General features: G+C 72.6%; 55 protein-coding genes and 1 pseudogene. 24 read left to right on the top strand and 32 right to left on the bottom strand.

What is annotated here, in order from left to right:
* Window positions 1-95 precede the first annotated feature (95 nt).
* Complete coding sequence (locus tag ACIP4Z_RS28470) at window positions 96-1,850, top strand: MFS transporter (RefSeq protein WP_401312884.1); 1,755 nt, start codon at window positions 96-98, stop codon at window positions 1,848-1,850.
* 4 nt (window positions 1,851-1,854) lie between these two features.
* Window positions 1,855-2,475: a TetR/AcrR family transcriptional regulator gene (locus tag ACIP4Z_RS28465; protein ID WP_401312881.1), complete on the top strand. Its 621-nt coding sequence runs from the start codon at window positions 1,855-1,857 to the stop codon at window positions 2,473-2,475.
* A gap of 150 nt (window positions 2,476-2,625) precedes the next feature.
* On the opposite strand, the gene ACIP4Z_RS28460 is transcribed toward ACIP4Z_RS28465, so the two are convergent.
* Window positions 2,626-4,677 carry a thioredoxin domain-containing protein gene (locus tag ACIP4Z_RS28460; RefSeq protein WP_401312878.1) on the bottom strand — a complete coding sequence of 684 codons (2,052 nt, stop codon included), beginning with the start codon at window positions 4,675-4,677 and terminating at the stop codon, window positions 2,626-2,628.
* Window positions 4,678-4,844: 167 nt separating this feature from the next.
* Here ACIP4Z_RS28460 and ACIP4Z_RS28455 point away from each other — a divergent pair, with 167 nt between their 5' ends.
* Window positions 4,845-6,785, top strand: a complete 1,941-nt coding sequence (locus ACIP4Z_RS28455) for a DNA/RNA helicase domain-containing protein (RefSeq protein WP_355347819.1) — start codon at window positions 4,845-4,847, stop codon at window positions 6,783-6,785.
* A gap of 112 nt (window positions 6,786-6,897) precedes the next feature.
* Here ACIP4Z_RS28455 and ACIP4Z_RS28450 read toward each other — a convergent pair.
* A pseudogene (locus ACIP4Z_RS28450) lies at window positions 6,898-7,053 on the bottom strand (DUF255 domain-containing protein); the annotation flags it as partial.
* A gap of 139 nt (window positions 7,054-7,192) precedes the next feature.
* Entirely contained in the window at window positions 7,193-7,606 is a 414-nt protein-coding gene (locus ACIP4Z_RS28445; RefSeq protein WP_401312874.1) for an arsenate reductase ArsC, read from the bottom strand.
* A 198-nt stretch (window positions 7,607-7,804) separates the two neighbouring features.
* On the opposite strand from ACIP4Z_RS28445, the gene ACIP4Z_RS28440 reads away from it, so the two are divergent.
* Window positions 7,805-8,113: a metalloregulator ArsR/SmtB family transcription factor gene (locus ACIP4Z_RS28440; protein ID WP_355350097.1), complete on the top strand. Its 309-nt coding sequence runs from the start codon at window positions 7,805-7,807 to the stop codon at window positions 8,111-8,113.
* Window positions 8,104-9,348 (top strand): ACR3 family arsenite efflux transporter, encoded by a 1,245-nt coding sequence (gene arsB, locus ACIP4Z_RS28435; RefSeq protein WP_401312869.1) that lies wholly within the window; start codon window positions 8,104-8,106, stop codon window positions 9,346-9,348. Before ACIP4Z_RS28440 ends, arsB begins: the two co-directional genes overlap by 10 nt.
* An 18-nt stretch (window positions 9,349-9,366) precedes the next feature.
* Here the strand turns inward: arsB and ACIP4Z_RS28430 are convergent, their stop codons facing one another.
* A complete protein-coding gene (locus ACIP4Z_RS28430) occupies window positions 9,367-9,912 on the bottom strand; it encodes a VOC family protein (protein ID WP_391049126.1) in 546 nt (181 codons plus the stop codon).
* Window positions 9,913-10,036: 124 nt separating this feature from the next.
* A complete protein-coding gene (locus ACIP4Z_RS28425) occupies window positions 10,037-11,281 on the bottom strand; it encodes an MFS transporter (RefSeq protein WP_401312865.1) in 1,245 nt (414 codons plus the stop codon).
* A gap of 127 nt (window positions 11,282-11,408) precedes the next feature.
* On the opposite strand from ACIP4Z_RS28425, the gene ACIP4Z_RS28420 reads away from it, so the two are divergent.
* The 4 genes from ACIP4Z_RS28420 to ACIP4Z_RS28405 all read left to right on the top strand — a co-directional run bounded on the left by ACIP4Z_RS28420 (window position 11,409) and on the right by ACIP4Z_RS28405 (window position 18,346).
* Window positions 11,409-12,395, top strand: a complete 987-nt coding sequence (locus tag ACIP4Z_RS28420) for a LysR family transcriptional regulator (protein WP_401312862.1) — start codon at window positions 11,409-11,411, stop codon at window positions 12,393-12,395.
* 152 nt (window positions 12,396-12,547) lie between these two features.
* Complete coding sequence (locus ACIP4Z_RS28415) at window positions 12,548-13,282, top strand: trypsin-like serine protease (RefSeq protein WP_391049122.1); 735 nt, start codon at window positions 12,548-12,550, stop codon at window positions 13,280-13,282.
* 281 nt (window positions 13,283-13,563) lie between these two features.
* The gene (locus ACIP4Z_RS28410) at window positions 13,564-14,721 is read left to right on the top strand and encodes a hypothetical protein (RefSeq protein WP_401312860.1); all 1,158 of its coding nucleotides are present in this window, start codon (window positions 13,564-13,566) and stop codon (window positions 14,719-14,721) included.
* Between the two features lie 379 nt (window positions 14,722-15,100).
* Window positions 15,101-18,346 carry a tetratricopeptide repeat protein gene (locus ACIP4Z_RS28405; protein ID WP_401312857.1) on the top strand — a complete coding sequence of 1,082 codons (3,246 nt, stop codon included), beginning with the start codon at window positions 15,101-15,103 and terminating at the stop codon, window positions 18,344-18,346.
* A gap of 172 nt (window positions 18,347-18,518) precedes the next feature.
* On the opposite strand, the gene ACIP4Z_RS28400 is transcribed toward ACIP4Z_RS28405, so the two are convergent.
* Both ACIP4Z_RS28400 and mca read right to left on the bottom strand, forming a co-directional pair.
* A complete protein-coding gene (locus tag ACIP4Z_RS28400; RefSeq protein WP_401312854.1) occupies window positions 18,519-18,800 on the bottom strand; it encodes a hypothetical protein in 282 nt (93 codons plus the stop codon).
* A 14-nt stretch (window positions 18,801-18,814) separates the two neighbouring features.
* On the bottom strand, window positions 18,815-19,687 hold the full coding sequence (mca, locus tag ACIP4Z_RS28395; RefSeq protein ID WP_391127072.1) for a mycothiol conjugate amidase Mca: 873 nt from the start codon (window positions 19,685-19,687) through the stop codon (window positions 18,815-18,817).
* Between the two features lie 145 nt (window positions 19,688-19,832).
* Between mca and ACIP4Z_RS28390 the strand changes: the two genes are divergently transcribed.
* Together ACIP4Z_RS28390 and greA are read left to right on the top strand one after the other, a co-directional pair.
* A complete protein-coding gene (locus ACIP4Z_RS28390) occupies window positions 19,833-20,264 on the top strand; it encodes a DUF4307 domain-containing protein (RefSeq protein ID WP_401312851.1) in 432 nt (143 codons plus the stop codon).
* 230 nt (window positions 20,265-20,494) lie between these two features.
* The gene (gene greA, locus ACIP4Z_RS28385) at window positions 20,495-20,992 is read left to right on the top strand and encodes a transcription elongation factor GreA (protein WP_188280881.1); all 498 of its coding nucleotides are present in this window, start codon (window positions 20,495-20,497) and stop codon (window positions 20,990-20,992) included.
* A gap of 132 nt (window positions 20,993-21,124) precedes the next feature.
* On the opposite strand, the gene ACIP4Z_RS28380 is transcribed toward greA, so the two are convergent.
* From ACIP4Z_RS28380 to ilvA, 3 genes are all read right to left on the bottom strand, one after another.
* Window positions 21,125-21,976, bottom strand: coding sequence for an ABC transporter permease (locus tag ACIP4Z_RS28380; RefSeq protein WP_401312847.1), 852 nt, complete (start codon window positions 21,974-21,976; stop codon window positions 21,125-21,127).
* The gene (locus tag ACIP4Z_RS28375) at window positions 21,973-22,992 is read right to left on the bottom strand and encodes an ATP-binding cassette domain-containing protein (RefSeq protein WP_391049111.1); all 1,020 of its coding nucleotides are present in this window, start codon (window positions 22,990-22,992) and stop codon (window positions 21,973-21,975) included. Before ACIP4Z_RS28375 ends, ACIP4Z_RS28380 begins: the two co-directional genes overlap by 4 nt.
* Before the next feature lie 282 nt (window positions 22,993-23,274).
* Entirely contained in the window at window positions 23,275-24,504 is a 1,230-nt protein-coding gene (ilvA, locus tag ACIP4Z_RS28370; protein WP_355350136.1) for a threonine ammonia-lyase, read from the bottom strand.
* Between the two features lie 207 nt (window positions 24,505-24,711).
* On the opposite strand from ilvA, the gene ACIP4Z_RS28365 reads away from it, so the two are divergent.
* Genes ACIP4Z_RS28365 through ACIP4Z_RS28355 form a run of 3 tightly spaced genes read left to right on the top strand, consistent with a single transcriptional unit; the run spans window position 24,712 to window position 26,119 of the window.
* A complete protein-coding gene (locus tag ACIP4Z_RS28365) occupies window positions 24,712-25,269 on the top strand; it encodes a MarR family transcriptional regulator (RefSeq protein ID WP_355350139.1) in 558 nt (185 codons plus the stop codon).
* Window positions 25,270-25,301: 32 nt separating this feature from the next.
* A complete protein-coding gene (locus ACIP4Z_RS28360) occupies window positions 25,302-25,859 on the top strand; it encodes a sigma factor-like helix-turn-helix DNA-binding protein (RefSeq protein ID WP_401312843.1) in 558 nt (185 codons plus the stop codon).
* Window positions 25,856-26,119 (top strand): hypothetical protein, encoded by a 264-nt coding sequence (locus ACIP4Z_RS28355; protein WP_391049106.1) that lies wholly within the window; start codon window positions 25,856-25,858, stop codon window positions 26,117-26,119. The genes ACIP4Z_RS28360 and ACIP4Z_RS28355 overlap by 4 nt, the downstream gene beginning before the upstream one ends.
* Before the next feature lie 95 nt (window positions 26,120-26,214).
* Here ACIP4Z_RS28355 and ACIP4Z_RS28350 read toward each other — a convergent pair whose 3' ends face one another.
* Together ACIP4Z_RS28350 and ACIP4Z_RS28345 are read right to left on the bottom strand one after the other, a co-directional pair.
* Window positions 26,215-27,387 carry a cystathionine gamma-synthase gene (locus ACIP4Z_RS28350; protein WP_355349930.1) on the bottom strand — a complete coding sequence of 391 codons (1,173 nt, stop codon included), beginning with the start codon at window positions 27,385-27,387 and terminating at the stop codon, window positions 26,215-26,217.
* A gap of 22 nt (window positions 27,388-27,409) precedes the next feature.
* A complete protein-coding gene (locus ACIP4Z_RS28345) occupies window positions 27,410-27,973 on the bottom strand; it encodes a PadR family transcriptional regulator (protein WP_355349927.1) in 564 nt (187 codons plus the stop codon).
* A 127-nt stretch (window positions 27,974-28,100) separates the two neighbouring features.
* Here ACIP4Z_RS28345 and ACIP4Z_RS28340 point away from each other — a divergent pair, with 127 nt between their 5' ends.
* Window positions 28,101-28,553, top strand: coding sequence for a nuclear transport factor 2 family protein (locus tag ACIP4Z_RS28340; protein WP_391161718.1), 453 nt, complete (start codon window positions 28,101-28,103; stop codon window positions 28,551-28,553).
* A 50-nt stretch (window positions 28,554-28,603) separates the two neighbouring features.
* A complete protein-coding gene (locus tag ACIP4Z_RS28335) occupies window positions 28,604-29,494 on the top strand; it encodes a DUF3626 domain-containing protein (protein WP_391161719.1) in 891 nt (296 codons plus the stop codon).
* Here ACIP4Z_RS28335 and ACIP4Z_RS28330 read toward each other — a convergent pair.
* From ACIP4Z_RS28330 to xylA, 9 genes are all read right to left on the bottom strand, one after another.
* Window positions 29,449-29,787, bottom strand: coding sequence for an STAS domain-containing protein (locus ACIP4Z_RS28330; RefSeq protein WP_355349918.1), 339 nt, complete (start codon window positions 29,785-29,787; stop codon window positions 29,449-29,451). The two genes, ACIP4Z_RS28335 and ACIP4Z_RS28330, sit on opposite strands and share 46 nt — an antisense overlap.
* A gap of 102 nt (window positions 29,788-29,889) precedes the next feature.
* Entirely contained in the window at window positions 29,890-30,216 is a 327-nt protein-coding gene (locus tag ACIP4Z_RS28325) for an Asp23/Gls24 family envelope stress response protein (RefSeq protein WP_391127049.1), read from the bottom strand.
* 4 nt (window positions 30,217-30,220) lie between these two features.
* Window positions 30,221-30,832: a hypothetical protein gene (locus ACIP4Z_RS28320; protein ID WP_355349913.1), complete on the bottom strand. Its 612-nt coding sequence runs from the start codon at window positions 30,830-30,832 to the stop codon at window positions 30,221-30,223.
* Entirely contained in the window at window positions 30,823-31,395 is a 573-nt protein-coding gene (locus tag ACIP4Z_RS28315) for an RNA polymerase sigma factor (RefSeq protein WP_401313124.1), read from the bottom strand. The genes ACIP4Z_RS28320 and ACIP4Z_RS28315 overlap by 10 nt, the downstream gene beginning before the upstream one ends.
* Window positions 31,396-31,606: 211 nt before the next feature.
* Window positions 31,607-32,113 (bottom strand): Asp23/Gls24 family envelope stress response protein, encoded by a 507-nt coding sequence (locus ACIP4Z_RS28310; protein ID WP_355349910.1) that lies wholly within the window; start codon window positions 32,111-32,113, stop codon window positions 31,607-31,609.
* 260 nt (window positions 32,114-32,373) lie between these two features.
* Complete coding sequence (locus ACIP4Z_RS28305; protein ID WP_401312834.1) at window positions 32,374-32,769, bottom strand: VOC family protein; 396 nt, start codon at window positions 32,767-32,769, stop codon at window positions 32,374-32,376.
* Window positions 32,770-32,935: 166 nt separating this feature from the next.
* A complete protein-coding gene (locus tag ACIP4Z_RS28300) occupies window positions 32,936-33,619 on the bottom strand; it encodes an ABC transporter ATP-binding protein (RefSeq protein WP_401312831.1) in 684 nt (227 codons plus the stop codon).
* A gap of 24 nt (window positions 33,620-33,643) precedes the next feature.
* Window positions 33,644-35,101 (bottom strand): ABC transporter permease, encoded by a 1,458-nt coding sequence (locus tag ACIP4Z_RS28295; RefSeq protein WP_401312828.1) that lies wholly within the window; start codon window positions 35,099-35,101, stop codon window positions 33,644-33,646.
* Between the two features lie 307 nt (window positions 35,102-35,408).
* Entirely contained in the window at window positions 35,409-36,599 is a 1,191-nt protein-coding gene (xylA, locus tag ACIP4Z_RS28290) for a xylose isomerase (protein ID WP_355349898.1), read from the bottom strand.
* A 91-nt stretch (window positions 36,600-36,690) separates the two neighbouring features.
* Between xylA and xylB the strand changes: the two genes are divergently transcribed.
* Window positions 36,691-38,112: a xylulokinase gene (gene xylB / locus ACIP4Z_RS28285; protein WP_355349895.1), complete on the top strand. Its 1,422-nt coding sequence runs from the start codon at window positions 36,691-36,693 to the stop codon at window positions 38,110-38,112.
* A 788-nt stretch (window positions 38,113-38,900) separates the two neighbouring features.
* The gene (locus ACIP4Z_RS28280) at window positions 38,901-40,031 is read left to right on the top strand and encodes an ROK family transcriptional regulator (RefSeq protein ID WP_355349892.1); all 1,131 of its coding nucleotides are present in this window, start codon (window positions 38,901-38,903) and stop codon (window positions 40,029-40,031) included.
* A gap of 5 nt (window positions 40,032-40,036) precedes the next feature.
* Here the strand turns inward: ACIP4Z_RS28280 and ACIP4Z_RS28275 are convergent, their stop codons facing one another.
* Window positions 40,037-41,377, bottom strand: a complete 1,341-nt coding sequence (locus tag ACIP4Z_RS28275) for an Ig-like domain-containing protein (RefSeq protein WP_401312824.1) — start codon at window positions 41,375-41,377, stop codon at window positions 40,037-40,039.
* A gap of 257 nt (window positions 41,378-41,634) precedes the next feature.
* Window positions 41,635-41,985: a hypothetical protein gene (locus ACIP4Z_RS28270; RefSeq protein WP_391049076.1), complete on the bottom strand. Its 351-nt coding sequence runs from the start codon at window positions 41,983-41,985 to the stop codon at window positions 41,635-41,637.
* Between the two features lie 101 nt (window positions 41,986-42,086).
* On the opposite strand from ACIP4Z_RS28270, the gene ACIP4Z_RS28265 reads away from it, so the two are divergent.
* On the top strand, window positions 42,087-42,401 hold the full coding sequence (locus ACIP4Z_RS28265; protein ID WP_401312821.1) for a hypothetical protein: 315 nt from the start codon (window positions 42,087-42,089) through the stop codon (window positions 42,399-42,401).
* A 37-nt stretch (window positions 42,402-42,438) separates the two neighbouring features.
* Here ACIP4Z_RS28265 and hutH read toward each other — a convergent pair whose 3' ends face one another.
* The 8 genes from hutH to ACIP4Z_RS28225 form a co-directional block, all read right to left on the bottom strand.
* Window positions 42,439-43,992 (bottom strand): histidine ammonia-lyase, encoded by a 1,554-nt coding sequence (hutH, locus tag ACIP4Z_RS28260; protein WP_401312819.1) that lies wholly within the window; start codon window positions 43,990-43,992, stop codon window positions 42,439-42,441.
* Window positions 43,993-44,101: 109 nt separating this feature from the next.
* Window positions 44,102-45,253, bottom strand: coding sequence for a sensor domain-containing diguanylate cyclase (locus ACIP4Z_RS28255; protein WP_355349877.1), 1,152 nt, complete (start codon window positions 45,251-45,253; stop codon window positions 44,102-44,104).
* A gap of 112 nt (window positions 45,254-45,365) precedes the next feature.
* A complete protein-coding gene (locus tag ACIP4Z_RS28250) occupies window positions 45,366-46,178 on the bottom strand; it encodes an enoyl-CoA hydratase-related protein (RefSeq protein WP_355349874.1) in 813 nt (270 codons plus the stop codon).
* Between the two features lie 133 nt (window positions 46,179-46,311).
* Window positions 46,312-47,010, bottom strand: coding sequence for a hypothetical protein (locus ACIP4Z_RS28245; RefSeq protein WP_401312814.1), 699 nt, complete (start codon window positions 47,008-47,010; stop codon window positions 46,312-46,314).
* Window positions 47,010-47,933, bottom strand: coding sequence for an ATP-binding cassette domain-containing protein (locus ACIP4Z_RS28240; protein WP_401312811.1), 924 nt, complete (start codon window positions 47,931-47,933; stop codon window positions 47,010-47,012). The genes ACIP4Z_RS28245 and ACIP4Z_RS28240 overlap by 1 nt, the downstream gene beginning before the upstream one ends.
* Complete coding sequence (locus tag ACIP4Z_RS28235) at window positions 47,930-48,445, bottom strand: GntR family transcriptional regulator (protein ID WP_401312808.1); 516 nt, start codon at window positions 48,443-48,445, stop codon at window positions 47,930-47,932. Before ACIP4Z_RS28235 ends, ACIP4Z_RS28240 begins: the two co-directional genes overlap by 4 nt.
* A gap of 183 nt (window positions 48,446-48,628) precedes the next feature.
* Window positions 48,629-49,699, bottom strand: a complete 1,071-nt coding sequence (locus ACIP4Z_RS28230) for an adenylate/guanylate cyclase domain-containing protein (RefSeq protein ID WP_401313121.1) — start codon at window positions 49,697-49,699, stop codon at window positions 48,629-48,631.
* A 378-nt stretch (window positions 49,700-50,077) separates the two neighbouring features.
* Window positions 50,078-50,974: a biotin--[acetyl-CoA-carboxylase] ligase gene (locus tag ACIP4Z_RS28225; RefSeq protein ID WP_391049059.1), complete on the bottom strand. Its 897-nt coding sequence runs from the start codon at window positions 50,972-50,974 to the stop codon at window positions 50,078-50,080.
* Window positions 50,975-51,107: 133 nt separating this feature from the next.
* Between ACIP4Z_RS28225 and ACIP4Z_RS28220 the strand changes: the two genes are divergently transcribed.
* From ACIP4Z_RS28220 to ACIP4Z_RS28205, 4 genes are all read left to right on the top strand, one after another.
* Window positions 51,108-52,697: an acyl-CoA carboxylase subunit beta gene (locus tag ACIP4Z_RS28220; protein ID WP_401312805.1), complete on the top strand. Its 1,590-nt coding sequence runs from the start codon at window positions 51,108-51,110 to the stop codon at window positions 52,695-52,697.
* A 79-nt stretch (window positions 52,698-52,776) separates the two neighbouring features.
* On the top strand, window positions 52,777-52,983 hold the full coding sequence (locus ACIP4Z_RS28215; protein ID WP_355349856.1) for an acyl-CoA carboxylase subunit epsilon: 207 nt from the start codon (window positions 52,777-52,779) through the stop codon (window positions 52,981-52,983).
* Window positions 52,984-53,083: 100 nt separating this feature from the next.
* The gene (gene mmpB, locus ACIP4Z_RS28210) at window positions 53,084-53,215 is read left to right on the top strand and encodes a morphogenic membrane protein MmpB (RefSeq protein ID WP_262928358.1); all 132 of its coding nucleotides are present in this window, start codon (window positions 53,084-53,086) and stop codon (window positions 53,213-53,215) included.
* A gap of 154 nt (window positions 53,216-53,369) precedes the next feature.
* Window positions 53,370-53,975 carry a nucleoside triphosphate pyrophosphatase gene (locus tag ACIP4Z_RS28205; RefSeq protein WP_355349852.1) on the top strand — a complete coding sequence of 202 codons (606 nt, stop codon included), beginning with the start codon at window positions 53,370-53,372 and terminating at the stop codon, window positions 53,973-53,975.
* A gap of 87 nt (window positions 53,976-54,062) precedes the next feature.
* Here the strand turns inward: ACIP4Z_RS28205 and ACIP4Z_RS28200 are convergent, their stop codons facing one another.
* The gene (locus ACIP4Z_RS28200) at window positions 54,063-54,527 is read right to left on the bottom strand and encodes a hypothetical protein (RefSeq protein WP_355349849.1); all 465 of its coding nucleotides are present in this window, start codon (window positions 54,525-54,527) and stop codon (window positions 54,063-54,065) included.
* Between the two features lie 456 nt (window positions 54,528-54,983).
* On the opposite strand from ACIP4Z_RS28200, the gene ACIP4Z_RS28195 reads away from it, so the two are divergent.
* A partial coding sequence (locus tag ACIP4Z_RS28195) for a biotin carboxylase N-terminal domain-containing protein (protein ID WP_355335748.1) occupies window positions 54,984-55,067 on the top strand: 84 nt, incomplete at its 3' end.

Here is a 55,067-nt window from a genome sequence, read left to right as displayed (position 1 = left end):
GGACGCGCCCGCCCGCACGGGTTCCCATGCGGCGATCTGACAGCTACTCTTTTTTAGGAGTCACTCTCATTTGACACAGACCTTCAGGAGCCGTCATGGCAACCTCTTCCTCCCCGGCCCCGCCCCCGGCGGACGCGCAAGCCCCGCCGCAGGCGGACCCGCGGCGCTGGCTGGCACTGCTCGCGATCATCGCCAGCGTCCTCGTCCTCAGCTTCGACACGACGATCCTCAACGTGGCGCTGCCGACGATGTCCGCGCAGATCGGCGCCGACACCGGCGACATGCAGTGGATCGTGGACTCGTACACCGTCGTCTTCGCCGCCGCGATGCTCCCGGCGGGCCTGCTGGGCGACCGGTTCGGACGGCGCCGGATGCTGGTCACGGGCCTCGTCGTGTTCCTGGCCGGATCGATGCTCGGCGTGCTGGCGCACAGCCCGGGACCGGTGATCGCCGCCCGTACGGTGATGGGCGTCGGCGGGGCCTTCATCATGCCGCTGGCGCTGTCGGTGCTGCCGTCGATGTTCAGCGGGCAGGAGCGCTCGCGGGCGGTCGCGATCGTGTCCACCGCGATGGCGCTCGGCATGCCGCTCGGCCCGATCATCGGCGGCACGCTGCTCGAACACTTCTGGTGGGGCTCGGTCTTCCTGATCAACATCCCGCTGGTCGGCCTGAGCGTCGTCGCCTGCATGACGCTGCTGCCCGAGACCCGCGACCCCGCCGCGCCCCGGGTGGACGTCCCCAGCACGGTGTTCGCCGCCGGGGGCCTCGGCGCCCTGGTCTTCGGCATCATCGAAGCGCCCGACCGGGGCTGGGGCGACCCGCTGGTGCTGCTGATGCTCTTCGGCGGGGTCGCGCTGATCGCCGGGCTGGTGCTGCGCGAGCGCGGGGTGAGCAGGCCGATGCTCGACCTGACCCTGCTGCGGCAGCGCGGCTTCGTGTGGAACGCGGTCGCCGCCACCCTGGTCACCTTCATCCTCACCGGGCTGCTCTTCGTCCTGCCGTCCTACCTCCAGACCTCCCTGGGCTACGACGCGTTCGGCACCGGTCTGCGGCTGCTGCCGATGATGGGCGGGCTGATGTTCGCCGCCCGCGCGGGCTCCCCGCTGGTCAAGCGGTTCGGCCCGCGGCCGGTGATCGTCGGCGGACTCGCCGTCCTGGCGGGCGCGGCCTTCCTCGGCAGCACCACGCGCGTCGGTGACGGTTACGGCGTCACCGCGCTGTGGCTGTCGATCGCCGGGCTCGGCTTCGGCCTCGCCATCGTGCCCGCCATGGACAGCGCGCTCGGCGCGCTCCCCCGCGAGCGCGCGGGCAGCGGCTCGGGACTGCTCCAGACGCTGCGGCAGACCGGCGGCGCGATCGGCGTCGCCATCCTCGGCAGCGTCCTCGCCGCCGGGTACACCGGACGGCTGGACACCGGCGGCCTGTCCTCGGCCGCCGCGCACACCGCCAAGGACTCCGTCGTCGGCGCCCACGCCGTCGCCGCCTCCCTGGGCGACCGCGCGCTGGCCACCGCAGCCGACGCCGCGTACCTGCACGGCATGAGCGTCGTCCTCACCGTCTGCGGTGTCGCGTCCCTGGTGGCCGCCGCGCTGGTGGCGGCCTTCCTGCCGAACCCGCGCACCGGGAAAGCGACGGAGGGGGGCGCGGCCGACCGGGGCGCGAAGGGGTCTGGAGACGGGTCCGGGTCCGGGTCCGGGTCTGGAGACGGGTCCGGATACGGGTCCGGGTCCGGGAGCGACGCCGCGCCCGGCATCGTGTCCGGTGCCGTGACCGGCTCCGTGACCGGCTCCGACACCCGCGCCGGGGCATCGCTGCCCGTGGCAGAACGCACCACGGATGCCGGACAATGAGGCCATGTCCCCTCGCTCCAGCGGCATCATCCCGGCGAAGACCGGTCTGCGCGAACGCAAGAAGGCCCAGACCCGCCAGGCCATCCGCGCCGCCGCCTACCGGCTCTTCGCCGAGCAGGGGTACGACGCCACCCCCGTCGACCAGATCGCGGCCGAGGCGGACGTCTCGCCGAGCACCGTCTTCCGGTACTTCCCCACCAAGGAGGACATCGTCCTCACGGACGAGTACGACGCGGGCATGGCCGAGATGCTGCGGTCCCGGCCCGCCGAGGAGTCACCGCTGACGGCGCTGGAAATGGTCATGCACGAATCGCTCAGCCTGCTGCTCCAGGACCCCGAGGGCCAGGCCGAGATGGTTCAGCGTGAGGAACTGGTCCGCGACGTCCCCGCCATCCGCTCCCGCTCGCACGAAACCATGTCGGAGACCGGTCGGCTGCTCGGCGGCATCATCGCCGAGCGGTCCGGCCGCTCGGCCGACGACCTCGAAGTACGCGTCTTCACCGCCGCCGTCTTCAGCGTCATCCACGAGACGACGATGTACTGGGTCGAACAGGGCCGCACCGAAGACCTCCTCCCCCTCCTCGACCGCGCCCTCGGCCTGCTGCGCGGTGGCCTGGAGTTCTGACCCCGCGCGCCTCCCCCGGCACCAGGCCCCATGACCGAGCCCCCAGCCCCCACCGGCCGGTGACCCGGCCACCACCGATCCGCCCCGCCGGGACGGCCGGTGACCCGCGGGAGCGTCGTGGCTGGGCGCGCACCCCCGCAGGGGGGCCGGCTAGCTCGGGCGGGGTCCGGTCCACACGTCGGAGCGGAGCTGCGAGCGCAGGGTGCGGGCGTCGGACGTCGGCGCGTCGCAGACGAAGTTGCGGCAGACGTACGCGGCGGCCTGCCCGGCGCGCGTCGGCCGGGCGTGCAGCAGCGGGAATTCCGTACTGCCCTCCTCGCCGACCGCGACCACGGCGCCGGGCGCGGCGCCGAGCAGCGCGGTGAGGTGGAGTTCGTCGGTCAGGGGATCGCCGACCGCGCCGACGACGGCGACCTCGCGCGGCCCGTCGAGCGCGGCCTCGGCGACGGCCAGACCCCAGCCGACGAACCGCGGCGCGCGGGAGGCGAGCGCGCCGACGACACCCAACGCCCTTTCCGCGGCGGTGCGGTGGGCGTCGGAGCCGGTGTGGGCGGCGTACGTGAGCAGCGCACCCGCGGCGGCCGTCCAGCCGGACGGCGTCGCGTTGTCGGTGGGGTCCTGCGGGCGGCGGATCAGGGTCTCGGCGTCGTCGGCGGTGTCGTACAGCCCGCCGTCGTCCGCGGTGAAGTGGACGATGACGGAGTCGAGCAGCAGCCCGGCGAAGTCCAGCCATACGCCCTCGCCGGTCACCGACGCGAGCGCCAGGAAGCCCTCGGCGACATCGCCGTAGTCCTCCAGCACACCGTCGTTGGCCCCGGCGACGCCGTCGCGCGAGGTGCGCGAGAGCCGTCCGCGCTCGTCCATGTGGACGCGTACGAGCAGGTCGGCCGCGTCGACCGCGGCCTGTACGAGGTCGGGCCTGTCGAAGTAGGCCCCGGTCTCGGCGAGCGCGGCGATGGCCAGGCCGTTCCAGGCGGCGACCACCTTGTCGTCACGCCCCGGACGGGGGCGCGACGCGCGGGCGGTGAGCAGCCGTTCGCGTACGGAGGCGACCCGGTCGGCGTCCACCACGCCGTTGCCCTGCGGGAGTTGGAGTACGGAGGCGCCCTCCTCGAAGGTGCCCTCCTCGGTGACGCCGAAGTAGCCCGCCGCGAACTCCCCGTCGGCCGAGCCCAGTACCTCGGTGAGCTGCGCGGGCGTCCACGCGTAGTAGGCGCCTTCGGCGTGCTTGCCGGTGCCGTCGTCGCTGTCGGCGTCCAGCGCGGACGCGAACCCGCCCTCGTCCGTGGCCAGTTCGGCGATCATGAAGTCCGCGGTCTCCAGCGCGACGCGGCGCGCGAAGTCGGAGCCGGTGGCCCGCCACAGGTGCGCGTACACGCGGGTGAGCAGCGCATTATCATAAAGCATTTTTTCGAAGTGCGGCACGCTCCACGTGCGGTCGACCGCGTACCGGGCGAAGCCGCCGCCGAGTTGGTCGTAGATCCCGCCGCGCGCCATCGCCTCGCAGGTGTCGCGGGCCATCTGCAACGCGCCCTCGGCGCCGGTCCGCGCGTGGTGCCGCAGCAGGAACTCCAGCGCCATGGACGGCGGGAACTTCGGCGCCCCGCCGAACCCGCCGCGCCGCGCGTCGTATTCACGGGTCAGCCCGAGCAGCGCCGCCGACAGTTCGCCTTCACCCGGATGGACGGCCGCGCCGTACGCGTCGGCCCGCTCGGCCAGGTCCCGGACGATCCGCGTCGCGACATCCGCGACCTCCTCGCGCCGGTCACGCCACGCCGCGACGACGCCCTCCAGCACGTCCCGGAAGCCGGGCATCCCCTGCCGCGCGGCCGGCGGGAAGTACGTACCGAAGTAGAACGGCTCGCCCTCCGGCGTCAGAAACACCGTCATCGGCCAGCCGCCCTGGCCGGTGGCCGCCTGCACGGCCTCCATGTACACGGCGTCGACGTCCGGCCGCTCCTCGCGGTCCACCTTCACCGACACGAAGTGCTCATTGAGGTACGCGGCCGTCACCTCGTCCTCGAAGGACTCGTGCGCCATCACATGGCACCAGTGGCACGCGCTGTACCCCACGCTCAGCAGCACCGGCACACCGCGCTTGCGCGCCTCCGCGAACGCCTCCGCCCCCCACGGCCACCAGTCCACGGGATTCGCGGCGTGCTGGAGAAGATAGGGCGAGGTCGCGTCGGCAAGACGGTTCATGCGAACCAGCGTCTCACGCGGCTCAGCCCCGAGAACTCACACGGGCCGACTGCGCCGTGGTCCGCCGACGGCAGTCGACCAGGTAAATCCAAATTAAATGACAATACGATGATGCTACGTTCCAGTGAATCGGCTCAGGAGAGCTTCGTTCACTGGAGGTAAACGGGATGGCGGTCGGGAGCGGCTGGAAGCCGCTGGAGGCGTTCTGGTCCGTACAGCGTCTGGTGCGGGACCGCCATCAGTTGGTCCGGAAGATCAGCGAGTGCTACACCGCCGCGCACCCGAAGGACAAGAAACCGAGCCCCTCGGATGTCAAGTCCTGGCGTGAGAGCGTCTACGAGCTGGCGACCACGCTGGACAACTTCGGGCTCGGCCAGGTGCGGATGTTCATCGAGTACCTCGCCGACGGTCAGATGAACCACATCGACGTCGTCCTCGCAGGACAGCATCCCTCGGGACGGCTGAGCTACGCGGTCATCGAGCTCAAGCAGTGGGGCAGCATCGAGCGTCCGACCGCGTCGAAGGCAGCCGGGCTCTGCGCCTCGTGCAGGGCGGAGGGGAACACCAAACTCTGCCAGCGCTGCGCCAGGGATCTGGTCTACGCGCCGTTCGCTGGGTACGAGAAGCACCTCAAGCATCCCGCTGTCCAGGTCGGCAACAACGTGGACGACCTGCGCAGGCACCACAGCATGTTCGATGATCGCTACGTCAATCTCGTGGGCGCGGCCTACCTGCACAACCTCATGGATCCGGAGCACCAGTGGATAAGCCAGGTGTCTCCTCGCCCAGGGATCCCCACGTTCACCGCACGGCAACCGGGGGACCTGGAGAAGTTCCTGACCGCGAACTTCAGCTCGGACTCCGGCGCGGAGGCCGCACAGGAGTTGCTCGGACGTCGACGCTCGACCAGCCTTCTGACTGACGAGACCGCAGCGATCGTCAACGGCCACACCCGGTTCAGTCTCGTCGAACACCAACTACGGGCGGTCCAGGCGATCGCCGATGCCGCGGCAGCCGTCGGGGCGCAGGGGGTGAAGAAGGCATTCGTCATCGAGGGACGTGCGGGCAGCGGCAAGTCACTCGTTGCGCTCACCGCGCTGGGAGAAGCGCTGCAAGCTGGACACTCTGCCGCCTTCGTTTCCGGTGGCATCGCCTCTCGCGACACCTTCAAGCGCGCTGCCAAGGGGTACCGGAAAGTCTTCAGGCCGCTGGTGCAGATTGCCGACAAGTTCGGGCCCGACGAGCTGGACCTGATCGTCTGTGACGAAGCCCACCGCCTCAGCCTGCGACCGAAGACCGGTTCCTTCGGGATGCGGCAGACAGGGCCGACCTCGGTGGAGGAAGTCGTCACCCACGCTCGCGTGCCGGTCTTCTTCATCGACGGGGATCAACGCCTCTTCGCGGAAGAGGTCTGGTCCCCTGAAAGACTCAAAAGCGAGCTCCGGAACCTCGGCGTAGAGATCGTGCCGATCAACCTGGACCGGGTACTCCGAACCGTCGGCAGCTCGACATACGACACCTGGGTCAGCCGGCTCATGGCCGGGGACCCCATCGCGTGGAGTCCTGACGACGCCACCGACCCTGAGCCTTTCGAGCTCTACTACGCTGACAGTGCTGCAGAGATGGAGTCCTTCCTCAAGGTCAAGGACCCGACGGGCGTGAGCGCCCGGATGACCGCCGGAATGTGCTGGGACTGGACCGACGACACCGGCACCTTCCCCGACGTCAGCCCCGATCCCGACTGGGCACGCCCTTGGAACGCCGGTGACAACCACAGCACCCAGGGAATACCCAAGCGAAAGTTCTGGGCGACAGATCCCGGAGGCTTCGGGCAGATCGGTTGCGTGCACACGGCCCAAGGGCTCGAGTACGAGTGGGGCGGCGTGATCATGGGCCCCGATCTCACGTGGGAGGACGGCACCTGGGTCGCCAACCGCGAGCACGTGAAGAGCAAGGCCTCACAGATCAAGGACGACACCGAACTCATCCGGGCGTTGCGCAATGCCTACGGCGTGCTGATGACCCGCTCCATCCGCGGCCTGGTGCTCTACTCGGTCGACCCCGCCATCAGGAAGCTCTTCGCCGACCTCGGCGTGCAGAAACTCTGATCCAGCCGTCTCCTGCCTGCCGGGCGGATGGCTTGCCATAGGCCCTCCGGTCCCAGCCGGATGATGCCAGCAAGGTACGACCGAACCCACTACTCGGTTGACGAGTTCACTGGCACCAGTGGCACGCGCTGTACCCCACGCTCAGCAGCACTGGCACACCGCGCTTGCGCGCCTCCGCGAACGCCTCCGCCCCCCACGGCCACCAGTCCACGGGATTCGCGGCGTGCTGGAGAAGATAGGGCGAGGTCGCGTCAGCCAACCGGTTCACGCGGCCTAGCCTCTCACAAAGCAAGGCCCGCGAGACGATCGCGCGCGGCGGCGGGAGGCTGTCGTTCGGGCATCTCGACGCACCGGGCGGGAGCGGGAGCGGGACCGGTGGGGACGGGGTCCGACGGGGGGCGGGGCGGTCAAGGGGCCGGGGGTGGGGCGATCTCCTGGAGGAGGGTCCCGACCAGGGACTTGATCTCGTCGCGGATCGGTCGCACGGCTTCGACGCCCTGGCCGGCCGGGTCGTCGAGCTTCCAGTCGAGGTAGCGCTTGCCGGGGAAGACCGGGCAGGTGTCGCCGCAGCCCATCGTGACGCACACGTCGGACTCGCGTACCGCGTCCACGGTGAGGATCTTCGGGGCCTCGGCGGAGATGTCGATGCCGACCTCGGCCATGGCCTGGACGGCGGCCGGGTTGACGGCGGCGCCCGGGTCGGACCCGGCGGAGCGGACCTCGACGCGGTCCCCGGCCAGGTGGGTGAGCCACGCGGCGGCCATCTGCGAGCGGCCGGCGTTGTGGACGCAGACGAACAGGACGGAAGGCTTGTCGGACATGGGGCTTCCCTGTTCCTTCCTCGGTTGAACGGCGTGATGGGACCGGCGTGGTGCAACGGGCGTGATGAGACGGGCGTGGTGCCACGGGCTCGGTGCGACGGCTTGACGGACGGATTCGCTGCGGCGACGTGGCGAGGCGAACGAACGATTCAGCCCGCGCTGGTATCAGCAGCGACTGGTGTGTGACAGTATCAGTCCATGCTGACATCAGTCGACACTGATCTGATGCGGGTGCTGGCCGACCCGCTCAGGCTCCGGATCGTGACCCTGCTCGCCCGCGAGACCCTGTGCACCACGCACCTGGTCGAGGAGACCGGAGCCAGGCAGACCAATCTCTCCAACCACATGAAGGTCCTGCGCGAGGCGGGCGTGGTGGACACCGAGCCCTGCGGCCGGTTCGTCTACTACAAGCTGCGCCCCGAGGTGCTGGCCGGACTGTCCGAGCGGTTCGCCGCGCTCGCGGAGTCCGCGCGTACCGCCGCCGAGAACAAGCGGGCGTGCCCGTGACCTCCGCGGAACCCCGGCCCGCGCCCTCCGCGCAGCCCCGACCCGTGACCTCGGCGGAACCCCGACCCGCGCCCTCCGCGGAACCCCGACCCGCGCCCTCCGCGGAACCCCGACCCGCGCCCTCCGCGGAGCCCGCCGCCGCCCGCCCACCGGGCGGCGGTCCGGCCCCGCGCGACTCGGTCGTCGGGAAGCTCTCCGCCCTGGACCGCTACCTCGCGGTCTGGATTCTGGCCGCGATGGGGGCCGGTCTGGGGCTGGGCCGCGCCGTCCCGGGGCTGAACGACGCGCTCGCGAAGACCGAGATCGGCGGGATCTCGCTGCCGATCGCGCTCGGCCTGCTCGTGATGATGTACCCGGTGCTGGCCAAGGTCCGCTACGACCGGCTCGACCGCGTCACCGGCGACCGGAAGCTGATGGCGTCCTCCCTGCTCCTCAACTGGGTCCTCGGGCCCGCGATCATGTTCGCGCTGGCCTGGCTCTTCCTGCCGGACCTGCCCGAGTACCGCACCGGTCTGATCATCGTGGGACTCGCCCGCTGCATCGCCATGGTCATCATCTGGAACGACCTCGCGTGCGGCGACCGCGAGGCCGCCGCCGTCCTGGTCGCGCTCAACTCGGTGTTCCAGGTGCTCGCGTTCGCGCTGCTGGGCTGGTTCTACCTCGACCTGCTGCCGCGTCTGCTCAACCTCGGCGACGGCCAGGGCCTGGACGTCTCCGCCTGGCACATCGCGCTGAACGTCGTCGTCTTCCTCGGCGTGCCCCTGCTCGCGGGGTTCCTCACGCGCCGCGTCGGCGAGCGGCGCGTGGGGCGCGAGCGGTACGAGAGCGCGTTCCTGCCGAGGATCGGCCCGTGGGCGCTGTACGGGCTGCTGTTCACGATCGTCGTCCTCTTCGCCCTCCAGGGCGGGACGATCACCTCGCGCCCGCTGGACGTCGTACGGATCGCGGCTCCGCTGCTGGTCTACTTCGCGGTCATGTTCTTCGGCGCCTTCCTCCTCGGCAAGGGTGTCGGTCTGGCCTACGACCGCACCGCGACCCTCGCGTTCACCGCGGCGGGCAACAACTTCGAGCTGGCCATCGCGGTCGCCGTCGCCACCTTCGGGGTCACCTCCGGCCAGGCGCTGGCCGGGGTCGTCGGCCCGCTGATCGAGGTCCCCGTCCTGATCGGCCTCGTCCACGTCGCGCTCGCCTGGCGCCGGAGGTTCACCGCCGACGCGCTGACGACGGCTGATTGACGCTGATTGACCTACGCCTTACGCGTCCTGGCCGCGGGGCCAGGTCCTGACGGGGGCGCTGCTGCGGCCGGCCCGGCCGCTCAGCTCGGCGTCGAGGGTCTCCTGGGCCACGCGCATGGCCTCGGCGTACACGGGGTCCTCCAGCCGCTTCCACATGTCGTCCGCGGAGACGTCCTCCACGCGGCTGACCACCCACCAGATGTTGCCGAAGGGGTCCTTGATCCGGCCGCCGCGCTGTCCGAAGGCGTCGTCGGCCAGCTCCGTGACGATACGGCCGCCGGCCGCGACGGCCCGCGCGAACGCCTCGTCGGCATCGGCGACAAACACGCGCAGCAGGCTCGGCACGACGGGCCAGTCCGCGTGCCGGTCGAAGGCCAGCACCACGGTGTCGCCGATACGGATCTCGCCGTGTCCGATCAGGCCGTCCTCCGTCGCCACCCGCCCGAGTTCCTCACCCCCGAACGCCGCGGCCACGAAGTCGAGGAACGCCCCCGTGTCGTCGGTGACCACCCAGGGCGCCACCGTGGTGTAGCCCTCGGGCGCGGCATTGGTCTTCTCGGGCATCGCGGTCCTTTCGCTGACATCGGTTGTCGACAGCGACGCTAGGCGCGATTGCGGTCAGTTCCGGTCCGCAACGGCGCAGCGGCGGTGCCGCGATCCGCCGATACCCCCGCCCGGGCCCGGTCGGTCACGGCCGGCCGGGGGCCAGGGCCGGCTCGGGGCTCGGGGTGAGGTCGCGGCGGGGCAGCAGGAGCGGGGTGGTCAGGATGAGCAGGCCCACGACCGTGAGGGCGGTGCGCGGGCCGGTGACGTCGGCGAGCAGCCCGGCGAGCGCGGTGAGGACGGCGATGGCCGTCTGCTGGCCGATCGACCAGGCCGACAGGGTCCGGGCGACGAGGTGCCGGGGGGTGTGTTCGAGCCGGTAGGTGGCGAGCACCGGTGTGTACAGGCTCATGTTGACGATGATCGCCAGCTCGACGGCGATCACGGTGAGCAGGCCGACGACGCCGGGCCGGACGAAGGCCAGCCCGATCAGCCAGACGGCGCGCAGGGTGCCGACGGTCCGGAAGACCCACTGCTGCCCGTGGCGGGCGACCACCCGGCGGGCCAGCCGCGAGCCGATGAGCCCGCCGACGCAGGGCGCGGCGAAGGCGAGGCCGTACTGCCAGGGCGGGAAGCCGAGTTGGCGCAGCAGGAGCACGGCGAGCAGCGGTTCTGTGGCCATGATCAGACCGCCGACGAGCAGCTGGTTGAGGTAGAGCGCCCGCAGGCCGGGGTGGCCCAGGAGGTGCCGCCAGCCGTCGAGCAGCGCGCCCGCCCGGGTCGTCGGTGTGCCGGTGGGCCGCGGCGCGTCCTCCCGGCCGCGGATCGCGGTGACGCACAGCGCGGAGCACAGGTAGCTGAGCGCGTCGGCCACGACGGTGACGACCGGCCCGAACAGGCCGATGGCCGCTCCGCCGAGCGGCGGCCCGACCGCGATGGAGCTCCAGTTCGTGGACTCGAAGCGGGCGTTGGCCACGAGCAGGTCGTCCGGCCGGACGAGCGCCTTGAGGTAGGCGCCGCTGGAGGCGTTGAAGGCGATCTTGGCCGCGGCGGACACGGCGGAGACCACGAGCAGGTGGACGAAGCTGAGCCAGCCGAGGGCGTACGCGGCCGGGACCGTCGCCATGACCGCGAACCGGGTCAGGTCCATCGCGACCATGACCGGGCGCTTGCGCCGGAACTCCACCCACGGCGCGAGCGGCAGCGCGATCAGCGCTCCCACCGCGGGCCCCACGGCGGACAGCGCGGACACCTCGGCGGGGCCCGCGTGCAGGGCCAGCACCGCGATCAGCGGCAGCGCGCCGAAGCCCAGCCCCGACCCGTAGGCGCTCACCGCGTACGCCGCCCACAGCCAGCCGAACGGCCGCCCCAGCGCTCTCCTGCCCCTCATGCGCGGCGCTCCCCCTTCGACGGGCCGACGTGGACCGGTGAGAGCTAAGCGAGCGGCACAACCGCAGGTCAAACAACCGCACCGCCCGCGATCCACAACCATTCGTTGTTCACTAAGGTGAATCGACGTGGACCTCGAAGCCGTACGCACCTTCGTCGCCGTCGCGGACGCGGGCCAGTTCCAGAAGGCCGCCGCCGACCTGTCGATCACCCAGCAGGCGGTCTCCAAGCGGGTCGCCGCGCTGGAACGCGCCCTGGGCATGCGGCTGTTCGCCCGCGCCCCGCGCGGCGCCGAACTCACCATCGACGGCCAGGCGTTCCTGCCCCACGCGCGCGAACTGCTGCGCGTCGCCGAACGCGCGGTCGCGTCCGTACGCCCCGGCCGCCGTCCGCTGCGCGTCGACGTGATGGCCTCGCGCGGCGCGCAGGCGGGCCTGATGCGCGGCTTCCACCGCGCGCACCCCGAGATCGACCTCGACGTGGTGATGCTGCTGGAATTCGGCACGGCCGTCGGCGCCGTCAGGTCCGGTGCGATCGACGCGACCTTCCGCGCCGTCGCCGCGCCCGGCCTGCCGCTTCCCGAGGACGTCGCGTCCGTACGGGTGCTCGACGAGCCGCTCCAGCTCCTCACCGGCCCGGCCCACGCGCTGGCGGGCGCCCGGTCGGTGACCGTCGAGCGGCTCGTGGGGCACCGGATCTGGATGCCCGGCATCGTCCCCGGCTCCGAGTGGGGTGCCTACTACGACGACCTCGTCGACGAGTTCGGCCTCACCATCGAGGCGACCGGCCCCAACTTCGGCTCCGACGCGCTTCTCGACACCCTCGCCGAGACCCCGGCGCTGGCCACCTTCATGGGCGAGCCCACCCGTCTCATCTGGCCCGCGGGCCACGGCCTGCGCCGTATCCCGGTGACCGACCCCACCCCCGTCTACCCGCACGCCCTCCTGTGGCACCGCGACAACCCCCACCCGGCGCTGACCGTTCTGCGCGCCCACCTCGCCGCCGCGGCGACCGCCCACGACGCCGCCGGGACCTGGCGCCCCGACTGGGTGATCCCCCCGTCTCCGGTGTCACCGCCGACGAACTCCGGGCCGGATGCGCCGGGTGGCGGCTGACGGACGTGACGCCCGGTGCGCGTCCGGTCCGGAAAGCCGGGGGTCGGCGCGTACGCTCATGGGCGGATGTTCCGGAAGTGGCGGAAGTGGTGCCAATGGCACCAGTGGCGCCAGCGGGAGCGGTGCCGGGTGAGCGTGAGGGGTGGTCGCGGATGGCGGGGCGGATTCGGGTGCTGCTGACGGCCGTACTGGTGGCCGTGACGGGGATCGTGACGGCGTCGGCACCGGCCTCCGCGGTGATCGGCGGGTCGAAGAGCACGTACGGGCCGTGGGCGGTGCGGATGTTCGTCGACGGGAAGCCGGTGTGCACCGGGACGGCCGTGACGCGCCGGTGGATTCTGACCGCCTCGCACTGCTTCTTCGAGCAGGCGCGGCCGGTCGCGGACAAGCGGATCACGTTCCGGGTGGGCAGCCTCGACGTCCGCAAGGGCACGACGGTCCGGCCGGTGCCCGGCGGGCGCGTGGGAAGCGCCGTCGCCGACATGATGCTGGTCGAGGTGCCGGCCATGAACGTCCGCACGGCGCGCCTGTCCACCGCGCCCGTCCGCCCCGGCCGGACCGTGCGGGTGTACGGGTGGGGCGCGACGTGCGCCGGGGACGAGAACTCCTGCCAGTCGCCGGTGCTCAAGCAGTCGCGGCTGCGGGTCGTCCGGCCGGACGACCCGCGGTGCGACGGCGCCACCGCGCCGGGCGGCTCGGACTTCTGCATGGTGAAGGTGTCCGGGATCCCCGCGGGCGGGGACTCCGGCGGACCGGTGATGAGCGTCGCCCCGCACGGCGCGGAAACCCTCCTCGGCGTCTTCGACGGCTCCGACCGGGAGAAGGTCGCCGAGGCCGGGGACGTCGGTCAGCAGCTCGCCTGGATCCGCTCGGTCACCCGCCGGTAGCCCCCACCGCCCGCCTCGATCCGCACCCGGCGGTGGCCGCCACCGCACGCCCAGATCCGCCCCGTCACCCGGCGGTACCCGCCACCGCCACCGGGCCTGCTGGGTACGGAACAGGCGGCGACATGGCCTGGAAGTCGGCGGGGCGCGTGGCGCGGGCTTCGGCGAGGGGTCGGACAGCTGCCGGACAGGTGCGGGACAACCGCCGTACACCGACCGGATAGACTGCCGCAATTCTGCACCTCACCCGTATGCACCGTTTTTCACGCCAAAGAGGGAGCGTCGTGGCGCTGCTCGACCACACCCGGCCGGCGCCCGCGACGCAGCCCACCGGCCGGAGGGACGCGCTGCGGCGCGCGGCCCGCGCGGCGGCGCCCGCGGTCCTCGGCTATCTGCTGGTGCGGCTCGCGGCGACCGCGATGCTCTGGATGTGGGCGCGGTCGGAACACAAGAGCCTGCTGGGGCTGCTGGGCCGCAAATGGGACTCGCTGTGGTTCCTGGGCATCATCGAGCACGGCTACGACCACGGCACCCCGGCGCAGAGCAACCTCGCGTTCTTCCCGCTCTACCCCCAACTGGTGCGCGGCACCGCCGCGCTGTCCCCCACCGGGCCCGCGACCACCGGCGTCGTCCTCGGCTGGCTCTTCGCGCTGGCCGCCGCCTGGGGCATCTACGCGGTCGGCGCGAAGCTGTACGGCCAGCGCGCCGGGGTGGTGCTCGCCGTGCTGTGGGGCGTCATCCCGCACGCCGTCGTCGAGTCGATGGCGTACACCGAGAGCCTGTTCACGGCGCTGGCCGCCTGGACGCTGTACGCGCTGCTCTGCGAACACTGGCTGACCAGTGCCTTCCTGTGCCTGCTCGCCGGGCTGACCCGGCCGACCGCCTCCGCGCTGGTGCCGGTGGTCTGCCTGGCCGCGCTGTTCGCGATCGTCCGCGCGCCGCGCGCCTGGCGCGCGTGGGCGGCGCTGCTGATCGCGCCCGCCGGCTGGATCGGCTATCTGGTGTGGGTGGGCCTGCGGGTGCACCGGCTGGACGGCTGGTTCCACATCCAGAAGGACGGCTGGGGATCGTCGTGGGACGGCGGCCGGTTCACCGTCGACAGCGCCCGGCACATCCTCAGCACGCCGTCGGCGCTCGACCTGTACGCGGTGACCGTCGTCCTGCTGCTGGCCGTGGCGCTCTTCGTCCTCGGCGTGCTCGACCGGCAGCCCTGGCCGCTGCTGCTCTTCAGCTTCCTGCTGCTGGCCACCTCGATCGGCGGCTCCGGCTACTACCACTCCAAGGCGCGCTTCCTCGTCGCGGCCTTCCCGCTGCTCATCCCGCCCGCCATCGCGCTGGCCAAGGCCAGGACCGGTACGGCCGTCACGGTCGTGACGACGCTGACGCTGGTGTCCGGGTACTTCGGCGGCTATCTGCTGCTGGTCTGGAACCACTCCCCGTGAGCCGGGCGGTTCACAAGCCGTAGCGCCGACGCCGTCGAAGACGCGCGGCATCGCGGACTGCCACGGCGCGCGGGAGAGCCGGCCGCCGACGCCGAGGCGCACGAGAAGCTCGACCTCTGCCTCGGCGACAAGGCGCCCTACGGCCTGATCGGCCTGTTCACCGGCGCCGCACCACCGGAACCCGCCTCCCCCGCGCGGGCCTGAACCGCGCGCGTGCGCGCGGCGGCGACGGCGGCTCCGCGCCCAGGAGGGGCGCGCGGGGACGGCGCTGTGGGATCCACAGGGCCGCGGGGGCTTGACGCGGGCGCTGGGTGGGCACCAAACCCACTCATGGGTTGTCCGCACGTCGAAGTTGTCGAAGCCGTACGCGGGAGGACATGTGCCGGAGTCACGGGCCGCGCTGCGCGCACCGCACCGGGCCGAGGTGGTGCGCCTGCTGGAGCGGGCGGTGGCCCAGCAGGGGCAGGGCGTGGACGGGAAGGCGCTGCTGGCGCGGGGGTTGGAGCGGCTGGAGGAGATCGCGGCCGCGGCGGACGAGGAGTACGGGGCGTACGTCAGGGCGCTGGAGGCCGGTCAAGCGGCCGGACCGCAGGAGCGCTCGGGGCGCGCCACCGCCGCGGTGCAGGGCCTGGTCGCGGGCGTAACGGCCGCGGTGGCCTTCGGAGTCGACCTCGGCTACGGACTCGCGGCGGGACCCGCGCTGGTGACCGGCCTCGCGGTCGGCGCGGCGGGAGCGGTGACGCTGACCGGAGCGGGCAAGCAGGGAAAGGCGCGGCGCGCGGGCGCCGGCCAGGGCTTACCGGGCGGTCCGGAACAACTGCGGCTGCTGTGGCTGGCCGCGCTCGACCGCCGCGGCGTACGGCCGTTCATCGAGGCGCAGCGCGCGGTCGTCCCCGCGCCGCCCCGCAAGCAGTCCGCCAAGGTGCCCAACCAGCCCTCCCCGCCGCGCCGTTCGGGCAACGACCGCAGCGCGGCGGCCCGCACACGCGCCGTGCTGGAGCAGTCGTTCGGCCATCTCCCGGACGCGGAAGGCCCGTTCGCCGGGCGCCGCGCCCATGTCGCGCGGATCGCCCAGTGGGTGCACCAGGCCCGGGTGTCCACGGCGGTACGGCCCACCGTGGTCGTCCTGCACGGCCCGGCGGGCAGCGGCCGTACGACGCTGGCGGTGCGTACCGCACGGCAGTTGAAGGACCAGTTCCGCGGCGCGTGCGTGGTGGACCTGCGCGGCGCGAGCGACGGCAGGACGCCGCTGCCCACCAGGGAGGCGCTGCTGCACCTGCTCAACCGGCTCGGCGCGCCCCGCGACCAGCTCCTCTTCCGCGAGCGGCAGAATCAGGAACAGCACCTGCGACGGCTCAGCGAGCAGTACCAGCAGCATCTCAGGGACGTGCCCGTGGTGATCGTGCTGGACGACGCCACCGACGCGGCGCAGATCAGGACGCTGGTCCCCGAGCGGTCCGAGAGCCTGGTGCTGGTCACCAGCCGCGCGCCGTTCGACCCGGAGGAACTGGCGCTGCCCGGCGCCTTCGTGCACAGCCTGGACGTCGGCGCGCTCGACGCGGACGACACCTTGGAACTGCTGGGCGAACTGGCCGCGGCGGGCGGCGGCGCCGCCCCGCTGCGGGAGGAGGCCGAGCGGCTGCGCGACCTGTGCGCGGGTCTGCCGATAGCCCTGCGGATCGCCGGAGCCGCGCTCCCCGACCACCACGGCGCGACCGAACTCGCCGCAGACCTGGAGGTGTTCGGCCCGCGCGACCCGGTCGACCGCGTCCTCGCACTGCGCTACCACGACCAGCCGGAGCCCAACCGCCGCCTGCTGCGCCGCCTCGCGCTGGCCGGGCGCGCCAGCTTCGGCGCCGCCGCCGCGGCGGCCCTGATGGCCACCGACGAACGCGAGGCCGCCCGCAGGCTCGACGAACTCGCCGCCGCGGGGCTGATCGAGAACGTCCGCGGCAGCCGCTACCGCCCGCACGACCTCGTCCGCGCCTTCGCGGGCGAACGGCTGCTGGACGAGGAGGACCCGGTGGAGCGCGGCGCCGCCCACGAGCGGCTGATCCGCTCGTACGCGGACCTCGCGAACACCGTCATCCGGCTGGTCGAGGGCAAGACCTCCACCCGCGCCGGGCGGTTCGGCCAGCACGGCTTCGCCTCACTGGAGCTGGCGCTGCGCTGGCTGGACGAGGAGTCCAGCTTCATCACCGCCGCGCTGCGCGACACCGAGGGCGTCGACCGGGCCGCCGTACAGGCGCTGCTCGGCGCGCTGTGCGACTACTGCCTGCTGCGCGGCGACCTCTACCGGCTCGGCGAGATCAGCGAGATGGCGCAGGCCCAACAGGCCGCCGGGCAGCAGAAGTCGGGCCCCGACGAGGACCGCTCGGTGCTGGTGCGGTCGGTGCAGTGGCGTACCGGCATCGCGGCCCGGCAGCTCGGCGAGCTGGACAAGGCGCGGTCGACGCTGACGTCGGTGGTCGACCTGTACTTCGAGGCGCGGCACCCGTCGGGCGCGGCCCGCGCGCTGGACAGCCTCGGCATCACCCTGCACCACCAGGGCAACCTCAAGGAGGCCGAGCGCAGGCTGCGCGAGGCGCTGGAGATCCAGTCCGCCCCCGAGCTGGACGAGGACCGGGCCTGGACGCTGCACGCGCTGGCCGCCGTGCTGCGCGACATGGGCCAGGTCGGCACGGCGCTGGAGCTGCTGCGCGAGTCGCTGGCGCTGCACCGCGAGAACGAGAGCGTGCAGGGCGAGGCGTGGGCGCACCTCCAGCTCGGCCAGGTGTACCTGCGGCTCGGGCGGCTCGACCTCGGCGAGGCCGAACTGCGCGCCGCCGGGCAGTCGTACGCGCTGGCCCGCGACCCGCGCGGCGGCGCGTGGACCGCGACGCAGCTCGCCCGGGCCCTGCTGCTGCGGGGCGAGGCCCGGCAGGCCGCCCAGGACCTGGACGAGGCGGTGCAGCGGCACCGCGCCTGCGAGGACGCGCGCGGCGAGGCGTGGACGCTGTACTACCTCGGGCACGCGCTGGAGGAGTCCGGCGACACCGACTCGGCGCTGCGCACCCTGGAACGCGCCCGCACGATGTTCTCCCGCATGCGGGACGTCTACGGGCTGGCCTGCGCCCGGCACCACTCCGCGCGGGTCACCCGCGACCAGCGGGCGGCCCGTACCGGCAATCTGCGCAACAGCGGCTTCGCCCGGCAGCTCCTCCAGGACGCCCGCCAGGACTTCCGCCGGATCGGCGTCGAGCACGGCGAGGCGTGGTCGTGCGTCGAGCTGTCCGTCATCGACGCCGGGAACGGGCGGCTGCCCGAGGCCCTCGCCCTCCTCGACGAGGCCGTCGAGCTCTTCCGTGGGCTCGGCGACCGGCGCGGCCACGACTGGGCCGTCTTCCTGCGCGCCACCGTCCAGCCGCTGCTCTCCGAGGCCGGCCTGCCCCTGGCCCGCTCAGCCCTCGCCGGGCTCCTCGCCGACGCCTATCCGGGGCGGGACCCGGACCTCGAGGAGTACGTCGAGGCGTACGCCCTCCTCCTGGAGCGCGGCACCGTCGCCCCCGGCGGACCCTGGGACACCTGGCGCCTCGGCATGACCCCCGGCCGCTCCGCCCGCATGGTCATGGCCGTCCCCGTCTGACCCCTTGCACACGACGTGCCCCGTCGGGGGCGCGGGGAACCGCGCGGCCGGCCACGACGCTCCCACCCGCCCCGGCGGGGCAGATCGGTTGTCTCCGGACCACCGGCCGGTGGCGGCTGGCCGCGCGGTTCCCCGCGCCCCTGAAAAGCACGCCCTGCGCAAGGGCCGCCCGTCAGGGGCGTGGCGGCTCCGGGGCGGAGGAGGCGGAGGCGGCGGGAGAAGCGGAGGGAGAGGCCGCGGGGGCCTCATGCGGCGGGCGAGCCGCGGGCTCCTCGGTGAAATCGATCTTCTTCATCTGCTTGCCCATGTTCTTCATCAGCAGCCACAGCCCGATGGCGATGGCGGCGAAGATCACGAAACCGAGGAGCCCCGGCGTCACCTTGTCCTGGTTCAGCTCACCGGCGGCGTTCGAGGCGAGCGGGACCAGCGTATTGAATCCGTGGGAGGCGTTCACCCGCCCATTGTCGCCTAGGCCCTCTCGATCCCCGCAAAGAGGTCGTCCTCAGGGATCGAGGTGTCCACGCGGGACTGCGCCAGCTCGTAGTCCTCGGTCGGCCAGACCTCCCGCTGGAGGTCCATCGGGATACGGAACCAGCCGCCGTCCGGGTCGATCTGCGTGGCGTGCGCGAGCAGCGCCTTGTCACGGATCTCGAAGAAGTCCGCGCAGGGCACGTGGGTGGTGAGCTGCCGCTCCGGGCGGTCGAACTCCTCCCAGCGCTTGAGCCACTCCCCGTACGGGGACTCCATGCCGCGCGCGAGCAGCGCCTCGTGCAGCGCGAGGGTGCGCTCCTTGTTGAAGCCCTGGTTGTAGTAGAGCTTCAGCGGCGTCCACGGCTCCCCGGCCTCGGGGTAGCGCTCGGGGTCGCCCGCGGCGTCGAAGGCCACCGCCGAGATCTTGTGCGTCATGATGTGGTCCGGGTGCGGATAGCCGCCGTTCTCGTCGTACGTGGTGATGACGTGCGGCCGGAACTCGCGGATCAGCTTCACCAGGGTGCCCGCGGCCACGTCCACGTCCTGGAGGGCGAAGCAGCCCTCGGGCAGCGGCGGCAGCGGGTCGCCCTCGGGCAGTCCCGAGTCGACGTAGCCGAGCCAGGACTGGCGGACGCCCAGGATCTGGCGCGCCTCGTCCATCTCCTTGGCGCGTACCTCGTGGATGTTCTCCTCGATGTAGGGGTCGCCCTGGAGTTTGGGGTTGAGCACCGAGCCACGCTCGCCTCCGGTGCAGGTCGCCACCAGTACGTCCACCCCCTCGGACACGTACTTGGCCATGGTGGCCGCGCCCTTGCTCGACTCGTCGTCGGGGTGGGCGTGAACGGCCATCAGTCGAAGCTGCTCAGTCAAGGCTGGGTCCTCAGGTCTTCGGGGTCCGAGCGGCGCCGAGCCCCCGTCTTCTAAGCCCCCTCCGTCGGCCGAGAGGGCGCCTCCTATAGTGACCGAGTGAGGGGACGATTAATTCCGCCGTTCCCGCGCTCGGGAGGAAAAGCCTATGACCGCCGTGCGGCCCGGTGAGCCGGGCGCCCGTCCCGCCCTGCCCGACGGCAGGTACGGTCCGGGCGCCGACGCGCGGGCGGACCGCAAGCTGCGGATCGCCGCCGTCGTGCTGGGCGCGCTGATGGTCGTCGGCGTCGGGTGGTACGGCTGGCACGCCCTCACCGGCACCAAGGTCAGCGGTCAGGTCATCGCCTTCAAGGCCGTGTCGGACCAGGCCGTGGAGATCCACCTGGAGGTCCGCAAGGACCCGGGGACCGTCGCCGTCTGCACTCTGCGCTCGGTGGACGTCGACCACAACGAGGTGGGCCGCAAGGACGTCCGCCTCGCGCAGCACGCCCGGCAGGTCGACACCGTCGTCACGGTGCGGACGACCTCGCGCGGTGAGACCGGTGAGCTGGTCAGCTGCCAGACCGCCCCGCGCGGCTGACCCCGGACCCCGGCACCCGCGTTCGTTTCTCGTCCCCTTGACCGACGAGTAATTGTTAGGCTCGTGGTTTCGTCCCGGCGACCGGTGGCAATGGACTTGTTCATCGGGGCGCACCCCGGCACCGGCCGTGGGGACGAGCCGTCGGCCCCACGGGTGCGACGGCACACACCGCCCCGCGGGGAGTCCGCGGGACAGGCACACGGCATGACCAGTACCGACGAGGAGCACCTGTGACCCAGACCAGCGAGAACGTCACCTGGCTGACCCAGGCGGCGTATGACCAGCTCAAGGCCGAGCTGGAGCATCTGTCTGGTCCGGCGCGCGCCGAGATCGTCGCCAAGATCGAGGAAGCCCGCCAGGAAGGCGATCTCAAGGAGAACGCCGGCTATCACGCGGCGCGTGAGGACCAGGGCAAGCTGGAGCTGCGCATCCGCCAGCTCAACCAGATCCTGGAGTCCGCGAAGGTCGGCGAGGCCCCGGCGGACGACGGTGTGGTGGCGCCCGGCATGGTGGTGACCATCGCCTTCGACGGCGACCCCGACGACACCATGACCTTCCTGCTCGGCTCCCGCGAGGGCGTCTCCAGCGACCTGGACACGTACTCGCCGCAGTCGCCGCTCGGCCGCGGTGTGGCGGGCAAGAAGCCGGGCGAGGACGCCACGTACGAACTGCCCAACGGCAAGAGCGCGTCGGTGAAGGTCCTCGACGTGAAGCCGTACCAGGGCTGAGCGGACAGCGGTGTGCCGCCCGTCCCCGTGGCACGGGCGGCACATGTGTGACGCGGCTCTCCGCGAAGGCGTCGGGCGTGACGCGATCGTCGAGCGTGAGGCGGTCGTCCGGCTCTCCGCGGTGACCGGCTGTTAAGCGGTCGCCGAGCGGTACTTGCGGACCGCGAGCGTACGGAAGACCACGATGATGAGCACGGACCAGATCAGCGACGCCCACACCGGGTGCTGCATCGGCCAGGCGCCGGACTGCGAGACGCCCGGGTTGCCGAAGAGCACGCGGCACGCCTGCACGGTGGCGCTGAACGGGTTCCAGTCGGCGACCGCCCGGAGCCAGCCCGGCATGTTGGACGAGTCCACGAAGGCGTTCGACACGAACGTCACCGGGAAGAGCCAGATCAGGCCGCCCGAGGTGGCCGCCTCCGGGGTGCGGACCGACAGGCCGATCAGCGCGCCGATCCAGGAGAAGGCGTAGCCCAGCAGGAGCAGCAGCAGGAACGCGCCGATCATCTTCGGCACGCCGTTGTGGATGCGCCAGCCGACGAGCACGCCGACCACCGCGAGGACGACGACGGTGAGCGTCGTCTGGACGAGGTCGGCGAGGGTGCGGCCGGTGAGCACCGCGCCGCGCGCCATGGGCAGCGACCGGAAGCGGTCGATGAGGCCCTTGTTCATGTCGTCGGCGATGCCCGCGCCCGCGCCGGCGGTGGCGAAGGTGACCGTCTGGGCGAAGATGCCCGCCATCAGGAAGTTGCGGTAGTCCGAGGCGCTGAGGGAGCCGCCGACGGCGACCGAGCCGCCGAAGACGTAGCTGAACAGCACCACGAACATGATCGGCTGGATCAGCCCGAAGATGATCATCTCGGGGATGCGCAGCATCCGGATCAGATTGCGCTTGGCGACGACCAGCGAGTCCCTGACGGACTGGACGACGCCGCCCGCGCCCTTGGGCGCGGCGGTGGTCACGATGTCGGTCGTGGCGCTCACTTGACTGCCTCCTTGCGGGACGCGTCGGCCTTGCGGGCGCCCGGGTCCTCGGTCTCCTCGTCGGCGGCGTTGTCCTGCTCGGCCGCGTGGCCGGTCAGGGAGATGAACACGTCGTCCAGGGTGGGTCGGCGCAGGCCGATGTCGTCGATCTCGATGCCCTGCGCGTCCAGGTCGCGGATCACCTCGGCGAGCAGCTTGGCGCCGCCGGTCACCGGGACGGTGATCTTCCGCTGGTGTTCCTCGATCTTCGCGTCGCCCTTGCCGAATCCGGCGAGCGCGCGGGCGGCGTCGGAGATGCGGTCCCGCTCGTGCACGACGACCTCGACGCGTTCGCCGCCGGTCTGCGCCTTGAGCTGGTCGGAGGTGCCGCGCGCGATGACCTTGCCGTGGTCGATCACGCAGATGTCGTGCGCGAGGTGGTCGGCCTCTTCCAGATACTGGGTGGTGAGCAGCAAGGTGGTGCCGCCCGCGACCAGTTCCTGGATGACCTCCCAGAGCTGCTGGCGGTTGCGCGGGTCGAGTCCGGTGGTCGGCTCGTCCATGAACATCACCGGCGGGCTCACGACGAGCGCGGCGGCGAGGTCGAGGCGGCGGCGCATACCGCCGGAGTAGGTCTTGGAGGGCCGGTTCGCGGCGTCCGCCAGATTGAAGCGCTCCAGCAGTTCGTCGGCCCGCGCGCGGGCCGCCTTGGCGCTCATCTGGTAGAGCTGGCCGACCATTTGGATGTTCTCCCGGCCGGTCAGATACTCGTCGACCGCGGCGAACTGACCCGACAGGCCGATGTGCCTGCGGACCTCGTTGGGGTGCTTCAGTACGTCGATGCCCGCGACGACGGCTCTGCCGCTGTCGGGTTGCAGGAGTGTGGTCAGGACCCGGACGGCGGTGGTCTTTCCCGCGCCGTTCGGCCCGAGCAGCCCGAGGACCGTGCCCTCCGGCACGTCGAGGTCCACTCCCCCCAGTGCCTTGACATCGCCGAAGGTCTTCACAAGACCCTCTGCATAGATGGCGCCCGGCATTTTGTCACTCCGTCCGTTGGTGCGGTGTGCAGCTCTCACGACTGGTGCGGTGTGCGGCTTCATGACTTCGACCGCCCGAACGGCCGAAACTCATCGCTCAGCGCGCGGCGGACCGCGCGGCGAACCGCGATGGAACGCGAGAATGACAGACGCGATATATCGCGTCAAGCCAATTTCGCGTCCGCCACGGAACCTGGTACACGGCGCGCCGCCGCGGGGCTCGGCGGGCGACTCCCCCGCGGCGGCGGGTCGTACGACGGCGAGCTCCGCCCGCCGGGGCGGTCACCGGATGACGGTGTAACCCGCGTTCTCCAGTGCCTCGCCCACGGCGACACAGTGCTCAGGTCCCTTGGTTTCCAGGTGCACCTCGACCTCGGCCTCGGTGAGGCCGAGCCGCGGGTCGGTGCGCACATGGCTGACATCGAGGACGTTAGCGTCGACCACTGACAACACCCCCAGGAGCGTGGCGAGCGCGCCGGGCCGGTCGGTGAGACGCAGCCGCAGGGACAGGTAACGGCCGGCGGCCGACATGCCGTGCCGCAGGATGCGCTGCATCAGCAGCGGGTCGACATTGCCGCCGGAGAGCACCGCGACGACGGGCCCCCGCAGCGCCTCGGGCGCGGCCAGCAGCGCCGCGACCGGACTGGCCCCGGCCGGTTCCACGACCAGCTTCGCGCGTTCCAGGCAGAGCAGCAGCGCGGAGGAGAGCTGGTCCTCCGTCACCGTCACGACCTCGTCCACCAGGTCCCTGACCAGGGCGAACGGTATGTCGCCCGGACGGCCGACCATGATTCCGTCGGCCATCGTGGCGACCGTGCCGAGCGCCACCGGGCGGCCGACGGCGAGCGAGGGCGGATACGCGGCGGCGCCCGCGGCCTGCACGCCGACGATCTTCACATCGGGCCGCAGCGCCTTGACGGCGACCGCGAGACCGGCGGCGAGACCGCCGCCGCCGATGCCGACCACGATGGTGCCGACCTCGGGGCACTGCTCAAGGATCTCCAGGCCCACCGTGCCCTGCCCGGCGATGATGTCCGGGTGGTCGAAGGGGTGGATGAAGACCGCCCCGGTCTGCTCGGCGTACTCGATGGCCGCCCGCAGCGTCTCGTCGACGACCGCGCCGTGCAGCCGTACCTCGGCGCCGTAGTCACGGGTCGCGGCCACCTTGGGCAGCGGGGCGCCGACGGGCATGAAGACGGTCGAGCGGACACCGAGCAAGGAGGCCGCGAGGGCCACGCCCTGGGCGTGGTTCCCGGCGCTGGCCGCCACCACCCCGGCCGCGCGCTCCTCCGGGCCGAGGCCCGCGATGCGGACGTACGCGCCGCGAATTTTGAACGAACCTGTGCGTTGAAGATTCTCGCATTTGAGGTGCACAGGTGCTCCGACCAGCGACGACAGATGGCGGCTGCCTTCCATCGCGGTGATACGGGCCACCCCGGAGAGCATTTTGTGCGCTCCTCGCACGTCATCGAGGGTGATCGAAGGGGACGCTGCGGGCACCGAACTGTCCATGGGCCCAGTCTCCCAGCTCCGGCGGACCGCCACCGCCGGGGGCCAAGGGTGTCACCGGCGGCCGGAATACGTGTCAGGGCCGGGGCCGCGGCGGGCGGCGTATTGCCGGTGAAGGGTCACGGGGCCTTCCGCGCCGCGTACTCTTCTCCACAACTTCCGCCTTCCCGTTCCCCTTCACAGGACCGACAGAACGCGAGCTTCAAGGTCATGTCCAACCCCACGGAGACCTCGACCGAACTCCTTGAGCGCCTCCAGCACCAGGTCGCACTTTTCGCCCGTCGCGCGGAACAGACGCGGCTCGGCGGAGTCGGCAAGGCCCGCAACTCCATGGACCGCGCCGCCTACCTGCTGCTCAACCGGCTCGACCGCGAAGGCCCGATGGGCGTCAAGGCGCTCGCCGAGGCCATGGGCATCGACTCCTCCACGGTCACCCGTCAGGTCGCCCCGCTCGTCGACACCGGCCTGGTCAAGCGCACCTCGCACCCGGAGGACGGCCGCGCGGTCGTCCTCGCCCTGTCGCCGCGCGGCCGGTCCCGGCTCGACGCGGTACGCGACTCCCGCCGCCGGCTGATGGCCGAGGTCACCGACGAGTGGACCCCGCGGGAGCGGGAGATCTTCACCGAGCTGCTGGCCCGCTTCAACACCTCGCTCGCCGACTGGCACACCGGGGCGGGACAGCGCGAGGAGCCGGAGTCCGACGAGGCCGGTGGGACCGAGGGGACCGGCGGCGCGACCGGGTCGCGGGGAGACACGCAAGGGGCTTGACCCGGAACACCCGGTTGCCGTCCCATGGCCGCGTGGGGAAGCGCCGGGCGGCAGCGGAAAACCGACGGGACGCCGAATTCGCGGCGTTCACCGCGGGCGCGGCGGGCCGTCTGCTGCACGCCGCCACACTGCTGGCGGGCGACCCTGAGGCCGCCGACCGCCTCCTGACCGCGACGCTCGCGCACGTCTACGCCAACTGGCTCACGATGCGCGCGGAGGACCCGTACGAACGGGCCAGGAGCGAGCTGGTACGGCGGTTCGCCTACCGCCCGTGGTGGCGGCGGCCCCGCGGCGGCACCCTGGACCGGCTCAGCGGCCAGGAGCGGCTGATCGTCGTGATGCGGCACTTCGAGGGCGTCGCGGAGGAGCAGACCGCGGCCCAACTCGGCCTGCCCGTCGAGCGGGTGCGCGCCATCTGCGCCCGCGGGACGGCCACGTTGCGCAGCAGGCCCGAAGAGGACGATCCGGCCGCCGCCGCGGCGGCCAGGGCCGTGGCCGCCGCCGCGGCGCGGGCCCGCAGAGCCCCCGGGGAGACCGAACCGGCTTCCGAGGCAGCGGAGTTGGCCGAGTCCAGCGCGGTGGCGCCGTGAGCCGCCTGCCCAACCGCCGCGACGACGAGGTGCGCCGCCTGCTGGACACCCCGCACCCGGTGGTCCCGCTCGATCTCACCGCCCGCGCCGCCGCCCGCGGACGCCGGATCGTACGCCGCCGCCGGGTCGTCCGACTCGCCCTGTGGCTGGTGCTGTTCGCGGCCGTCGTGGCCGGTCTGGTCCTGGCCGCGGTGGCGTGGCCCGACCACTCGGCCCCTACGACGCCGACGGACGGCAGTTGGTGGTCGGCGACGGGCTGACGCCTTTCGTGGGAAAGGCGCCGGGCCCGTACGGTACGCGGCGCGCGCGACCGTACGGGCCCGGGAGTTCACGCTCTCACGACCGTGTCACGACCTCAGCCGAGGGCCTGCGCCAGGTCGGCCAGCAGGTCGTCCGCGGCCTCGATGCCGACCGACAGGCGTACCAGATCGGCGGGCACCTCCAGCGCGGAACCGGCCACCGAGGCGTGCGTCATACGGCCCGGGTGCTCGATCAACGACTCGACGCCGCCGAGGGATTCGCCGAGCGTGAAGAGCTCCGCGCGGTCGCAGACGGCGACCGCCGCGTCCTCGCCGCCCACGACGCGGAAGGACACCATGCCGCCGAACGCCTTCATCTGCTTGGCGGCCACCTCGTGCCCCGCGTGCTCCGGCAGACCGGGGTAGTACACCTGCGCCACCTTCGGGTGCGCGGCCAGCATGCCGGCCACCCGCGTCGCGTTGGCGCTGTGCCGGTCCATCCGTACCGCGAGCGTCTTGACGCCGCGCATCACCAGCCACGCGTCGAACGGCCCGGCGACCGCGCCCATCGCGTTCTGGTGGTACGCCAACTCCTCGCCCAGGCCCGCGTCCGAGGTGACCAGCGCGCCGCCGACCACGTCGGAGTGCCCGCCCATGTACTTGGTCGTGGAGTGCACGACGACGTCCGCGCCGAGCGCCAACGGCTGCTGGAGGTAAGGGCTCGCGAAGGTGTTGTCGACCACCAGCCGCACCCCGGCCTGCCGGGCGACCCCGGCGACCGCCGCGATGTCGGTGATGCCGAGCAGCGGGTTCGAGGGCGTCTCGACCCAGATCAGCTTGGTCTCCGGCCGGAGCGCGTCCCGTACCGCCTGGACGTCGGAGGTGTCGGCCACCGACCAGCGCACGCCCCAGCGCTCCACGACCTTCGCGAAGAGCCGGAAGGTGCCGCCGTACGCGTCGTTCGGGATCACCACGTGGTCGCCCGGCGCGAGCATCGTACGCAGCAGGCAGTCCTCGGCCGCGAGCCCCGAGGCGAAGGCGAGGCCGCGGCTGCCGCCCTCCAGCGCCGCCAGGTTCTCTTCGAGGGCGGTCCTGGTCGGGTTGGCCGACCGGCTGTACTCGTAGCCGCCGCGCAGGCCGCCGACACCGTCCTGCTTGTACGTCGACACCTGGTAAATCGGCGTCACCACGGCCCCGGTCTGCGCGTCCGCGGCCTGGCCGGCGTGGATCGCGAGGGTCTCGAAGTGCTGGTGGCCGATGTCCTGGTGCCCGATGTGCTTGTCGCTCATGGCCCCGAGCGTAGTGCCGCCGTCAGGCCCGCGCCGACAGCCTCGCGCGCAGCACGGCCGCGCTGCGCTCGCACCACTCGGCGTTTCCCCGCTCGAAGGCGAGGCCGCGCAGGCACGTCAGATACGGGCCGATGCGGGTGCCGTGGCGCAGGAAGTCCTCCTCGTCCCGGTCGCCGCGGAGCTTGCCGAGCAGGGTCGTGAACAGCTCGGCCTTCGCCGCCGCGAAGGCGGCGCGCTCCATGAGCTGGGCGATGACGGCCTCGGTGCCGAGGCGGTCGGCGGTCTGAACCTTCACAAGGAGTTCATCACGGATGAAGGACGGTTTCGCGGGCGCCGCCGCGAAGCGTTCCAGTTCGGCGAGGCCGGCGTCGGTCACCTGGAAGAGGCGCTTGTTCGGCCGCGTGTCCTGGACGACCTCCCGGCCGGTGACCAGGCCGTCGCTCTCCAGCCTGGTCAGTTCCGCGTAGAGCTGCTGGGGCAGCGCGTGCCAGAAGTTGGCCACGCCGACGTTGAACGCCTTGGCCAGCTGGTAGCCGCTCAGCTCCTCGTCCAGCAGCGCCGCGAGGACCGCGTGGCGCAAAGCCATCGCCCGGCCTCCTCCCGTCCGCCCGGTCCGTTGTACGCTCGACATGGTACTCAAGAAAGTGACTAATCAGATGCACGACTAGGGGGTCCGCCCAGGGCAGCCCTCCAGAACCGAAGGAGCAGCCGCCGTGACCGCGACGGACGCCGTGACCGCAGACCCCTCCGCCTTCCGCGCCGCCGTCGAGTCGGGCGACGTCGAGGCCCTCAGCCGCCTGTTCACCGACGACATCCGGCTCTACAGCCCGGTGAAGTTCACCCCGTTCGAGGGCAAGCCGCTCGTCGTCGGCCTCTTCCACGTCCTGGTGCGCACCTTCGAGGACTTCCGCTACATCGGCCGGTTCGACGGCTCCGCCCGGACCACCGGTGACGGCACCGACGCCCCGTCCGCGATCCTGCTCTTCCGCGCCACCGTCAACGGCAAGGAGATCCACGGCATCGACATGCTCCAGTTCGACCCGGCCGGGCTGATCAAGGAGATCACTGTCATGGTCCGCCCCCAGTCCGCCGTCCAGACCCTCGGCGAAGCCGTCCTCGCCGGCCTCGTCGCCGACGGCCTGGCCCCGGCCCCGGCCCCGCGCTGACGGCCGACGGCTCGGCCCGCACAGGAGGCAGGGGGCAAGGGGTGGATGACGTGACCGGGGAAACGCCGCTCGCGGCGGATGAGGCGTTGCGCCACGTGACCGGGCTGGCGCGGGCCGGGACGCCGGTTGCCGCCGGGGTGCGGGTGAGCGTGAATTTCCATCCGGACCGCGGGGGGATGCTGGAGGCGCTGGGACGGGAGGGCGTGTACCGGTCGCAGTTCGTGACCGGTACGAGCAACGGGGGCCTGACCGCGTATCCGGGCGGAGACCGGTGGCGGTGGGAGAGCCGGATCTTCGGGGGCGCGTACGACCGGGCGGACGGGCGGGCACGGCCGGTGTACGGGGCGTTGAACTTCCGGCGCGAGCAGGTCGGCGCGGCCCCGCGCTTCGGGTCCGCGCACTTCCGGCTGCGCGCCGGGACGCTGGCACGGGCGACCTTCTGCTATCCGGACAGCGCCCGGGAACCGTCCGACTTCGGGGTCGAAGGGACGGTGTCGGCCCTGGTGGAGCTGGCCCGCGCGGACACCGCGGCCGGGCGGGGGGACGCGCTCGACGGCTATGTGGAGGCGCAGGTGCACGGTCCCGTGGTGCTCGCCGAGGACGTGGAGGCGCTGGTGCTCGACCCGAGCCACCGCGGCACCACCGTGGAGGACGCCGCGCGCCTGCTGCCGTGCCCGCTGGAGTGGCACGCCGGTTTCCGCCTCGCCGTCACGGAGTTGCGCCGCCACCCGGACTACCGGGGGCCGGAATTCGTCGCGCTGGGCGCCGAGATCGCGGAGGGCGGATTCCTCGACCCGCGCGTCATCGGCGAGGCCGCCCGCACCGGCCGCCACGACCCGCAGTCGCTCAAGCGCGTCTGGCACTGCGTGGCCCGCTTCGGGGCGCCGCCGGAGGGTCAGGCGGTTGTGGTGGGGGAGGTCGGGGAGGTGGGGAGGCGGTAGTCGGACAGGGAGAGCATGCGGCGGTGCTGGGGGCGCAGACCCGTGATGTGGAGCGGGAGCGCGAAGGCGGTGCAGCGGGCGTGCAGGCTGCTCAGGAAGCGCAGCGCCGTCGTGTCCATGAAGGGGACGGCGTCGAAGTCGAGGTGGACCCCCCGCAGGCCGGGGCGCAGCGCCAGTTGGGCCTGGGTCAGAGCCGGGCGCGCTTCGAGGTCGATGTCCCCGCACGGCCGGAGGGTGAGTATCCCGTCGTCGTCCAGCGCGGTCGGACAGGTGAAGGGAGCCGTGGCGTCCATGGCGGTCTGTGTCCTCTCTCGAATCTCGAAGGTCTGCACCCTTGGACACCGTGGGCGGACGGACATCACGCGCGGGGACGTACCCGGTGAAAACGGGCGGTCTCAGACGATCGCGGTGACCGTCACCGACACCGTGACCGGCGTGGTCAGCGTCTGCGGATACGTCGCGTAGACCGCCTCGACGACCGCCTCCCGCACGTGCTGGGCGACCCGGGCCGCCTGGTAGCCGGTGCGTACGGCCAGCGAGACCGTGACCGCGCACTGCGCGGGGTCGGTCCGCCACCGCACGGTGACACCGGGGGCGGTACGGGAGCGCAGCCGGTCGGTCAGGCGCGGGCTGAGGTAGGCGACGCCGGGGACGTCGACCGCGGCGGCGCCCGCCGCGGTCGCGGTCTCGCGCTCTTCCGGTGTGCGGGTCAGCGGGTTCATCGGGTCAGCCCTCCCCGGAGGTCGCGTCGTTGAGCGGGCGGTCGGCCGCCGCCCCGTCGTCCAGGACGTCCACCACCGACACGTCCACCGCGGCGACGTCCAGGCCGATCACCGCGTGCGCCGCGTTCATGACGCGTTCGCGGACCGCCGCGGCGGCCTCGGGGACGGTACGGCTGAGGACGACGGCCACTTCCAGGCGGACCCGCAGCGGCACGCGCGGCAGCGGCAGCCCGGGCAGTACGTAGCGCGCGGGCTCGCGGGCCGCGGTGATCCGGCAGCTCCCGGCCACGACACCGGGAACCGCGTCCGCGGCCTGCCGGAAGAGCCGGGCGGCGGCGGTCTCGGTGATCCAGTCGTCGGCCGCGGGGTCGCCGAGCGGTACGAGGCGGCCGGGCCGCAGTTCGGTCCGCACCAGGTCCATCACGCGGGCGGCCAGATCGGGCGCGGGCAGGTCGCGTACCGCCAGCGCCTGGTGCACGGCCTGGTCGAGCTGGGCCAGTTCGGCGAGCGAGTCCCGGCAGTGCGGGCAGTCCTCGTGGCCGGGGGCGGGCTCGCCGCCCTCCCACAGATCGGCCAACGAGGCGTCGCAGGGCAGGAGTTCGTCGTCTAGCGCCATGTGTCCATCGCCTCCGTCAGATAGCGGCGGGCGCGGAAGATCCGTCCCCGGACGGCCGGTTCGCCGATCCCCACGGCGGCGGCGATCTCGTCGTACGACAGGCCGTGGAATTCGCGCAGCACCCAGCACGCGCGCTGCTCGGGGGTGAGCCCGGCCAGCGCGCGGTGCAGCGCCTCGGCCGACGCGGCGGACTCCGCGGCGCGGACGGGCGAGGACTGGTACTCGGGCGCGGCGGGTTCGACGATCGAGTCCAGCGGCTGGGTGGGGCGGCGGCCCCTGAGGACGTTGAGGCAGCGGTTGGTCACGATGCGGTACATCCACGTGCCGAAGGCCGCGTTCCTGCGGAACTCCGGCAGCCGCCGCCACGCGCTGACATACGCGTCCTGCACCGCGTCCTCCGCCTCGGCGTCGTTGCCGAGCAACCGGCGTGCCAGGCGCAGCAGTTCGCCGCTGTGCCGCCGTACCAGGATCTCGAACGCCTCGTCGTCGCCCTCGCTCGCGCGGGCGACCAGCAGGTCTTCCTCCCGCCCGGACGCCGGCGACTCCGGCTCGGGCGGGGGCACATGCGACGGCGCCCCGTCGGACGCCTCACCGGACACGGCACCGCGCCGGGTCCTCGGCGGCGAGCAGAGGCACGTACAAGCAGGTCAACGTCGTCCGTCCAACAGGTGATCGCGGTCCACGGGGGTGTGCCGTACGGCACCGGGTTCGTGCGAGCGGCAGCGGCGTGCGGGGGCGCCGGGGTGGGACAGCCCCGGCGCCCCCGGAGAACGGCTACTGCACTCGTCCCTCGGCGGGGGTGTCGTCGTCCTCGTCGGGCAGGTGCACGTCGACGATCGAGACGTTGACTTCGACGACCTCGAGGCCGGTCATGCGCTCGACGGCGGAGATCACGTTCTCCCGTACGTCGGCGGACACATCGGTGATGGCGACGCCGTACTCGACCACCAGCTCCAGGTCCACGGCCGTCTGCCGCTCGCCGACCTCGACCTTGACGCCGCGGGTCACGTTGGGGCGGCCACCGGGGACGCGGTCGCGGATGGCGCCCATGCTGCGGGCGAGGCTGCCGCCGAAGTCGTGGACGCCGAGCACCTCACGTGCCGCCATGCCCGCGATCTTCTCCACGACGGAATTGGCGATGGACGTACGGCCGCGCTCGGCGGGCACGCGGAAGGCGCCGTCGGCCCGCTTCTCCAGGCCCTGCCCCTTGCTGCCGTCGTCGTCGCGGTCCGTGCTGGTGCGCTGGGGCGAAACCGGCGCTTCGGCCTTCGTCGTGGTCATACCGGGTCTCCTGGTGTTCGCAAGTGCACCGGCCGGGTCGCGCGGATCCACTGACGCGGATCGCACGACGGTGGATCGTACGAATACGCCGACCCTACGGTGCATGTGGCGGCCTCATGGGCCCTGACATTCTTAAGACACCCCTGATCCGGAGACCTCACGCGCGAATCCGGGATCTTCTCGAAGAGATTCCCGCGCGGGTCGGCGGGAGCGGGCCCGGCGCGGGTCCTGAGGCTCCGCGGCCCCGGTCCCGGCGGGGCTCAGACGTCAGTGCGCACCCAGAGGCAGAAGGGGTGACCGGCCGGGTCGAGGAAGATCCGCGTGTCGTCCTCCGGCTGGTACGCGGCGAGGGTGGCGCCGCAGGCCAGGGCGGTGGCGGTGCCCGCCGAGAGGTCGGTGACCTCGAAGTCGAGATGCAGCATCATCTGCTGCGCGGCGGGGGCGGAGGGCCAGGTCGGCGGGGTGTAGAGGGGCTCGGTCTGGAAGGACAGGCCCGTGCCGCCGCCGGGCGGGTTGAGCTTGACCCAGTCGGGCTCCCGCGCGGTGACCTCCCAGCCGAGCAGCCGCCGGTAGAAGTCGGCGAGCGCCGTCGCGTCGGGCGCGTCGAGGACGACGGCGGTGAAGGTCGTACGCAGTGGTGCGGTCGGCTCTGGCATCGGTCTCCCCTGGTCGCGGCGGGCCGGGCGGGCCGGCCCGCCTCTCGGGCGTGCGGCCCGTCCGCGGTCCAGCGTGGCACCGGGCACCGACAACGCGGCGCCGCCTCTCCGCCGCCGGACGGATCGACCGGCGGAGGGGAGGCGGGGGGCCCGCCGCGCTCCCGACTCAGGCGGCTGTGCGCTCGCGCAGCGTCAGCGTCCCCTTCCTGATCGTCGCCAGCCGCGGCGCCCGCTTGGCGATGCCCGAGTCGTGGGTGACGAGGATGAAGGTGAGGCCGCGGTCGCGCCAGAGCCCTTCGAGCAGGCCCATGATGTCGTCGCGGGTGCCCTCGTCGAGGTTGCCGGTGGGCTCGTCGGCGAGCAGCACCTTGGGCTCCTTGACCAGGGCGCGGGCGATGGCGACGCGCTGCTGCTGGCCGCCGGAGAGCTCGGACGGCAGGTGGGTCAGCCGTTCGCCGAGGCCCACCGACTCCAGTGACCGCGCGGCGCGTTCGCGGCGGGCCGCGCCCTTGACCCCCATGGGTACGAGGGCGGTCTCGACGTTCTCCTGCGCGGTGAGGGTCGGGATGAGGTTGAAGCTCTGGAAGATGAAGCCGATGTTCTCCGACCGCACCTTGGTGAGCTTGGCCTCGCCGAGCTTGGCGAGGTCGACGCCGTCCAGTTCCACGGCGCCCGATGTCGGGCGGTCGAGGCCGCCGAGCATCTGGAGGAGCGTGGACTTGCCGCCGCCGGTGGGGCCCTGGATGACAAGCTGGTCGCCGTCGGCGATGGCCAGGTCGATGCCCTTGAGGGCGTCCACGGTGGCCTTGCCGCGCCGGTAGCGCTTGGTCACGCCGGTCAACTGATACATGGTCAATTCCTTCTGGACGAGGGGCTATTCGACGCGGCGCAGGGCGTCGGCGGGGCGCAGCCGGGAGGCGCGCCAGCCGCCGAAGGCGCCCGCGATCAGGCCGCCCGCGACGGCCAGGCCGACGGCGAGGGCGATGGTGTGGACGCTGACCGGGGCGCTCAGCGCGATGTCGACGGTCTTGGCGGCGGAACGGGCCGGGCCGCCGAAGCCGCCGCCACCGCCGCCTGCGCCGCCACCGCCTCCGTTGGAGCCGAGTTGAGCGCTGAGCGTCGGGCTGATCGCGGTGACCGCGTACGCCCCCGCCAGGCCGAGCGCGATGCCGAGGACACCGCCGAGCAGCCCGTTGACCAGCGCTTCGCCCATCACCTGCCGGGTGACCCGGCCGCTCTTCCAGCCGAGCGCCTTGAGCGTGCCGAATTCCCGTACCCGCCTGCTGACGGCGGAGGAGGTGAGCAGCCCCGCGACCAGGAAGGCCGCGACGAGGACGGCGATCGACAGCCACTTGCCGACGTTGGTGGCGAGCGAGGACGCCGTCGACAGCGAGCCGGAGACGGTGGAGGCCAGATCGGCCGAGGTGGTGACCGTGGTCCCCGAAATGTTCTTCTGGATGGCCGACTTGACGCTGTCGATCTGCTGCGAGCCGGACGCCTTGACGTACACCGTGGTGATCTTGTCCGCGGAGTCCGAGAGCGTCTGGGCCTGTTTCAGCGGCAGGTAGAGGTTGGCCGCCGCCTGGCCGCTGTCGGCGGTCGCGATGCCGATGACCTTGTACTTCGTGTCCTTGACGGTGACCGTCGAGCCGACCGAGAGCTTGTTCTCCTTGGCGTACGCGGAGTCGGCCACGGCGACCTCGGCGTCCGCCTGGGCGGCGGTGAAGGTGGTGCCCGAGGTGATCTTCGACGAAGTCAGCGGGCCGAGCGCGAGGTTGGAGACATCGACGCCGTACAGCGTGTAGCTGTTGGCGTCGAACTGCGCGCCGCCGCCCCGGACTTCGCCCTGCGGCGGGGTGTTCCCGCCGCCGCGCCCGCCGCCGCTGCCGCCGGAGGTGCCCTGCTTCTGCTGGAACTGTCCTTGCGTGAACGAGCCGTCGATCTTGAGCACTTGGAGGCTGAGGCCGCCGACCGCGCCCGCGACGTGCTGCTGGCCGCTCACCTTGCCGACGGCCGAGGACGCCAGCGTCTGGAAGCCCTGGACCATGACGCGGTCACTGCTCTGCGTCTTTCCGTCGCTGTTCGCGTCGAAGTCGAACTTGGGGCGGGTCGTACCGCCGCTCGCGGTGGCGGCGGGCGCGGCCTTGGTGACGGTCATGTCCGTACCGAGGCCGTACAGCGACTGGAGGACCTTGTCCTGCGCCTGGCCCATGCCGGACGAGACGGAGTTGACGGTGATGACCAGCCCGATGCCGAGCGCGAGGCCCAGGGCGACGACGAGTGCCGCCTTGCGTCGGCGGCGCAGCTCGCGCCGGAGATACGTGAAGAACATCCGATTCCTCGTGGGTGGCAGTGGGTGGAGCCGGGAGTGGAGTGGACGCGAGGAGGGGGTGCGTCCACTCCGCTCCCGCTGCCGCGAACGCTAGGAATCAGCGGTGACGTTCCGGTGAGGCGGGTGTGAGGGAGTGCTGAGAAACAGGGTGCCGCGATGAGCCGGGGATAAAGCCCGGGTGAGGAGTTCCTTGAACAGCTCTCCCACGGGCCCTGCACAGGCCCGTGACAGTTCGCTCGGGAAGTCTGACGCGGGGTGCGACCCGCACCCCGCGGGAATCACCGCGGGCCGGGCCGCCTGCCCCCGGTCAGCGGACACCCAGCAGGTGGTCCATGGCGAGCTGGTCGAGCGCTTCGAAGGCCATGCCCCGCTCGGCCGCCGCCGTGACGTCGAAGTCCTCGTACGCGCCGCGGTCGGCGAGCAGTCCGGCCAGCCGTCCGCCCAGCGTGTCCTCCGCGCCGAGCGTCGGCAGGGCCAGCTCGTCCAGGCGCGAGGCCCGCAGCGCGGCCTGCACCTCGGGGTCGGCGCGGAAGGCGGCGGCGCGCTCCTTGAGGATCAGGTAGTTGCGCATGCAGCCCGCGGCCGACGCCCACACCCCGTCGTAGTCCTCGGTACGCGGCGGCTTGAAGTCGAAGTGCCGCGGCCCCTGGTATCCGGCGGTCTCCAGCAGGTCGACCAGCCAGAAGGCGGAGCGCAGGTCGCCCGCGCCGAAGCGGAGGTCCTGGTCGTACTTGATGCCGGTCTGGCCGTTGAGGTCGATGTGGAAGAGCTTGCCGTGCCACAGCGCCTGGGCGATGCCGTGCGGGAAGTTGAGCCCGGCCATCTGCTCGTGGCCGACCTCGGGGTTGACGCCGACGATGTCGGGGCGCTCCAGCGAGTTGATGAAGGCCAGCGCGTGGCCGACGGTCGGCAGCAGGATGTCGCCGCGCGGCTCGTTCGGCTTCGGCTCGACCGCGAACCGCAGGTTGTAGCCCTGCTCGGTGACGTACTCGCCGAGCAGGTCGAACGCCTCCTTCATCCGGTCGAGCGCCAGCCGTACGTCCTTGGCGCCGCCGGACTCCGCGCCCTCCCGGCCGCCCCACGCCACATACGTCTCCGCGCCCAGCTCGGCGGCGAGGTCGATGTTGCGGAGGGTCTTGCGGAGGGCGAAGCGGCGGACGTCGCGGTCGTTGGCGGTGAAGGCGCCGTCCTTGAAGACCGGGTGCGTGAAGAGGTTCGTGGTCAGCATCGGGGTGGTCATCCCGGTGGTGTCCAGCGCCTGCCGGAACCGCTTGACCAGCGCGTCGCGCTCCGCGTCCGTCGAGCCGAACGGGATCAGGTCGTCGTCGTGGAAGGTGACGCCGTACGCGCCCAGCTCGGAGAGCCGGTTGACGGACTCGACCGGGTCCAGCGGGGCGCGGGTGGCGTCGCCGAACGGGTCGCGGCCCTGCCAGCCGACGGTCCACAGGCCGAAGGTGAACTTGTGCTCGGGGGCCGGGGTAAGACTCTCGGAAGTCATTGCGACTGGCTCCTATTCGTCAGACTGTTAAACAAATTAGTATGCGAGACCAGCGATGGGAAGTGGCGCTCGCGAAGGGATCGGGAATCGCATGGGGTCGAAAGCAGGGACGGGACGGGTCGTGCTCGGGGTGGACAGCTCCACGCAGTCCACGAAAGTGCTGGCCGTCGACGTGGACAGCGGCGCCGTCCTGGCCGCCGGGCAGGCACCGCACACGGTCAGCTCGGGGGCCGGACGCGAGACCGACCCCGAGGTGTGGTGGACGGCGCTGCGCGACGCGATCGGGCAGACCGGGGAGTACGCGGCGCGCGCCGAGGCGATATCGGTCGGCGGGCAGCAGCACGGGCTGGTCGTCCTCGACGCCGCCGGACGCCCGCTGCGGCCCGCGCTGCTCTGGAACGACGTACGGTCCGCGCCGCAGGCCGCCGCGCTCGTCGAACGGCACGGCGCGCAGTGGTGGGCCGAGCGCTTCGGCTCCGTCCCCGCGGCCAGCTTCACCGCCGCCAAGTGGGCATGGCTCACCGAGCACGAGCCCGAGGTCGCGGCGGCCGCCGCGGCCGTACGCCTCCCCCACGACTTCCTCACCGAGCGGCTCGGCGGCGCCGCCGTCACCGACCGCGGCGACGTCTCCGGCACCGGCTGGTGGGCCTCGGGCACCGAGACCTACGACGACGGGCTGCTCGCCGAGATCGGGCTCGACCCCGCGCTGCTCCCGACCGTCCTCGGACCCGGCGAGGAGGCGGGCACCGTCTCCGCCGGTCTGCCCCTGCGGCCCGGCACCCTCGTCGCCTCCGGCACCGGCGACAACGCCGCCGCCGCGCTGGGCCTCGGCCTCGAGCCCGGACGCGCCGTCCTCAGCCTCGGTACCTCCGGTACGGTCTACGCCGTTTCGCGGCGGCGGCCCACCGACGCGTCCGGGACCGTGGCGGGTTTCGCCGCCGCCGACGGGGGCTGGCTGCCGCTGGCCTGCACCCTCAACTGCACGCTGGCCGTCGACAAGGTGGCCGCGCTCCTGCGGCTCGACCGGGAGGAGGTGGAGCCCGGCGGCTCCGTCGCCTTCCTCCCCTTCCTCGACGGTGAGCGCACTCCCAACCTGCCGTACGCCTCGGGGCTGCTGACCGGCCTGCGCCACGACACGTCCGCCGGACAGGTGCTCCAGGCCGCCTACGACGGGGCCGTCTACGCGCTTCTCTCCGCCCTCGACCAGGTGCTCGCCGTGGACTCCGCCCCCTCCGACCAGCCCCTTCTCCTCATCGGCGGCGGCGCCCGGGGCGCGGCCTGGCTCGACACCGTCCGCCGCCTTTCGGGGCGGGCCGTTCAGGTGCCGCGTGCCGCGGAGCTGGTCGCGCTGGGCGCCGCCGCCCAGGCCGCGGCTCTCCTCACCAAGGAGTCTCCCTCCGCCGTCGCGCTCCGCTGGGGTACCGCGGCCGGGGCTCTCCACCCGCCCCTTCCCCGCGATGACGCTGCGCTCGCCCGCCTCTCCTCCGCGCTCCCGCTGGCGGCCGGCCGCTGACCCCGCCGCCTTTCTGGGGGCGGCGCCCGTTTCTTTCCCACCCGCCCACCCGTGCGAGTGCTTTCTTCGTCTGCGGGTGCCGCCTGTGCCTGGTCGGTCCCGGCCCGGGGCACCTCCTCGGGCGACGAACCTGCGGCCACTTCCATGACGTCCAGCCCTTGCCCGTTCGTCCCCCTGCGGGGGCACCCCGCACCGTCCCCTCCTCGCCCGTCGGCGTCCGCCTGTCCGCTGTGGCTGGGGGGGAGGGGGTGGGAGGGGGTGCGGGCCCTGCGACGCCCAACCCTCCGGCGGGGTGGGCGCAAGGGGGTGGGGGGGAGCCCGGGACCCGAGCCACCCGACGTCCAGTCGGGTGGGCGGGGGGTGCGGGTGCTGGGGGGGGTGGCAGGGGCTTCGTTGGGCTCTTGGAGGAAGGGCACGAGCATTCCGACTCACCGGGAGGGGGGACCGGCGCAGGGCGGCCCGCCGAAAGAACCCCCCTCCCCCGGCAACCCCCACCGGCAGGCGGACGCCGACGTACCGGGAGGGGACGGGCCGGGGTGCCCCCGCAGAAATGCGGTGACAAGAAGGGTGCCGGATACAGGAGACCAGGTAGCCGCATTTCGAGGAGGTGCCCCGGACCGGCACCGACCCAGGCACAAGCGGCACCCGCAGACGAAGAAAACACCCGCACGGGTGGGCGGGCGGGCAGAGAACACCGCCGCGGCGCAGCCGCACATACTTGGGGGGATGGGATGGAGGACGGCGTGGGTAAGGGAATGGGCGCGCAAGCGGGCCTGAGGCGCCGCAACATGGCACTGGTCATGCGTGCCCTCGCCGCAGGCGAGAACGTCACGCGCGCCGCCGTCGCGGCAGAGGTCGGCCTGACGAGGGCGACCGTCTCGACGCTGGTGGACGAACTGCTGGCGGCCGGCCTGGTGGAAGAGCGCGGCGCGCAGCGCCCCGGCACCGTCGGCCGCCCCGGCACCGCCCTGGCCCTGAGCGAACGCGGCCCCGCCGGCCTCGGCGCCGAGGTCGGCGTCGACCACCTGGCCGCCTGCGTGGTGGACCTGCGCGGCACCGTCCGCTGCCACGCCGAGGCGAAGGCGGCGAACCGCGGCCGCCCGGCCGCCGAAGTGCTGGCGGAACTGGCCGAGTTGACGGCGAAGGTGACCAGGGAGGCGGCCGGGAGCGGCCTGCGCCCGGTCGCCACGACAGTGGCGGTCCCCGGCCTGGTCGGAAAGGACCGCGGCACGGTCCTGCGCGCCCCGAACCTGGGCTGGGAGGACGTGGCCGTCGCGGCCCCCCTCGGCGAGGGCACGGTCGTGGAGAACGAGGCGAATCTCGGCGCGCTCGCCGAATTGTGGCTCGGCGGCCACGAGAGGCTCGCGGACTTCGTGCACGTCTCCGCGGAGATCGGCATCGGCGCAGCCCTCGTCGTGGAGGGCCGCCTGTTCCGCGGCGCCCGCGGCTTCGCGGGCGAGCTGGGCCACGTACCGGTGCACCCGGACGGCCCCTTGTGCTCGTGCGGCGCGCACGGCTGCCTGGAGACGTACGCGGGCGAGGAGGCGCTGCTGCGGGCGGCCGGGGTGGGCGCGGGCGGCGGCCCGGCACTGCGGGCGGCGGCGGCCGACGGCGACCCGGCGGCGCTGAAGGCGCTGGAGGAGGCGGGCGCGGCGCTCGGCATCGCGCTGAGCGGCGCGGTGAACCTGCTGGACCCGCAGGCGGTGGTGGTCGGCGGCCCGCTGGCCGAACTGGCGCCGTGGCTGCTGCCGGGCGTCCGGCGGGAGCTGGCGGCCCGCGTCACCGACCGGCAGTGGCGCCCTGAGGACGTGGTGACGTCCAGGCTGGGCCGCGACGGGGTGCTGCGGGGCGCGGCGTACAGCTCCGTCCGCACGGTGCTGGAGGACCCGGCGAGCTGGGCCCTCCAGCAGGAGGCGTGAAAGCCTTACGCCTGCGGAGCCGTCCACGCCGCCCAGGACAGGTTCCAGCCGTTGAGCCCGTTGTCCGGCTGGATCGTCTTGTCGGCGGAGTCCTTGACGATGACGACGTCACCGACCATGGAGTTGTTGTAGAACCAGGCGGCCGGGGTGTTGGGGTCCTTGCCGCCCTTGGTGTCGCTCAGGCCCACGCAGCCGTGGCTGGTGTTGGTGGCGCCGAAGATCGACTTGCTGCCCCAGTAGTTGCCGTGGATGAAGGTCCCGGAGTTGCTGAGCCGCATGGCGTGCGGGACGTCGGGGATGTCGTACTCGCCCTTGCCGTCGTCCTCGGTGAAGCCGACCGTCGCGCCGTTCATCCGCGTGGTCTGGTACTTCTCGGAGATGACCATCTGGCCGTTGTACGTGCTGTGGTCCGGGGCGCCCGCGGAGATCGGGATGGTCTTGAGGACCTTGCCGTCGCGGACGACGGTCATCTGGTGGGTCGCGGCGTCGACGGTGGAGACCTGGGAGCGGCCGACGGTGAAGTTCACCGTCTTGTCCTGGACGCCGTAGATACCCGCGCCGCCCTTGACGCCGTCGAGCTTCAGCTTGAGGGAGACGTGCGAGCCCGCCTGCCAGTACTGCTGGGGGCGGAAGTCGAGCCGGGTGGAGCTGAACCAGTGGCCCTCGACCCGCTGGCCGCTGCTGGAGGTCACCGAGACCGCGGCCTCGACGGCGGCGCGGTTGGTGATCGCCTTGTCGAAGTTGATCGAGACCGGCATGCCGACGCCGACGGTGGAGCCGTCCTCCGGCGTGAAATAGCCGATGAAGCTGCTGGCGGCGGAGACGGTCGAGAAGGTGCCGTTCGCCGCGGCCGTACGGCCCTGGGAGTCGGTGGCGGCGGCCGATATCGCGTACTGCGTGCCGCGGGCCAGCGCGACGTCCGGGGTCCAGCTCGTGCGGTCGGCGGATATGGTGCCCGCGATCTTGTTGCCGGTGGCCTTGGACGTCATGGTGACCGAGGTGAGGGTGCCGCCCGCCACCGTGACCTTGGCGTCGTTGTGGATGCTCGCGCCGGTGCTGCCGTCCTTGGGCGTGATGGTGATCTTCGCGTCGGACGCCTGCTTCGCCGCCGCGGCGTCCTCCTTGGACTGGGCGGCGGCCGACGGGGACTGCCCGGCAGACGGGGACGAGCTGGCGGAGCTGGTCGGTTTGTCGCCGCCCGCGGCCTTGTCGCCACCGCCGCCTCCGCCGCCGCACGCCGTCAGCGTGACGGCACCGCCGATCAGCACCGCGGCGGCCGCGAGTGCGCGGCGGCGGGTGAAGGGCGAGCGCTTGGCGGGGGCATGTGCGTTGTCGGGCGGCGTCACGCGTGTCTCCAATGGGCTGGGGTCGCTCGCGGGTGAATGACGAGCTTCGTCCACATGCCATGAAAACAGGCCGACACCGGTAACCGTGCCCCGAGTGCCGGAATTGTGGGGTAACGCACGCGGGCCGTTTCCGGCCGCACGCGACGGGAGGCGGCGCGTTCGCGCAGGTGGGAGGGGTTGTCCCGGCGCCGCCTGCGGGCCGGTCGGCGCGGAGCGTCCGGCTCCGCTTCCGGCGCCGCCGGACCCCCGGACAGGCCCTAGTCCTCGGCGTCCCCGTCCGCGTCCTCCTCGTCGAGGTCCCACTCGTCGGAGTCCGGGTCGTACTCGGTGTGCGCGCACGACCACGACGCCTGGACGAGGTCGACGCCCGGCACGGCCGAGAGCAGGTCGGCCGGGTCGACGAGGTACGCCAGCGCCTCCGACTCGTCCTTGCCGACGGCGTCGCGGGCGTGCAGCCGTTCCTGCGGCGGCATGAACTCGTCGGCGCCGATGTGGTCCAGGGCCGCGCCGCGCAGCTCGTCGGGCCCGGAGACCTCCAGGACGAGTTCCACCTGGAGTCGTACGTACCGCGGACCGCTCTCGCCGCGGGGAATCTCAGTAGCGCTCATGCCACGGAGCGTAAGCGCCTTCGCCGCGGCTTCCCACGAGCCACACCAAGTCACTACCATCTGCCCCTACGGTCAATTCGCCGCACCAGCTGGGGGATCCGTTGACCTCGCCCCGTCCCTATGTCGCCGCAGCAGCCGCCGCCGCGCTCGCGGCGCTGTTCTTCGTCCCGTCCGCGAGCGCGAGTCCCGACGACGCCGCGACCTCCGCGCACACGAAGACCGCGGCCCACACCCGTACGACAAGCACGGCCAACACGGCCAGTACGGCCACCACGCGCACCGCCGCGGAGCAGATCGGCCTCGCCGACACCGGCAGCATCGACACCAAGCCGTATCTCATCGGCGGTGCCGCGTTCCTGGTGGCGGGCGCGGGGCTGATCGTCAACGCCGGCCGCCGCACCCGCCAGAGCTTCTGACGGCGTCGCTCACACGGTCGCCGTTCCGCTCACGGATTCACGCGAGCGGGCCGGTGACCGACTCCGCCGCGCGCGCCAGCTCTCCGGCCCGTACGAAGTGGTAGGCCGCCTCCAGGTCCGGTGACAGGAAGCGGTCGGGGCCCGCGCCCAGCACGCCCGCCGCGCGTACCGCCGCCAGGACCGCGGCCGAAGCGGGCGCCGGGCGCTGCTCGCCCGTCGTGGTCCTGATCTCCAGCGCGCGGGTGGCCGCGTACATCTCGACGGCGATGATCCGGGTGAGGTTGTCGACGGCCGTACGGAGCTTGCGCGCCGCCGACCAGCCCATGGAGACGTGGTCCTCCTGCATCGCGGAGGACGGGATCGAGTCCACCGACGCGGGCACCGCGAGCCGCTTCATGTCGCTGACCAGCGCGGCCTGCGTGTACTGGGCGATCATCAGACCGGAGTCGAGGCCGGGGTCGTCGGCCAGGAACGGCGGCAGGCCGTGCGAGCGGTTCTTGTCCAGCAGCCGGTCGGTGCGGCGCTCCGCGATGGAGCCGAGGTCGGCGGCGGCGATGGCGAGGAAGTCCAGGACGTACGCGACCGGCGCGCCGTGGAAGTTGCCGTTGGACTCGACCCGGCCGTCCTCGAGGACCACCGGATTGTCGACGGCGGCGGCCAGTTCGCGCTCGGCGACCAGGCGGGCGTGCGCGAGGGTGTCGCGGCCCGCGCCCGCGACCTGCGGGGCGCAGCGGATGGAGTACGCGTCCTGCACGCGCGGCGCGTCGTCCTGGTGGTGGCCGGTGAGCCCGGAACCCTCCAGCACCCGGCGCATGTTCTCGGCGCTGGCCGCCTGGCCGGGGTGCGGGCGGATCGCGTGCAGCTCGGGGGCGAGGACCTTCTCGGTGCCGAGCAGGGCCTCCAGGGTCAGCGCGGCGGTGATGTCGGCCGCGGTGAAGAGCCGGGCCAGGTCGGCGCAGGCCATCACCAGCATGCCGAGCATGCCGTCGGTGCCGTTGATGAGGGCCAGGCCCTCCTTCTCCCGCAGGACGACCGGCTCGATGCCGTGCTCCGCGAGGAGTTCCGCGGCGGGGCGCACCGTACCGTCCGGGCCCTCCGCCTCGCCCTCGCCCATCAGCACCTGCGCGCAGTGCGCCAGCGGGGCGAGGTCGCCCGAGCAGCCGAGCGAGCCGTATTCGTGGACGACGGGCGTGATCCCGGCGTTCAGCAGTGCCGCCATCGTCTCCGCGACCACCGGGCGCACCCCGGTACGGCCGGACGCCAGCGTCTTCAGCCGCAGGAACATCAGCCCGCGGACCACCTCGCGCTCCACCGCCGGGCCCATCCCCGCCGCGTGCGACCGTACGAGGCTGCGCTGCAACTGGGCCCGCAGCTCCGGGCTGATGTGCCGTACCGCCAGGGCCCCGAAGCCCGTCGACACCCCGTAGACCGGCTCGGGCTTCGCCGCCAGCGCCTCGATCACCTCACGCGCCCTGGCGATCCCCGCCAGCGCTTCCGGCGCCAGCTCCACCCGCGCGCCGTCGCGCGCCACGGCGAGTACGTCGTCGGCGGGGGCGCCGTGCGCACCGATGACCACGTTATGCATATTCATATTCACGCACCCTAAGCACTGAAAGCCGCCCTGTCACTCCCCTCTGCGACCAGCACTCTCCGGCCCCGCCCCCGCGGGTCCCGGCCGGACGGGACGTCGCGGACACGCCCTAAGGACGGTTGCCGCGGATGCGGCGGCGCTCGCCCTCGCGGGCCGGCGGCGAGTCGGCGAGCCGCACGACGGGGTCCTCGGGCCCGGCGCGCCCCGCGACGACGGGGTGCGCCGCGCGCAGCGCCTTGGCCTGGTACTGCGCCGCGTCGGCCAGCCGGAACAGCCGCCGCGCCGAGCGCACGGGCCCGATCGGATCGCCGGTGGACGCCACGCCGCAGGCCACGCCCTCGCCGACTTCGAGCTGCGCGGCCCGCCCGCACAGCTCGTCAGCCGCCGCGACCACCTCGTCCGGCTCCTGCCCGACGGCCACGACGCAGAATTCGTCACCGCCGAGGCGGGCGGCCAGGCTGCCGGGAAGCATGGCGCCGCACAGCGAGAGCAGCGAGCCGAATCGTTCCAGCAGCCGGTCGCCGACGGCGTGCCCGAGCCGGTCGTTGACCTTCTTCAGACCGTTGAGGTCGCACACCACGAGGCTGACCACGGCCCCGTCCGCCCGGTGCCGTTCCAGCGCCTCGTCGAGGCGTACGTCCACGGCCCGGCGGTTGCCGAGCCCGGTCAGCGGGTCGGTGAAGGCCAGCCGCTGCACCTCGGCGAGCCGTTCGGTCTGGGCGATCCCGGAGGCGATGACGGCGGCCAGCACCGTCGCGAAGTCGGCGTCCCCGCGGTCGAAGCCGGACACCCCGGCGCGCCTGGCCACGTACAGCTCGCCCCACGCCCTGCCGTGCAGCACGATCGGCGCGACCACGCAGGAGCCGCGTCCGCGCCGCCGCAGCGCCGCGGCCCGGCCCCAACTGCTGCCGCCGGGCGACGCGCCGGTTCCTTCGGCGGTCTCGACCCAGGCGTGCGGCTCGCCGCCGCGCGCCCACTCACCGTGCAGGAACTCCACGATCTCCGGGAAGTCGTGCACCGAGTACGACTCGTCGTCCGGCTCCGGCTCCTCGCCGGGCGCCAGCTCCCCGTCGTTGACCAGGACCCGCAGCCGCCCGGTCTCCCGCTCCCACGTCGAGATCGCCGCGAAGGACGCGTCCATCGCGAGCCGCGCCCGCCGCGCCCCGGCCCGTACCGCGGCCAGCGGCGTCTGTTCGGTCGCCAGTGCCTGTGCCAGCTCGACGACCGCTCGAAGCCGGAGATCGGCCGTCCCGTCCACCATCTGTCCAGGCTAGGGAGGTTTGTCCGGTTTGGAGCGCTGGCTGCGCCGAACGGAGCCCGTTCGGCGCTGCGCCCGCCCGTCGGCGACTACGCACAGTGGCCGCGCGCGGCGATCACGCGCCGGGCCACCGCGGGGGCCGCTTGTCGTTGAAGGCGGCCACGCCTTCCGCGCGGTCGGCGGAGAAGGCGGTGGCGCGCCAGGCGGCGTCCTCGATCTCCAGCCCGGCGCGCAGGTCGAGGCCCTGGCCCAGGCGCAGCGCGCGCTTGGCCGAGCGCAGGCCGACCGGCGAATTCGCGGCGATCCGGTCGGCCAGCGCCAGCGCCTCGGCGCGGGCGTCGTTCCCGGCCGCGAGCTGGTCCACCAGGCCGAGGGCGAGCGCCTCGGCGGCCGGTACGCGGCGGGCGGTGAAGACCAGTTCCGCCGCACGGGCGGCGCCGACCCTGCGGGGCAGCAGTTGGGTACCGCCGCCGCCCGGGATGACGCCTACCGAGACCTCGGGCAGGCCGACGACGGCCGTCTCGTCGGCCACGATCACGTCACAGGCGAGCGCCAGCTCGAAGCCGCCGCCGAGCGCGTAGCCGTGCACCGCCGCGACGGCGGGCATCGGCAGTTCCAGGACGCCGGTGTACGCGGCCCTGGTGTGCGGGCGCTGGCGTACGAGGTCGGCGTCGGTGAACGCGTTGCGCTCCTTGAGGTCGGCGCCGACGCAGAACGCCTTGTCATGGGTGGACGTCAGGACCGTGACGCTGACACCGGGGTCGGCCGCCAGCGCCGCGCAGGCGTCGCCGATCGCGACGGCCATCCGCGTGGAGACGGCGTTCATCGCCTTCGGCCGGTCGAGCACCAGTTCCGCGACGCGGTCGCCGTGCCGGCGGACCGCCACCCACTCCCCGAACCGCCGTTCCGCCGTCCCCTGCGCTTCCATTCGCCCGCCCTCCGGTTAACGACCGTGAACCCCCATCCTGCCATCCCCCTCCCCGCGGAGGACGGCACGGTCGCACCGGTCCGGACGGCGCTCGCACCGCACAGGGCCGGACGGCGCTCGCCTCACGTCGGATTCATACGGTCATACGGTGGACGGTCGTGAATCCCCCGGCCAGCAGCACGGCGACGACGGCCGCGAGGACCCCGGTGACCCCCAGGGCGGTGAGCCCGGCGAAGAAGTGGCCTATGCCCTTCCAGCCGTGCGCCCATGTGGCGATCAGCGCGACCAGGGCCAGCACCCCGAGCTGCGCCCCGCCGAAGGCCGTGGTGCCGGGCAACCCGGCGCGGCGGAAGACCAGGCCGTACCACATCCCGTAGACGAACAGCAGGAAGAAGGCGACGGCGGCGGTGAGCCACGAGACGTACCATGCGCCGTCCAGCAGGAACGGGACGCGGAAGTAGGCCATGCGCATGCCCCAGCCGCCGGTCGCGCGTTCGAGGACCTGGCCGACCGCGACGACCAGCCCGAAGGTCACGGCGAGGGCCCCGGCCAGGGCGGTGACGCCGCGCAGGTAGGTGCGTCTGCTGACACCGAGGGTGAGGGCGAACGGCAGCGCGCGGGCGACGGTCTGGAGGCCCACGGCGAACATCACGAGGAAGGCCGCGGCCAGGCCGCCGACCCAGCGGTGGTCGGCGTGGGCCGCCGGGGTGAGCCGCAGGATCACCACGTCCAGGACGAAGCCGAAGGCGGCCCACTCCCAGGGCAGGACGAGGTAGGTGAAGCGGTCCAGCAGCAGATACCGGACGACGGAGAGCACCGGGGTGGGACGCATCAGGATGCCCTCGCAGTCGTGAGGCCGGACGGGTCGTGGGGTCCGGCGCCGGGCGCGCCGTGGCGCTCGGCCGCGTGGACCGCGAGCTGCTGGAGGGTGCACTCCTCCAGGCGCAGGCGCAGGTGTGCGGCCAGCTCGCGGTCGCGGTCGTCCAGGCGGCCTACCATCACCGCCCTGGTCTGCGCGCCCATCGTGCGGCGGCTCAGCGTCGCACGGGCGGCGATGAAGCGGTCCACGGCGGTGGCCGGGCCGGTGACGGTCGTGGCGGTGCCGCGCAGTTCCTCGGTCGGCGCGTCGAGGACCAGCCGGCCGCGGTCCAGGACCAGGACGCGGTCGAGGAGTTCGGCGGCCTCGTCGATGAGGTGGGTCGAGAGCACGACGCACCGGGGGTGGGCGGCGTAGTCGGCGAGGAGCTGGTCGTAGAAGAGCGAGCGGGCGACCGCGTCGAGGCCCGCGTACGGCTCGTCGAACAGCGTGAGTTCGGCGCGGGCGGCCAGCCCGATGATGATGCCGAGGGCGGTCCGCATGCCGCGCGAGAGCTTCTTGATCGGCCGGGTCGGCGGCAGCTCGTACGCGTCCAGCAGCGTGCCCGCCAGCTCCTTGTCCCAGTTCGGGTAGAGCAGCGAGGCCGCCGCGACGGCGTGCCGCACCTTCAGGTCGGGGTACGTCTGGTCCTCGCGGACGAGGATCATCCGGCGCAGCACCGCGTCGTTCTCCAACGGCCGGGCGCCGAAGGCGTGCACGGTCCCGGAGGTGGCGATCTCCTGGCCCGCCAGGATGCGCAGCAGCGTCGTCTTCCCCGCGCCGTTGCGGCCCACCAGTCCGGCGATGCACGGCGTGTCCAGCTCGAAGCCGACGTCGGTGAGCGCCTGGTGGTCGCGGAAGGCGCGTCCGACGCCGGTCAGCGAGACGACCGGGCTCATACGTCGCCCCCGACCGTCGCCGCCGTGGTCGTGGTGGCGGCCGTGGTACCAGGCGGGGCGGTCGCGCCAGCGGTCGTGGCGGCCGGTGTTCCGACGGACGGCGCGGAGTGCGGCGCGGTGGCGCCCGCCGCCTGCGACGTCACCGCGACCGAGGCCAGCTCGTCGCGCAGCAGGCCGAGCAGTTCGTCCTGCCCGATCCCGAGCCGCGCCGCCTCGACCGCCAGCGGCCGTACGTACCGGTCCGCGAAGCGCCGCCGCCTGCCCCGCACCAGCCGGTCCCGCGCGCCCTGGGCGACGAACATGCCGACGCCGCGCCGCTTCTCCACCAGATCCTCGTCCGACAGGACGGTGAGCGCGCGGGCCGCGGTGGCCGGGTTGACCCGGTAGAAGACCGCGAGCTCGTTGCTCGACGCGACGCGCTCGCCCTCGCCCACCGTCCCGTCGGCGATCTGATTCGCCAGCTCGGCCGCGATCTGGGCGAAGATCGGCCCGCCCTCTTCCAGGAGTGACATCCTGCCTCCGTTGCTCTGGTGGTTCCCTACCGTACTAAGGAACCAACAGGGTGGGCAAGAGGGCACGCCAAAAGAGGCGAAGGGATGTCGGGTGACCCGGCGGAAGCGGGACACGGCGTCAGGGACGCGGCGCGCGGGCAGGCCGGAGCGCGCGCCCGTGGCGCGGTCGGGGCGGAGCGGACCTCAGTCCCGGCGGGAGAGCAGCCAGGGCTCGACGACGCCGAGGCCGCGCACGGGGCGGCGCCACATCGGCTGGAGGGCGAAGCGGTACTTCTCCGCCTCGGTGGCGTCCACGTCCGCCTCGGACAGCGGCGCGTCACCGGCCTCGCCCAGCGCCTCGGCGAAGTCGCCGTCGACGAGGACGGCGTCGCGCGGCGCTATCGAGGTGAGCCGGGAGGCGAGGTTCACGGTGGTGCCGAAGACGTCGCCCATGCGGGTGGTGACGGTGCCGAAGGCCATGCCGACGCGCAGGGCGGGCATGCTGTCGTCGCCGGTCATGGTCTCGATGAGGCGTATGCCGATCTCGGCGGCGGTGCCGGGGTCGTCGGCGACGAAGAGGACTTCGTCGCCGAGGGTCTTGATCAGCCGTCCGCCGTACGCGGCGACCTGGTCGGCGGCCGTGGTCTCGAACGCCTCGACCAGCTCGCCCAGTTCCTCCTCCTCCAGGCGCCGGGTGAGCCGGGTGAAGCCGACGAGGTCGGCGAAGCCGACGGCCAGCCGCCGGTCGACAGCCTCCTCGTCGTCGGACTGCACGACCCGGCTGGTGGCGGCGGCGACCTGGCGGCGCCAGACGTAGATGAGGAACTCCTCCAGTTCCGGCAGGAGGAGTTCGACCAGCGGGTACGCGACTTCCGCGCGGGTCATCCCCGGTTCGGGCGGCTCGGTGAGACCTTCGAGGAAGGAGTCGGTCTGCCAGTCGGCGAGCCGGGCCGTGGTCTGGCCGGTGGAGCGGGCGACCTGGATGGCCATCGACTCGCTGAGCAGCCCCGCCTCGACCAGGCCGGCCAGCCGCCGCAGGGCGAGGACGTCCGCCTCGGTGAGCGCGCGCGCCTGGCCGATGTCGGCGAAGCCCATGGCCCGCCAGAAGCGGGAGGCCAGGTCCATGGAGACGCCCGCGGTGCGGGCGGCCTGGAAGGGGGTGTAGCGGCGGGGCGCGCCGAGGATGAGCTGTTCCAGGCGCAGCGCCAGCGGGTGCTCCCCCGACTCGCCCGGCTCCCCCGGCTCCCCCTGCTCCTCAAGATCGACCGGATCCACTGGATCGGCCGGGTCGGCCGGGTCTGACGCGTCCGTGCCGTCGACGGAATCGGCCGGATCCGGCGCGTTCACGGGGTCGGGTACGTCCGCGGCGTCCGGTGCGATCGGAGGGTCGGCGGGATCGACGCCGTCCGGCTCCGGGGCGGCACCCGGATCCGAGTCGTGCGGCTCGTCTGGCGGGGTGCCCGCGTTCTCCACGCTCACCGCCCAGCCCTTGAGGAATCCCTGCGCACAGCCCTTCCGATCATCGAGACGACGCAGCCCCTCAACGATACGGCAGGTGTGCCGTGGCTCACTCTCACCAGGGCGCCGGTGAGACACCCGTGACGCGCGACGGAACGGCGCGCGAGCCGGTCTCCGCGGCGGTGTCCCGCCGCGTCAGCGCGCGGGCCTGAGGTGGACGACGTCGCCCGCGGCGACCGGCTGCTCGGCGCCGTCCGGGGTGGCGATCACCAGGCGGCCGTCGCCGTCGATCCCGACCGCGGTACCGGCCAGTTCCTTGTCGCCCGGCAGCTCCGCGCGGACCTCCCGGCCCAGGGTGGCGCAGCCCGCCGCGTAGGTCTGCTGGAGCCGGGACGCGGCGGGGTCGCCGTCCTCCGCGCGCCAGGCGCCGTACCAGTCGGCCAGCGAGCGCAGGACCGCCCGCAGCAGCGGGTCGCGGTCGGTGCCCTTGGCCCCGGCCAGGGCGAGGGACGCGGCGGTGGGGACGGGCAGCTCGGCGGCGCGCAGCGACACATTGAGGCCGATGCCGATGACGACGCCGTCGTCGCCCGCGCGCTCGGCGAGGATGCCGCCCGCCTTGCGTTCCTCGCCGTCCACGGTGACCAGCAGGTCGTTGGGCCACTTGAGTGCCGTGTCGACGCCCGCGGCCCGCGACAGGGCGGTGGCGGTGGCGACCCCGGCGAGCAGCGGCAGCCAGCCCCAGCGGTGCACCGGCACCGGGGCGTGCGCCGGGAGCGGCGTGCCGTCGGGCGCGGTACGGGCGGCCATGGCGCCACCCGGTCGGAGCAGTACCGAGAAGAAGAGCCCGGAGCGCGGCGGCGCCGACCAGCGGCGGTCCAGCCGTCCGCGGCCCGCGGTCTGCTCCTCGGCCACGAGGACCGCCCCCTCGGGGGCGCCCCGCGCGGCGCGGGCGGCCAGGTCGCTGTTGGTGGAGCCGGTGGCGTCCACCACGTCCAGCGCGGTCCACAGCGCGTCGGGGGTGACCACGGCGCGCCGCAGCGCGGCGGCGTTGAGCGGCGGTCGTTCCAGGTCGGACCAGCGGCTGGGCGTCATGTCCTCACCCTATGAGGCGGGTACCGGAGTGTGTCCAACGCCGCACTGCTCGTACCCCAGAGTCGCCACTACGCTACGGAACAGCGTTACCGGCCAGTCAGCAAGTCCCGCCGAGAGCAGGAGAGCCGCCTCCATGTCCGAGCAGGAACACGACATCCACACCACCGCGGGCAAGCTCGCGGACCTGCGCCGCCGTATCGAGGAGGCGACGCACGCGGGCTCCGGGCGCGCGGTGGACAAGCAGCACGCCAAGGGGAAGGGCACGGCCCGCGAGCGGATCGAACTGCTCCTGGACGAGGGGTCGTTCACCGAGCTGGACGAGCTGGCGCGGCACCGCTCGACCAACTTCGGCCTGGAGAGCAACCGGCCGTACGGCGACGGTGTCGTCACCGGCTACGGCACGGTCGAGGGCCGCCCGGTCGCGGTGTTCTCGCAGGACTTCACGGTCTTCGGCGGCGCGCTCGGCGAGGTCTACGGCGAGAAGATCGTCAAGGTGATGGACTTCGCGCTGAAGACCGGCTGCCCGGTGATCGGCATCAACGACTCCGGCGGCGCCCGCATCCAGGAGGGCGTCACCTCGCTCGGCATGTACGGCGAGATCTTCCGCCGCAACACCCACGCCTCCGGGGTGATCCCGCAGATCAGCCTGATCATGGGCCCGTGCGCGGGCGGCGCGGTGTACTCCCCCGCGATCACCGACTTCGTGGTGATGGTCGACCAGACCTCGCACATGTTCATCACGGGTCCCGATGTGATCAAGACGGTGACCGGCGAGGACGTCGGCATGGAGGAGCTGGGCGGCGCCCGTACCCACAACTCGACGTCGGGGAACGCGCATCACCTGGCCGGTGACGAGAAGGACGCCTTCGAGTACGTCAAGGCGCTGCTGTCGTACCTGCCGAGCAACAACCTCCAGGAGGCGCCGTCCTTCGCCGCCGAGGCGGATCTGGCGGTCACGGACGAGGACCTCGAACTGGACACGCTGATCCCGGACTCGGCGAATCAGCCGTACGACATGCACAAGGTGATCGAGCATGTCCTGGACGACGGCGAATTCCTGGAGACCCAGGCGCTGTTCGCGCCGAACATCCTCACCGGTCTCGGCCGTGTCGAAGGCCGTCCCGTGGGTGTGGTCGCCAACCAGCCGCTCCAATTCGCGGGCTGTCTCGACATCAACGCCTCCGAGAAGGCGGCGCGTTTCGTGCGGACCTGCGACAGCTTCAACATCCCCGTGGTCACTTTCGTCGACGTTCCCGGTTTTCTCCCCGGCACCAGTCAGGAGTGGGACGGCATCATCCGCCGCGGTGCCAAATTGATCTACGCGTACGCCGAGGCCACGGTTCCGCTGATCACGATCATCACTCGAAAGGCGTACGGCGGCGCGTACGACGTGATGGGCTCCAAGCACCTGGGCGCGGACCTGAACCTGGCCTGGCCCACGGCCCAGATCGCGGTGATGGGCGCGCAGGGCGCCATCAACATCCTGCACCGCCGCACGCTGGCGGAGGCGGCCACCCCGCAGGAGGCGGAGGAGCTGCGGGCGCGGCTCATCGCGGACTACGAGGACACGCTGCTGAATCCGTACATCGCCGCGGAGCGCGGCTACGTGGACGCGGTCATCGCGCCCTCCCAGACCCGCGCGCAGCTCGTGAAGGCGCTGCGGACGCTGCGCAACAAGCGGGAGAGCCTGCCGCCGAAGAAGCACGGCAACATCCCGCTGTAGACGGACCGCGCGGGGCCCGGGGGCGAGGACCCGCGGGACTCGCCAGGCAGGGACCCGCGAGCCGAGGAGGAGAGCGCTCATGGTGATCAAGGTGGAGCGGGGCAGCCCGACCCCCGAGGAACTGGCGGCCGTCGTCGCCCTCGTCCAGGCGCGGGCCGCGGCGGCCGGGAAGAGCGCCGACGGCCCGGCCCCGCTGGACGGCTGGGCCGACCCGGCGCGCAATGTGCCGCGCGGCGTACCGGCGCCGGGGCCCGGCGCGTGGCGGGCGTCGGCGTGGCCCGCGTGAGCGGAATGTCGGGTCGGCGGCGGATGTCACACCAGTAACAGGGTGATCCTGAGTATCCGTACTCAGGCGCTCCGGTTCGCCGGGGCGCAACCCTGGAGACATGTTGTGGTCGGACCCGCGGGACGAACCGCCGGAGGAGATGCGCAAGGCGCAGGCGATGCTGCGCCGCGCGATGCTGGTGATCGCGCTGGCAGCCGCCGTGGTCATGCTGGTGGCGACCTGGAGGTCGTGAACCCGCGCGCCCCGGCCAGGACCGGCCCGGAGAACGGCCAGGACCGGCCCGGAGAACGGCCCGCGCCGGCGCCGCCAGCCGCCCCGGACGCGGCCGTGAACCCGCGTCCTGAACCGGCGTCCCCCGTACGGGTGTCGGTGCCTACGATGGGCCGATGAGCAGCTCCAGAACCCTTGTCCTCGCGTCCGCCTCGCCCGCCCGGCTCGGGCTGCTGAAACAGGCGGGCCTCGACCCGCGCGTGATCGTCAGCGGTGTCGACGAGGACGCGATCACGGCCGCCACGCCCGCCGAACTGGCCCGCGTACTGGCCGAGGCGAAGGCCAACGCGGTGGCCGGGAGCGGCGCGCTCGACGGCGGCGAGCTGGTGATCGGCTGCGACTCCGTACTCGAACTCGACGGCCAGGCGCTGGGCAAGCCCGCGGACGCGGCCGAGGCGGTGGCGCGCTGGCAGGCGATGCGCGGGCGCAGCGGGGTGCTGCGGACCGGGCACTGCGTGATCGACACCGCGAGCGGCAAGCAGGTCGCCGAGACCGCGTCCACGACCGTACGGTTCGGGACGCCGGACGACGACGAGGTCGCCGCGTATGTGGCGAGCGGTGAACCGCTGTACGTGGCGGGCGCGTTCACCCTCGACGGCCGCTCCGCGCCCTTCGTGGAGGGCATCGAAGGCGACGCGGGCAACGTGATCGGTCTGTCCCTGCCGCTGCTGCGGCGGCTGCTGGCCGAGCTGGGGGTACGGATCACCGACCTGTGGGTCTGAGCCGCCGTCAGCGGGCGCGGGAGGCGGGGCCGGTTCCTGGGTCCGGGGTCGGTCCTGGGCCAGTTCCTGGGCCGGTTCCGGGAGCGCTCAGGCCGTGGCGGGCGGCGGGAGTTCGCCGCCGTTGCCGTTCGCGGTCCCGCTCTCGGCGGCCTCCCGTGGCCGGTCCTCGGGCGCGTACATCAGCAGCGTGGCGACGAGGCCGCCCAGTATCACCATCATCAGCACGAACGCGTACCAGCCGATCAGGCCGACGACCAGCGCGCCGACCACGCCGTGCACCACCGCGCAGACGATGAGCACGATCCTGGCGACCCGGCCGGTCATCTCGTCGCGGCGCACTATCCGCACGACGAGCACCGCGCACAGGATGAGGAAGAGGCCGAACAGCGCGCCGCCCACCCACGATCCGATGGCCATGGCGTCGGAGTCGAGACCGGCGAGCGACATGGACTGATGGCGTACGGCGAGGCCGAGTATCCAGTTCACGAAGGCGATGGTGAGGGCTTCGAGAACAAGGACCACGGCGGTGCCGACGGCTATACCTCTGCGCACACTGTCCCCTTCGGCCGTCGTCCGGGGCCCGGTTACCGCTGGTACCCCCGCCTGTCGCAGGCTACTCACCGGTACAACCGGCGGCAAGGGGTCTGGCCACGCCGGTCGTTCCACCCGTACGGGGAGTCCGGCGCGCGCGATCCGGAACGTCACCCCACTCGTTCGGGGACACCGGCGGCCGGCCGGGAAACACCGACGGCAAAGATTCCGCTCGCTATTCGTAGGGTTTCCACAAAAGAACGTCAGGTCTCTTCGCAGACTTACAGGGAGATCTCCCCCACACCGATGAGTGCGGGACATCGGCCCGAGCGGGGCCGTACCGTGGACTGAGCAGGCGTTCACGGGTTCTTCAGGCCCATGGATCACCCTCCGTGTGGGGAAGCTCACGTGCAGGGGTGCCTCGGCACCAAGTGTGGCCAGTACCTAAACTCGGCTTGTTTCAAGGAGGGAGCCATCGTGCGCAAGGTGCTCATCGCGAACCGCGGTGAAATTGCTGTCCGCGTTGCCCGTGCCTGCCGGGATGCGGGGATCGCGAGTGTG

Source organism: Streptomyces sp. NPDC088910 (assembly GCF_044749865.1).
Classification (GTDB): Bacteria; Actinomycetota; Actinomycetes; order Streptomycetales; family Streptomycetaceae; genus Actinacidiphila.
The sequence above is the reverse complement of the archived record's forward strand: the minus strand, read 5'-3'. Positions and strand labels throughout refer to the sequence as shown.

What these genes read in the sequence shown, in the direction of transcription:
- ACIP4Z_RS28470 (WP_401312884.1), top strand. Translation starts at nt 96, where the DNA reads ATGGCAACCTCTTCCTCCCCGGCCCCGCCCCCGGCGGACGCGCAAGCC.
- ACIP4Z_RS28465 (WP_401312881.1), top strand. Translation starts at nt 1,855, where the DNA reads ATGTCCCCTCGCTCCAGCGGCATCATCCCGGCGAAGACCGGTCTGCGC.
- ACIP4Z_RS28460 (WP_401312878.1), bottom strand. Translation starts at nt 4,677, where the DNA reads ATGAACCGTCTTGCCGACGCGACCTCGCCCTATCTTCTCCAGCACGCC.
- ACIP4Z_RS28455 (WP_355347819.1), top strand. Translation starts at nt 4,845, where the DNA reads ATGGCGGTCGGGAGCGGCTGGAAGCCGCTGGAGGCGTTCTGGTCCGTA.
- ACIP4Z_RS28445 (WP_401312874.1), bottom strand. Translation starts at nt 7,606, where the DNA reads ATGTCCGACAAGCCTTCCGTCCTGTTCGTCTGCGTCCACAACGCCGGC.
- ACIP4Z_RS28440 (WP_355350097.1), top strand. Translation starts at nt 7,805, where the DNA reads ATGCTGACATCAGTCGACACTGATCTGATGCGGGTGCTGGCCGACCCG.
- ACIP4Z_RS28430 (WP_391049126.1), bottom strand. Translation starts at nt 9,912, where the DNA reads ATGCCCGAGAAGACCAATGCCGCGCCCGAGGGCTACACCACGGTGGCG.
- ACIP4Z_RS28425 (WP_401312865.1), bottom strand. Translation starts at nt 11,281, where the DNA reads ATGAGGGGCAGGAGAGCGCTGGGGCGGCCGTTCGGCTGGCTGTGGGCG.
- ACIP4Z_RS28415 (WP_391049122.1), top strand. Translation starts at nt 12,548, where the DNA reads ATGGCGGGGCGGATTCGGGTGCTGCTGACGGCCGTACTGGTGGCCGTG.
- ACIP4Z_RS28390 (WP_401312851.1), top strand. Translation starts at nt 19,833, where the DNA reads ATGACCGCCGTGCGGCCCGGTGAGCCGGGCGCCCGTCCCGCCCTGCCC.
- ACIP4Z_RS28375 (WP_391049111.1), bottom strand. Translation starts at nt 22,992, where the DNA reads ATGCCGGGCGCCATCTATGCAGAGGGTCTTGTGAAGACCTTCGGCGAT.
- ilvA (WP_355350136.1), bottom strand. Translation starts at nt 24,504, where the DNA reads ATGGACAGTTCGGTGCCCGCAGCGTCCCCTTCGATCACCCTCGATGAC.
- ACIP4Z_RS28365 (WP_355350139.1), top strand. Translation starts at nt 24,712, where the DNA reads ATGTCCAACCCCACGGAGACCTCGACCGAACTCCTTGAGCGCCTCCAG.
- ACIP4Z_RS28350 (WP_355349930.1), bottom strand. Translation starts at nt 27,387, where the DNA reads ATGAGCGACAAGCACATCGGGCACCAGGACATCGGCCACCAGCACTTC.
- ACIP4Z_RS28345 (WP_355349927.1), bottom strand. Translation starts at nt 27,973, where the DNA reads ATGGCTTTGCGCCACGCGGTCCTCGCGGCGCTGCTGGACGAGGAGCTG.
- ACIP4Z_RS28330 (WP_355349918.1), bottom strand. Translation starts at nt 29,787, where the DNA reads ATGGACGCCACGGCTCCCTTCACCTGTCCGACCGCGCTGGACGACGAC.
- ACIP4Z_RS28325 (WP_391127049.1), bottom strand. Translation starts at nt 30,216, where the DNA reads ATGAACCCGCTGACCCGCACACCGGAAGAGCGCGAGACCGCGACCGCG.
- ACIP4Z_RS28320 (WP_355349913.1), bottom strand. Translation starts at nt 30,832, where the DNA reads ATGGCGCTAGACGACGAACTCCTGCCCTGCGACGCCTCGTTGGCCGAT.
- ACIP4Z_RS28310 (WP_355349910.1), bottom strand. Translation starts at nt 32,113, where the DNA reads ATGACCACGACGAAGGCCGAAGCGCCGGTTTCGCCCCAGCGCACCAGC.
- ACIP4Z_RS28305 (WP_401312834.1), bottom strand. Translation starts at nt 32,769, where the DNA reads ATGCCAGAGCCGACCGCACCACTGCGTACGACCTTCACCGCCGTCGTC.
- ACIP4Z_RS28300 (WP_401312831.1), bottom strand. Translation starts at nt 33,619, where the DNA reads ATGTATCAGTTGACCGGCGTGACCAAGCGCTACCGGCGCGGCAAGGCC.
- ACIP4Z_RS28295 (WP_401312828.1), bottom strand. Translation starts at nt 35,101, where the DNA reads ATGTTCTTCACGTATCTCCGGCGCGAGCTGCGCCGCCGACGCAAGGCG.
- xylA (WP_355349898.1), bottom strand. Translation starts at nt 36,599, where the DNA reads ATGACTTCCGAGAGTCTTACCCCGGCCCCCGAGCACAAGTTCACCTTC.
- xylB (WP_355349895.1), top strand. Translation starts at nt 36,691, where the DNA reads ATGGGGTCGAAAGCAGGGACGGGACGGGTCGTGCTCGGGGTGGACAGC.
- ACIP4Z_RS28280 (WP_355349892.1), top strand. Translation starts at nt 38,901, where the DNA reads ATGGCACTGGTCATGCGTGCCCTCGCCGCAGGCGAGAACGTCACGCGC.
- ACIP4Z_RS28270 (WP_391049076.1), bottom strand. Translation starts at nt 41,985, where the DNA reads ATGAGCGCTACTGAGATTCCCCGCGGCGAGAGCGGTCCGCGGTACGTA.
- hutH (WP_401312819.1), bottom strand. Translation starts at nt 43,992, where the DNA reads ATGAATATGCATAACGTGGTCATCGGTGCGCACGGCGCCCCCGCCGAC.
- ACIP4Z_RS28255 (WP_355349877.1), bottom strand. Translation starts at nt 45,253, where the DNA reads ATGGTGGACGGGACGGCCGATCTCCGGCTTCGAGCGGTCGTCGAGCTG.
- ACIP4Z_RS28250 (WP_355349874.1), bottom strand. Translation starts at nt 46,178, where the DNA reads ATGGAAGCGCAGGGGACGGCGGAACGGCGGTTCGGGGAGTGGGTGGCG.
- ACIP4Z_RS28245 (WP_401312814.1), bottom strand. Translation starts at nt 47,010, where the DNA reads ATGCGTCCCACCCCGGTGCTCTCCGTCGTCCGGTATCTGCTGCTGGAC.
- ACIP4Z_RS28240 (WP_401312811.1), bottom strand. Translation starts at nt 47,933, where the DNA reads ATGAGCCCGGTCGTCTCGCTGACCGGCGTCGGACGCGCCTTCCGCGAC.
- ACIP4Z_RS28235 (WP_401312808.1), bottom strand. Translation starts at nt 48,445, where the DNA reads ATGTCACTCCTGGAAGAGGGCGGGCCGATCTTCGCCCAGATCGCGGCC.
- ACIP4Z_RS28225 (WP_391049059.1), bottom strand. Translation starts at nt 50,974, where the DNA reads ATGACGCCCAGCCGCTGGTCCGACCTGGAACGACCGCCGCTCAACGCC.
- ACIP4Z_RS28220 (WP_401312805.1), top strand. Translation starts at nt 51,108, where the DNA reads ATGTCCGAGCAGGAACACGACATCCACACCACCGCGGGCAAGCTCGCG.
- ACIP4Z_RS28215 (WP_355349856.1), top strand. Translation starts at nt 52,777, where the DNA reads ATGGTGATCAAGGTGGAGCGGGGCAGCCCGACCCCCGAGGAACTGGCG.
- mmpB (WP_262928358.1), top strand. Translation starts at nt 53,084, where the DNA reads ATGTTGTGGTCGGACCCGCGGGACGAACCGCCGGAGGAGATGCGCAAG.
- ACIP4Z_RS28205 (WP_355349852.1), top strand. Translation starts at nt 53,370, where the DNA reads ATGAGCAGCTCCAGAACCCTTGTCCTCGCGTCCGCCTCGCCCGCCCGG.